The 57,671-nt window shown below is 59.9% G+C and carries 43 protein-coding genes, 3 rRNA genes and 2 pseudogenes (2 of these 48 cut by a window edge); 27 read left to right on the top strand and 21 right to left on the bottom strand.

Annotated features, from left to right (window positions below):
- The 5 genes in view from BUS12_RS03010 to BUS12_RS03030 are tightly spaced (at most 52 nt apart) and all read left to right on the top strand, a layout consistent with a single transcriptional unit that may run on beyond the window.
- Positions 1 to 421, top strand: partial view of a glycosyltransferase gene (locus BUS12_RS03010; RefSeq protein ID WP_171991585.1) — the 3' end only. 728 nt of this gene lie to the left of the window's left edge; 421 of the gene's 1,149 nt are visible here — the last part of the coding sequence; its start codon lies beyond the left edge, outside the window; the stop codon is at positions 419 to 421.
- A complete protein-coding gene (locus tag BUS12_RS03015) occupies positions 412 to 1,647 on the top strand; it encodes a polysaccharide pyruvyl transferase family protein (RefSeq protein WP_074294184.1) in 1,236 nt (411 codons plus the stop codon). Before BUS12_RS03010 ends, BUS12_RS03015 begins: the two co-directional genes overlap by 10 nt.
- Complete coding sequence (locus BUS12_RS03020) at positions 1,644 to 2,855, top strand: glycosyltransferase (RefSeq protein WP_143788242.1); 1,212 nt, start codon at positions 1,644 to 1,646, stop codon at positions 2,853 to 2,855. Before BUS12_RS03015 ends, BUS12_RS03020 begins: the two co-directional genes overlap by 4 nt.
- A gap of 24 nt (positions 2,856 to 2,879) precedes the next feature.
- Positions 2,880 to 4,274, top strand: a complete 1,395-nt coding sequence (locus BUS12_RS03025; protein WP_143788243.1) for an O-antigen polymerase — start codon at positions 2,880 to 2,882, stop codon at positions 4,272 to 4,274.
- Positions 4,275 to 4,326: 52 nt separating this feature from the next.
- Positions 4,327 to 6,345 carry a hypothetical protein gene (locus BUS12_RS03030; RefSeq protein ID WP_074294186.1) on the top strand — a complete coding sequence of 673 codons (2,019 nt, stop codon included), beginning with the start codon at positions 4,327 to 4,329 and terminating at the stop codon, positions 6,343 to 6,345.
- Positions 6,346 to 6,859: 514 nt separating this feature from the next.
- Here BUS12_RS03030 and BUS12_RS03035 read toward each other — a convergent pair.
- Positions 6,860 to 8,008, bottom strand: coding sequence for a glycosyltransferase family 4 protein (locus tag BUS12_RS03035; protein WP_074294187.1), 1,149 nt, complete (start codon positions 8,006 to 8,008; stop codon positions 6,860 to 6,862).
- 76 nt (positions 8,009 to 8,084) lie between these two features.
- Positions 8,085 to 8,948 (bottom strand): glycosyltransferase family 2 protein, encoded by an 864-nt coding sequence (locus BUS12_RS03040; RefSeq protein WP_253189991.1) that lies wholly within the window; start codon positions 8,946 to 8,948, stop codon positions 8,085 to 8,087.
- Positions 8,949 to 10,039: 1,091 nt separating this feature from the next.
- On the opposite strand from BUS12_RS03040, the gene BUS12_RS03050 reads away from it, so the two are divergent.
- A complete protein-coding gene (locus BUS12_RS03050) occupies positions 10,040 to 11,305 on the top strand; it encodes a glycosyltransferase WbuB (protein ID WP_074297026.1) in 1,266 nt (421 codons plus the stop codon).
- 379 nt (positions 11,306 to 11,684) lie between these two features.
- Here BUS12_RS03050 and BUS12_RS03055 read toward each other — a convergent pair whose 3' ends face one another.
- Positions 11,685 to 12,152, bottom strand: coding sequence for a GDP-mannose mannosyl hydrolase (locus tag BUS12_RS03055; protein WP_074294189.1), 468 nt, complete (start codon positions 12,150 to 12,152; stop codon positions 11,685 to 11,687).
- 403 nt (positions 12,153 to 12,555) lie between these two features.
- On the opposite strand from BUS12_RS03055, the gene BUS12_RS03060 reads away from it, so the two are divergent.
- Both BUS12_RS03060 and galU read left to right on the top strand, forming a co-directional pair.
- Entirely contained in the window at positions 12,556 to 13,572 is a 1,017-nt protein-coding gene (locus BUS12_RS03060; RefSeq protein ID WP_074297028.1) for a GlxA family transcriptional regulator, read from the top strand.
- Positions 13,573 to 14,213: 641 nt separating this feature from the next.
- Positions 14,214 to 15,098, top strand: a complete 885-nt coding sequence (gene galU, locus BUS12_RS03065) for a UTP--glucose-1-phosphate uridylyltransferase GalU (protein WP_074294190.1) — start codon at positions 14,214 to 14,216, stop codon at positions 15,096 to 15,098.
- 89 nt (positions 15,099 to 15,187) lie between these two features.
- On the opposite strand, the gene BUS12_RS03070 is transcribed toward galU, so the two are convergent.
- Both BUS12_RS03070 and BUS12_RS03075 read right to left on the bottom strand, forming a co-directional pair.
- Positions 15,188 to 15,916: a hypothetical protein gene (locus BUS12_RS03070; protein ID WP_074294191.1), complete on the bottom strand. Its 729-nt coding sequence runs from the start codon at positions 15,914 to 15,916 to the stop codon at positions 15,188 to 15,190.
- 19 nt (positions 15,917 to 15,935) lie between these two features.
- Positions 15,936 to 18,263 carry a YjbH domain-containing protein gene (locus tag BUS12_RS03075; protein WP_253189993.1) on the bottom strand — a complete coding sequence of 776 codons (2,328 nt, stop codon included), beginning with the start codon at positions 18,261 to 18,263 and terminating at the stop codon, positions 15,936 to 15,938.
- A 447-nt stretch (positions 18,264 to 18,710) separates the two neighbouring features.
- Between BUS12_RS03075 and BUS12_RS03080 the strand changes: the two genes are divergently transcribed.
- From BUS12_RS03080 to BUS12_RS03105, 6 genes are all read left to right on the top strand, one after another.
- Positions 18,711 to 18,965: a hypothetical protein gene (locus BUS12_RS03080; protein WP_074294193.1), complete on the top strand. Its 255-nt coding sequence runs from the start codon at positions 18,711 to 18,713 to the stop codon at positions 18,963 to 18,965.
- Positions 18,966 to 19,448: 483 nt separating this feature from the next.
- Complete coding sequence (locus BUS12_RS03085) at positions 19,449 to 20,750, top strand: gallate dioxygenase (RefSeq protein WP_074294194.1); 1,302 nt, start codon at positions 19,449 to 19,451, stop codon at positions 20,748 to 20,750.
- An 83-nt stretch (positions 20,751 to 20,833) separates the two neighbouring features.
- Positions 20,834 to 22,183 carry an MFS transporter gene (locus tag BUS12_RS03090; protein WP_074294195.1) on the top strand — a complete coding sequence of 450 codons (1,350 nt, stop codon included), beginning with the start codon at positions 20,834 to 20,836 and terminating at the stop codon, positions 22,181 to 22,183.
- 74 nt (positions 22,184 to 22,257) lie between these two features.
- Positions 22,258 to 23,283 (top strand): amidohydrolase family protein, encoded by a 1,026-nt coding sequence (locus tag BUS12_RS03095; RefSeq protein ID WP_074294196.1) that lies wholly within the window; start codon positions 22,258 to 22,260, stop codon positions 23,281 to 23,283.
- Positions 23,284 to 23,285: 2 nt separating this feature from the next.
- Positions 23,286 to 23,969 (top strand): 4-carboxy-4-hydroxy-2-oxoadipate aldolase/oxaloacetate decarboxylase, encoded by a 684-nt coding sequence (ligK, locus tag BUS12_RS03100; RefSeq protein ID WP_074294197.1) that lies wholly within the window; start codon positions 23,286 to 23,288, stop codon positions 23,967 to 23,969.
- A 15-nt stretch (positions 23,970 to 23,984) separates the two neighbouring features.
- Positions 23,985 to 24,692 carry a substrate-binding domain-containing protein gene (locus BUS12_RS03105; RefSeq protein ID WP_074294198.1) on the top strand — a complete coding sequence of 236 codons (708 nt, stop codon included), beginning with the start codon at positions 23,985 to 23,987 and terminating at the stop codon, positions 24,690 to 24,692.
- Positions 24,693 to 24,822: 130 nt separating this feature from the next.
- On the opposite strand, the gene BUS12_RS03110 is transcribed toward BUS12_RS03105, so the two are convergent.
- Entirely contained in the window at positions 24,823 to 25,944 is a 1,122-nt protein-coding gene (locus BUS12_RS03110; RefSeq protein ID WP_074294199.1) for a porin, read from the bottom strand.
- A gap of 50 nt (positions 25,945 to 25,994) precedes the next feature.
- Positions 25,995 to 26,537: a hypothetical protein gene (locus BUS12_RS03115; protein WP_074294200.1), complete on the bottom strand. Its 543-nt coding sequence runs from the start codon at positions 26,535 to 26,537 to the stop codon at positions 25,995 to 25,997.
- 519 nt (positions 26,538 to 27,056) lie between these two features.
- On the opposite strand from BUS12_RS03115, the gene BUS12_RS03120 reads away from it, so the two are divergent.
- Positions 27,057 to 28,355 (top strand): LysR family transcriptional regulator, encoded by a 1,299-nt coding sequence (locus BUS12_RS03120; RefSeq protein WP_083640219.1) that lies wholly within the window; start codon positions 27,057 to 27,059, stop codon positions 28,353 to 28,355.
- Between the two features lie 89 nt (positions 28,356 to 28,444).
- On the opposite strand, the gene BUS12_RS03125 is transcribed toward BUS12_RS03120, so the two are convergent.
- The 4 genes and pseudogenes from BUS12_RS03125 to BUS12_RS39605 all read right to left on the bottom strand — a co-directional run.
- The gene (locus BUS12_RS03125; protein WP_083640220.1) at positions 28,445 to 29,158 is read right to left on the bottom strand and encodes an MmgE/PrpD family protein; all 714 of its coding nucleotides are present in this window, start codon (positions 29,156 to 29,158) and stop codon (positions 28,445 to 28,447) included.
- Between the two features lie 46 nt (positions 29,159 to 29,204).
- Positions 29,205 to 29,936, bottom strand: a complete 732-nt coding sequence (locus BUS12_RS03130; RefSeq protein WP_074294201.1) for an MmgE/PrpD family protein — start codon at positions 29,934 to 29,936, stop codon at positions 29,205 to 29,207.
- A 4-nt stretch (positions 29,937 to 29,940) separates the two neighbouring features.
- Complete coding sequence (locus tag BUS12_RS39600) at positions 29,941 to 30,543, bottom strand: MmgE/PrpD family protein (RefSeq protein ID WP_290439567.1); 603 nt, start codon at positions 30,541 to 30,543, stop codon at positions 29,941 to 29,943.
- Positions 30,544 to 30,558: 15 nt separating this feature from the next.
- Positions 30,559 to 31,116, bottom strand: a pseudogene (locus BUS12_RS39605) (MmgE/PrpD family protein); the annotation flags it as partial.
- Between the two features lie 79 nt (positions 31,117 to 31,195).
- Here BUS12_RS39605 and BUS12_RS03140 point away from each other — a divergent pair.
- A pseudogene (locus tag BUS12_RS03140) lies at positions 31,196 to 31,897 on the top strand (GntR family transcriptional regulator); the annotation flags it as partial.
- A 28-nt stretch (positions 31,898 to 31,925) separates the two neighbouring features.
- Here the strand turns inward: BUS12_RS03140 and BUS12_RS03145 are convergent.
- The gene (locus BUS12_RS03145) at positions 31,926 to 33,380 is read right to left on the bottom strand and encodes a cytochrome-c peroxidase (protein ID WP_074297030.1); all 1,455 of its coding nucleotides are present in this window, start codon (positions 33,378 to 33,380) and stop codon (positions 31,926 to 31,928) included.
- Between the two features lie 175 nt (positions 33,381 to 33,555).
- The gene (locus BUS12_RS03150) at positions 33,556 to 35,298 is read right to left on the bottom strand and encodes a phospholipase C (RefSeq protein ID WP_074294202.1); all 1,743 of its coding nucleotides are present in this window, start codon (positions 35,296 to 35,298) and stop codon (positions 33,556 to 33,558) included.
- Between the two features lie 393 nt (positions 35,299 to 35,691).
- On the opposite strand from BUS12_RS03150, the gene BUS12_RS39610 reads away from it, so the two are divergent.
- The 10 genes from BUS12_RS39610 (at position 35,692) to BUS12_RS03200 (ending at position 49,722) form a co-directional block, all read left to right on the top strand.
- On the top strand, positions 35,692 to 37,236 hold the full coding sequence (locus BUS12_RS39610; RefSeq protein WP_074294203.1) for a methyl-accepting chemotaxis protein: 1,545 nt from the start codon (positions 35,692 to 35,694) through the stop codon (positions 37,234 to 37,236).
- A 129-nt stretch (positions 37,237 to 37,365) separates the two neighbouring features.
- Positions 37,366 to 37,809, top strand: coding sequence for a MarR family winged helix-turn-helix transcriptional regulator (locus BUS12_RS03160; RefSeq protein ID WP_074294204.1), 444 nt, complete (start codon positions 37,366 to 37,368; stop codon positions 37,807 to 37,809).
- Between the two features lie 318 nt (positions 37,810 to 38,127).
- On the top strand, positions 38,128 to 38,964 hold the full coding sequence (gene nadC, locus BUS12_RS03165; RefSeq protein WP_074294205.1) for a carboxylating nicotinate-nucleotide diphosphorylase: 837 nt from the start codon (positions 38,128 to 38,130) through the stop codon (positions 38,962 to 38,964).
- A 3-nt stretch (positions 38,965 to 38,967) separates the two neighbouring features.
- Positions 38,968 to 40,797, top strand: coding sequence for a phosphonate metabolism protein/1,5-bisphosphokinase (PRPP-forming) PhnN (phnN, locus tag BUS12_RS03170; RefSeq protein WP_074294206.1), 1,830 nt, complete (start codon positions 38,968 to 38,970; stop codon positions 40,795 to 40,797).
- Positions 40,798 to 40,848: 51 nt separating this feature from the next.
- A complete protein-coding gene (locus BUS12_RS03175) occupies positions 40,849 to 42,156 on the top strand; it encodes an MFS transporter (RefSeq protein ID WP_074294207.1) in 1,308 nt (435 codons plus the stop codon).
- A 106-nt stretch (positions 42,157 to 42,262) separates the two neighbouring features.
- Complete coding sequence (locus tag BUS12_RS03180) at positions 42,263 to 43,048, top strand: FRG domain-containing protein (RefSeq protein WP_074294208.1); 786 nt, start codon at positions 42,263 to 42,265, stop codon at positions 43,046 to 43,048.
- A gap of 492 nt (positions 43,049 to 43,540) precedes the next feature.
- Positions 43,541 to 45,071, top strand: a 16S ribosomal RNA gene (locus BUS12_RS03185).
- A 445-nt stretch (positions 45,072 to 45,516) separates the two neighbouring features.
- Positions 45,517 to 48,395: ribosomal RNA gene (locus BUS12_RS03190) — 23S ribosomal RNA — on the top strand.
- A gap of 169 nt (positions 48,396 to 48,564) precedes the next feature.
- Positions 48,565 to 48,678: ribosomal RNA gene (gene rrf / locus BUS12_RS03195) — 5S ribosomal RNA — on the top strand.
- Together the 16S, 23S and 5S rRNA genes form the textbook arrangement of a ribosomal RNA operon.
- A 717-nt stretch (positions 48,679 to 49,395) precedes the next feature.
- Entirely contained in the window at positions 49,396 to 49,722 is a 327-nt protein-coding gene (locus BUS12_RS03200) for an H-NS histone family protein (RefSeq protein ID WP_074294209.1), read from the top strand.
- 27 nt (positions 49,723 to 49,749) lie between these two features.
- Here the strand turns inward: BUS12_RS03200 and BUS12_RS39755 are convergent, their stop codons facing one another.
- The 3 genes from BUS12_RS39755 to BUS12_RS03215 all read right to left on the bottom strand — a co-directional run bounded on the left by BUS12_RS39755 (position 49,750) and on the right by BUS12_RS03215 (position 52,543).
- A complete protein-coding gene (locus tag BUS12_RS39755) occupies positions 49,750 to 50,055 on the bottom strand; it encodes a transposase (protein ID WP_074294210.1) in 306 nt (101 codons plus the stop codon).
- A 764-nt stretch (positions 50,056 to 50,819) separates the two neighbouring features.
- Positions 50,820 to 51,065, bottom strand: coding sequence for a hypothetical protein (locus BUS12_RS03210; protein WP_074294211.1), 246 nt, complete (start codon positions 51,063 to 51,065; stop codon positions 50,820 to 50,822).
- A 188-nt stretch (positions 51,066 to 51,253) separates the two neighbouring features.
- Positions 51,254 to 52,543, bottom strand: coding sequence for an MFS transporter (locus BUS12_RS03215; protein WP_074294212.1), 1,290 nt, complete (start codon positions 52,541 to 52,543; stop codon positions 51,254 to 51,256).
- 104 nt (positions 52,544 to 52,647) lie between these two features.
- Between BUS12_RS03215 and BUS12_RS03220 the strand changes: the two genes are divergently transcribed.
- On the top strand, positions 52,648 to 53,547 hold the full coding sequence (locus tag BUS12_RS03220; RefSeq protein ID WP_074294213.1) for a LysR substrate-binding domain-containing protein: 900 nt from the start codon (positions 52,648 to 52,650) through the stop codon (positions 53,545 to 53,547).
- 59 nt (positions 53,548 to 53,606) lie between these two features.
- Here BUS12_RS03220 and BUS12_RS03225 read toward each other — a convergent pair whose 3' ends face one another.
- The 5 genes from BUS12_RS03225 to msrB form a co-directional block, all read right to left on the bottom strand.
- Positions 53,607 to 54,545 carry a glycoside hydrolase family 6 protein gene (locus tag BUS12_RS03225; protein WP_083640433.1) on the bottom strand — a complete coding sequence of 313 codons (939 nt, stop codon included), beginning with the start codon at positions 54,543 to 54,545 and terminating at the stop codon, positions 53,607 to 53,609.
- 17 nt (positions 54,546 to 54,562) lie between these two features.
- Positions 54,563 to 54,715: a hypothetical protein gene (locus BUS12_RS38670; protein WP_171991586.1), complete on the bottom strand. Its 153-nt coding sequence runs from the start codon at positions 54,713 to 54,715 to the stop codon at positions 54,563 to 54,565.
- A 116-nt stretch (positions 54,716 to 54,831) separates the two neighbouring features.
- Complete coding sequence (msrA, locus tag BUS12_RS03230; protein WP_429308659.1) at positions 54,832 to 55,581, bottom strand: peptide-methionine (S)-S-oxide reductase MsrA; 750 nt, start codon at positions 55,579 to 55,581, stop codon at positions 54,832 to 54,834.
- A gap of 47 nt (positions 55,582 to 55,628) precedes the next feature.
- Positions 55,629 to 57,608, bottom strand: a complete 1,980-nt coding sequence (locus tag BUS12_RS03235; RefSeq protein ID WP_074294215.1) for a cytochrome c biogenesis protein DipZ — start codon at positions 57,606 to 57,608, stop codon at positions 55,629 to 55,631.
- Between the two features lie 41 nt (positions 57,609 to 57,649).
- Positions 57,650 to 57,671: the end of a peptide-methionine (R)-S-oxide reductase MsrB gene (msrB, locus tag BUS12_RS03240; protein ID WP_074294216.1), read on the bottom strand. 491 nt of this gene lie beyond the right edge of the window; 22 of the gene's 513 nt are visible here — the last part of the coding sequence; the start codon falls outside the window, past its right edge — the gene reads right to left on this strand; the stop codon is at positions 57,650 to 57,652.

Below are 57,671 nucleotides of genomic sequence, written 5' to 3' on the forward strand. Positions count from 1 at the left end.
AGAGCTGGAGCAGGACCTGCGGGCGCACTGTGACCGCTTGGGACTATCGGATTCCGTCATGTTCAGGCAGCTTGTCCCCAATCGCGACATGCCGATCTTCCTGTCGCTGGCAATGTTCCTGGTCCTCCTTAGCGATTATGACCAGTGGGGCCTGTGTCTGAACGAGGCGTTGGCATGCGGGACACCGGTCCTTTGCACGGATCGCTGTGGGGCTGCTCATGAGTTGGTCAGGCACGGCGAGAACGGTTTCGTAACCGACGGGACGGAGTCCGACATAGACCTGGGTATCCGTGCACTACTCGATAGCAGCAATATTGTCAGGATGAAAAGCAAGTATCCATGGAATCTTCCTGACTGGGACTTGCTGCGGTTTTCCGAAAACGTGTTGAATTTCGCGAACGGGTTCTCAAAATGGAAGTGATCAAGATCGTTGTGGCGAATGTCTTCGGCGCCGTCAACAAGGGCGATGCGGCGCTGATCGAAGTATGCATTGATGAAATCTATAGTGCGTTTCCGGGCGCATCAGTCAGCGGTATCGCTTATCAACCATCGACACAGCGTCGCCACCTGCCTCAGGTGACATGGCATGAACGCCTCGGCAATTGCCTGTCGAGAAGCGTGTGGCGGCGGCGCCTTTGCAATGTGGTTCGCCAGGGCGCGACGATCTGCTATGTCCTTTTCGGAAGGCCATGGCCATTGGGTCTTCTTATTCCGCGAGAACAACGGCGCGCGATTAAAGCGCTCAAGGATGCCGACATTGTTATTAGCTGCCCAGGCGGGTATCTCGAAGATTCGAACCCGTCGTACTACGCTAACCTGATTCAAATCTGGGCCGCGGCCAGATTCGGAGCAAAGGTCGTATTGGCGCCGCAAAGCGTCGGTCCCATCAGGTCACGACGCGGACAGTGGTTTGCGAAGAAGATTCTCTCGAAGGCGAATCTGGTTTGCGTGCGAGAGAGCGAGTCATACAATTTTGCAGTCCAAACGTTATCGTTGCCGGAGAAGCGTGTTGTTCGGACCGGCGACCTGGCGTTTTGGCATGAATCGACACCGGCCGCCAGGGAACTGCTCAAGACGGAATTTGGCATTGAACCGGATGAGCCGTATATAGCCGTTTCGGTGATCGAATGGGCGTTCCCTCTCGCGGCGGATCAGACGGAGGCCAAGCAACGGTATGTGCGCAAGATTTGCCAACTGCTAAGTATCCTGCATGAGACGCTGGGGGTCCGCGTTGTCATCGTGAACCAGGTTGCCGCCGATTTACCTGTCGGGCGCGAGATCGCGTCGCGGCACCCGGATTTCGTCATTCTGGATCAGAGGGACCGCCCGGTAGCGGATGTAAGAGGAATCATCGCGGGCTCTGCGGTGTTTCTCGGGAGCCGCTTTCACTCGTGCATTTTCGGCCTGCTCGCGGGGCAGCCGCTGGTTGCGCTTTCATACTTACCCAAGACAAGCGGCATCATGACCGACCTCGGGCTCAGCGCACGTGTCCACGATATCGACACCTTCGACGTACAACGAGTCGCAGAAAGAATGATCTTCGATTACAAGGACCCGACCATCGGACGGGAGGAGGTCAATCGTGCGGTTCAGCGCTATAAGGATCAGTACCCGCGATTTTCTGACTTGCTGCGGGAGGCGGCGTGAAATTGCAGGCCGACATCCATGCAGAAAGTTGTGCGAGCCATCAGGTCGGGTTTGTGACCGCCTCGGCCTCCCGTACGGGTGGGGGGCTGTTCGACGCGATGCGTGGTCTCGCGCTTGAACTGCCTGCCGCCGGATTCATGCCTCGCGTGTTCGCCCTGAAAGACGCTCATACGGAGGACGACCTTCCGCAATGGCACGGCACGCAGGTGACGACGTGCGACCGTGTCGGTCCGGCGATGCTGGGCTACTCTCCGGCACTGCGTGCGGCGTTGTTGGCGTCCGATGCACAAGTCATTCATACGCACGGAATCTGGATGCATCCGTCTGCCGACGTCGTCGCGTGGCATCGGCGCCAAAGCAAGCCGTACATCATTTCGCCACACGGCATGCTCGATCGTTGGATTCTCAATCGTTCGAAGTTGAAGAAGTGGGGGGCGCTCGCCGCCTATGAACGTAGCCATTTGAAGCGTGCGGCCTGCTTGCACGCCCTCAATCTTGAAGAGGCTCACGCGATCCGTGCAGCCGGGCTCAAGCAACCGATCGCTGTCGTGCATAACGGTGTGACGATTCCGAGCAATGAGAGTCCCGGGTTACCGTCCTGGTGGAACGCCGGTTTCGCATCGAGAAAGCTATTGCTCTATTTTGGCCGGTTGCACCCTAAGAAGGGCGTAGAGAACCTACTCGCAGCCTGGAAAGAAAGCGTCACCGCCGACTCGGTCAACGAGCGCTGGAACCTGATCATCGGTGGATGGGGAGATCCGTCCTATATCGCTCAACTGCGAGGCATGGTGAACGAAGGTATAGACGCCGATGGCGTCCATTTCATCGGCGCTCAATTCGGCGACGACAAGGCAAAAACGTACGCGGCGTGCGATTGCGTGATCTTGCCTTCGTTCAGTGAAGGGTTGCCGATGGTGCCACTCGAGGCCTGGTCCTTCAGGAAGCCAGTCGCGCTCACCCGCGAGTGCAATCTGTCTATCGGGTTCTCGCAACACGCTGCGTTCGAAATTCTGAACTCCATTGATGGATTGCGGGAGTTTCTCGGTGACCTTTGCAACGTCAGCGATGCACAGATCGAAAAGATGGGCGGGAACGGCAGATCTCTGGTTGAACGCCATTTCACCTGGAATTCTATTGCCGAACAAATGGCAGGCGTATATGGCTGGCTGATGGGAACCCGTGAAAGACCCGTTTGCATCATCGACTAAAGACTCGCTCGGCGAAGAACTGATATGGAAATCGTAGGTTATATTGCGGTAATTAATCTTCTTTGTTGGGCGATGTGCTTCGCATTTGTCGTGTCAATGCGAATGCCTGTTTACCATCCGATATTTTTGTATTTGATATATCATTTTCTCGGATACGTGATTCGTCCGTTCAATGTATTTCTGATTGGGAAATCATTTCTGTGGAACACTATTGGTTTGATTCCATCGGACGGAACGCTGTGGCTGACGTGTCTCAACATAAATTGCGCGTTGTTTGCTGTGGTCGTCCTGCCGGCGCTCGTTGAACCGCGCAATCTTAGAGAACTCAAGATACCGCCGACTCGATTCGTGATTTCGGACAAGGTTCGATTTTTCTCCGTTTTGATCGTCCTCGTGGCGCTGGGACTGTATTCGACCCACGTTGCATATGGCTCCGCCGGCGTCGATTCGGTTCAATCCTTCGACGTGCAGGTTGACGCGAATGGCGGTCAGCGGTTGGTCGGGGTTTCGGGTTACATGATGGCTTTCGCGGAATTCATCCCGGCGGCGCTGTTGATCCTGATTCTCGCCTACGGAATGACGCCGACGATGGTGGCGGCGACGGGTTCGTTTGTCTTGTTGCGCATTCTTGTCGGAGCACAGCGGTTGTCGTTCGTGATTGTTGTGGTAAGTGCGTTGACGATCGGATTAATGAGGCGTGGTCGGAGAAGCTTTGCCGTTAAAACGATTCTGATAGGGTTCATTTTGGTACTCCTGTTCGATGTCGTGGGTTCGGACCGACTCGCGGCACGAAAAATCCTGACCGGCGATACGAGTGTCGCGGAGATCGTCAATCATTACGAACAGGCGAGATCGGCCGGGGCTGGAACGAGCGATTTTCAGGAGTTCGATGTGTCGTCGGCGATCTATGAGCTGGTGCCCGACAGAACCGGTTTCAACTGGGGAACGCAATACCTTCGCTTGCTGACCTGGCCTATTCCACGTGGAATCTGGCCCAGCAAGCCAACCACAACACAGCGCATAAATCTGTTGAAATATGGAAATTTCTTTGCGTTGACATGGTCGCTGCATGCCGACCTGTATTCGATATTCGGATTTCCTTCATTGGTGGGTGGGATGTTTATCGTCGGATTGTTTTTGTATCGATTTCATAATCGTGTCATCTACACGGCCAATCCGAAGCTGTTCGCATCGTACTGGATTTTCAATGGGTATATTTCAACCTTGTTTCGCGACGGCGGCGTCCCGATGGCCTACTTTTTCGGGTTCTCGTTCGTCGCCATCTATATTCTGGTGAAGGCGGGCAAGATAAGGATGGCGCGAATTGCGCTGCCTGCTCCAAATCGCGACAAGGTACGTCAAGGTGGTGCCGGTTCGACTGCCCGGTTGTCGATTCAAACGCTGTCTGATCGACCGTGACGGGCGGGCTCTTCAGTTCATTGGCTACTGTGACGAGGGCTTTTGCGCGGAAATGAACTTCACCAAACAATCCCGACGGGAATTCCTAAGACTGCTTGCGACCGTCCTCGGCGCGGAGGCAGTGTCGGAAAAGTCTTTCGCATCAGGTTTGGCGTCGGCATCCATGTCGCGCGAAGTCATAGAGGCGGCAGCATACGGTGTATCTGCGCGAGCATCCGCAGAAGAGAATTCCACGGCGCTATTGAAGATTCGCGCCAGAATGCAATCGTCCGATTCGACCTTCGACCTCATCCTGCCGGACGGGAGGCTGGATATCCTGACCGGCAGGTGGCTGCAGGGAGTAAGGGATGTCCGCGTTCGTGGCGGGAGGAGCACCCAGTTGCGCAATATCGCGGTGTCTGAGAAGACGACAGAGTGCGTCCCGCTAGTCATCAATCAGGACTATTTTTTGAATAATGCCGGATCGATTCCAGGATTTGGCGAGTTCACCAGTGGCGACCGCATCCGCTCGGTCGCGGCCAAATCGTCCGTGATAAGGCTAGTGAGTCCGGATGGTGCGGGAAGTTATAGACCGGGCATGCCTATATTGATCTACGGATACAACCAGGATTCTCAGGGTTACCCACCGTCTATTCGATATTTCGAGCGGAACAGTGTCGCGAAGGTCGGTGTGAACCTGATCGAGCTGGTCACGCCGCTGCAATACGACTACGACGCACGCTGGGCGGACATCGCGCAGAACGCGGATTCCGTTGCGGGGAACAACGAGACAGGCGCCGCCCGGGTCTTGAGCCTTGATCGACCCGGTTTTAGGGTAGCGAGAAATATAGAACTTGACGATCTGGAGTTCTTATCATCTCGCGAGCACCGCGACGAGAATGACGTTACGTCTCTGGATGGCAGCCTCTATGCATTTTCCGCTGACAGAGTCGTGTGCAACCGGGTGCGGGTCAATGGATACTTTTATCCCTCTGCAAGCGGAACCATCATTGTCAACGATTCGTACATCAGATTCGTCGAAAATGACAAATTGGTCGATTACATCGAATACAACCGATGCGAGATCGGCTTCTTCTCGAATGGTCCTGCCGTTAACCGAATCGTTGTGAACGATTCAACGATAGAAGAGCCGATCCCGATCATCAGTTGCAGGGCCGCGGAATTCAATGACGTGACGTTTCTGGGTGAAAGACGGCCTGCAAGTGCATTCGTAACGTTGAGCTTTTCAACACCAATGGATTCGATTGAATTCAACCGACCGAGGCTTACCTCGTCCGCAGGTGGCGTACTGCCGTTGACAAGCGGTGGCGGGGTGGTTCGCGTGAAGGTCGCCGCTGTCAAAGGTGATGTTCTATACACGAGCTTTTCCGGCATCAACGATCCCGTCCCTAGAGGACTTTCGGTTGGATCGATTCTTCGGAACGAAAGCGGAGAACCGCTATTCGATGTGGCGGGCGTATGGTTTGAGAATGGCGAGACGGCGATAGGTGTCAAAGCCAGGAACGAGGTGGCGGCAGGCCAGGTCGGCCAGATACTCCTGGCGAATATCTGCAAGAGATTGTCGATTAGCGATCCGGTCATAGTGGGGACATTGGCAAGTGCAGAAGAAAAATTTTCTAGCCCTCGAAGCAATGCCAACTCCTCTCTCGACATCGCGGTTCAGTTGAAGGTCGACGATACGAAAATTCTCGACGCTCACCACAATGACAGCGCGATCGTTGGCAGGTTTGATTTTGGCGCGAGCGCAGAACAACAGACGTTCGACGTAACGATTCATCGGCGAGCTCGGGAATTGATCGTATCGGTCGGCGACGGGGACGGCGTGACCGAACCCGGCGATGGCGGGACACTGCTCCTGAGTGGGATGGATTACACCGGGCGCGCCGTCTGGCGAAGTTCGATTGACATGACGGCGCCGGGTATGCGGACCATCCGGGAAGATCAAGTGGTGGCGATGGCACAGGACAAAGTGCAATCATTACCTGGCGTGCGGATCGTACGCTTGCGGGCGATGTGTACCGGCCATCATTCTGCTAGGGCAAAAGACGTCGATTTCAAAATACTATTTTGATGTGGAGATGAGATGGTCAAGTTTTTCGAAAATTTCGTTGCCCGGAAGCTTCTGAGAATTCTGGCGGTCGCTGCGGCCATAGGTATAGTGGGTGCGCCGAAGACTTCGTTGGCGGCATGCACATTGCCCGGTTGTGAGGGGGCCGTCAGTCAGGATCCGGGTGCCCAGTTAAACCGAATTTATGATAGTTCGGATAGCGAGTCGTTGAAAAGTCATTCCAATGCCTACTCAAGATCCGCATCGAGCCCGGACGAATTGGCGACATTGTCCGCAGTCGGTGCCGAGGCGGCGAACCCGTATGCCGTAGTCGTGGGCCGGATGGGGTACGAGCGTAGCAGCACCTACTCCGGGTTGGGTGCAGTATCGAACCTGAGCCGTAGCGGCGGTATGCGCGCAGGTGTCGGCTCGTCGACATCGAGCGCACTGCCTAACGTAAGCGGTCTGTCGACACAAATGCAGGGTGCAAGATCGGGAGGCAACTGGTAGGCGCTGCGTGAAAGGCGCCCTGCGGTAGTTAGCGCAGGCAGTCGGAGTAGACGCCGCGCAATCTGTCGACGTACTGGTTCCAGTTATGCGTGCGGGTAGCGGCAACCGTCGCATGGCTGGAAAATTCGTGGACCTTGTCGGGAGAGTTTGCCAACTCGGCGATAGCGTTAGCCAACTGGGTAGCGGAGCTGGCCGAGACGATCTTGCCGCTACGGTCGTGCTCGATAATCTCTGCTGCGCCGGACTCACGCGTAGCGATAATGGGTAGTCCCGTTGCTAGCGCCTCGCATAGAACGACGGCCAAACCCTCCTCGAGTGAGGGGAGTACGAAGACATCCGCCCAGTTGTAGTACGCGTTGAGTTGAGCATTGTCCACACGAGGAATATGCGTGAAGAGATGTTGATACGGTGCCAATAGCGCTTCGATCCGCGGCTCGATTTGCCCGATCAGTGTGACGTGCAAGCGCTTGTCGTTGATTTGCTTCACCGCTTCGAGGAGGTAGAGCTGACCTTTTCGCAGGCTGATGTGTCCGACACACAATATGTTGAAGCGGTTCGTGTCCTTTTCTTGTTTCTCCAACGGATGGAATCTTTTTACGTTGGCCGCGTACGGAATCACTTTGATGATATCCGGGGGCACCCCTTGCTGGATGAACGACTCCCGCACGATGGAAGAGGGTGCGAGGACATAGTCGTACATTTTCACTTCTTCGATCAGTCTTTGTTGCTGCCGATTGATCCGCGTTATATGTGGAATGCCGCGCTTGTTCTCTTCATCGGTGAGGAGTCTGTCTCGATGAATGGGGTGCGTATTGACTACCTCTCCAATCACGATTGAACCTTCTCGCTTTGTCTTTTCGATAAGCTGTCGTGAAGTACCGTGTGCCATGACGTGCAGCAAGGGTGTCGGTCGCCAATTGAGTCGCACCCCGAGTTGCCAGAGGTCGTGATAGGCGGGGTAAAACAGGTCGCTCAGTCGCTCCTTGAGCAGCTTCGCGTGCGCTCGTACGGCATATTCCTTTGCCCAGATGTTGACGGCTCGACCCCGTGCCAGCGAAAACGTCGATGCGCGTGCCTTATGGGAATAATAAAATGTGTCGAGAATCCCGAGCTCGTCCAGCCGCTCAATGTAGTTGTGAAAATGAAACCGGCCGCACACTGCTACGCTAACCTTCATGATTCAGTTCCCTGTGAAAATGGCCCTGGCCGGTACCACGATGCCGCCGCGATGTACGAAGGTGTTGTCATCCATGTCAACGAGACTCAGGTGTATATTCCAGCTCCTTCAAGGAGATGAGATATTCGTAGAAGCATTGCAGGAAGGTGTAGTTGATTCCGGGCACTCCATCCAGAAAGGCCCTTCTTACGATCATCATGTAGCCAAATTTCAGAAACGGTCGACAAGGTAGTCGATAGAACAGCGCCTTTTGGTGTTTCCGCCGCACGTTAAAGTCCCGCTCAAACAATGCCGACCGTAGCGAGGCAGGCGTGCTCAACCGATTCCTGAGTTGAACGGCCTCCATTGATGAATACACGTTATGCTTCGCGATCCAATGTGTGAGGCCCTTCGAAAACGGAAAGTGATCCAGGTGTTCCGAGAGCGATATGATCTCGCCATCCACCACCATGACCTCGTTTACTTCACGCTCATACCTGACGCGAGATTGTCGAACCAGCCGAATGAAGTACGGGGATATTTGTGCGTGCTTTAGCCAACGGCGCATGAAATAGTCACGCCTTTGGAGGCGCCCTGCAGCAGCCTCAGGGGGCGCAGTTTTGATGACACTGTGGATCTCCGCCGCAAGATGTTTTGTTACCCGTTCATCGGCATCCAGAATAAGGAGCCAGTCGTGTTTGAATGCCAACTGGTGAAGCCCAAAGTTGCGTTGGGAGGCAAACCCGTCAAAGGGCCTGACGTGCACATGAGCACCATAAGCCCTGGCAACGTCAACTGTCTTGTCGTGGCTTTCTGAGTCCAGCACCCAGACGTCATTGCACCATGCAACGCTCTCCAGGCAACCCGGTAGGTCTGCTTCTTCGTTTTTTGTCAGTATAAGAACCGAGACATTACATAGCATGGATTCCAGGCTCCCTCTAGGTCGGAAAGCAAGCGTCATGGATGAAACGCGACGCCCGCTCAATCGAAGCTTTGTTCAGGCAACAGGACGGGCGGCACGGCTTCGCTAAAACGACACGGATTCAAGTCTGCTTTTGACGTGGTCCTATCTTCCGGGCCGGCATGCCCGCGTATACGGACCATGATGTCGAAAGCGATCGTGCAACCACAGATCGAGCACCGACAACAGCGCCCTCCGGTATCGTTACTCCGGGTCCAACGAATGCGTCCGCGCAGATCCAGGCAAATCGTCCGACTTCAATAGGCTTTGCGAACAACTGGAAAGTAGGGTCGTTGTAATCGTGGCTTCCCGCGCAGAGGTGGGCACCTTGCGATATCACACATCGTTCACCTAAGGATATTGTTGCCATAGAATAGATGCTTACGCCGTTTGCTACACCGGCAAAATCGTCGACGACGAGGTTCCAGGGAGCCCATATGTCCACCTTGGGGTAGATGTGAACGCCAGTTCCGATCTTGGCGCCAAACAGTCTCAGGAGACAGCTTCGCCAGGCGTGCAAAGGTATGGGGCTCGGACGGAACAGGGCGAGATAAGTAAGGCGCCATGCGACACGTGCAGCGCGATTGCCTAGCGAAAAGGACGGTTGTCGAGCCCCGTCGATTCCTTGCTGAATCATGTGAACGCACTCCCCAAATCGCGAGATCCGTAACCGCAACTTTCTGAAAATAAAGCGTCGCATTGCTACGGGAGTGATTGACCCGTTCGTAGCTGTTCTTCGACGAGACACTTGCAAGGTCGCCATCGGTATTGGCGGATCCACTCGCCTGGAGACGACGGAAGTCGAGAGGCCGCGCTCCGGAAAGCGGCTGTGGAGTCGACATTGTGCCGTGATCTATGGGCCTGCGCGTATGGCGATCGGAGAAGCGGTGATGATTGTCGGACTACGCCAATATCGTGGCCGACCCATGCGATGGGTATCGCGGGTCGCAGCTTAACTCGTTCGCCAAAGCTTCCGGCGACGACGATTGGCGGACTGCGCCAATGTCATGGCTGACCCGCTCGATGCGCATGCTCAAGATACCGTGCAATATGCACTGCAGCATTTTGCAGCGATATCGCGCTGGAGCCCGATGAAAATTCTTCTATATGGCATCAACTACGCACCGGAATTAACCGGCATCGGCAAGTACACCGCCGAGATGGCGGAAACGCTCGCCGCATCCGGCCACCAGGTACGCGTCGTTTGTGCGCCGCCCTATTACCCAGAATGGCGTGTGGCGACGGGATTTTCTGCATTTCACTATGCAAACGAGTGGCGCAACGGCGTGCATATCTGGCGTGCGCCGCTATGGGTACCGTCGCGGCCGAAAGGCGCACGGCGCATTGCTCACCTGGCGAGTTTTGCGCTATCGAGCTTCCCGACGTTGTTGCGTCACGCGTTCTGGCGGCCGGATGTGGTCGTCTGCATAGCGCCTAGTTTGATGAATGCGCCCGCCGGCTGGCTGGTTGCTCGTCTGACCGGAGCGTATGCGTGGTTACATATCCAGGACTACGAGGTTGACGCGGCATTCAGTTTAGGAATGCTGACAGGATCGTTGCTAAAACGTACGGCACTCGCGTTGGAGCGGGTGCTGCTTAAGCGATTCGATACTGTGTCTACGATCTCGGGAAAGATGGTCGAGCACGCGCTGCGAAAGGGGATCGAGCAAGGCAAGGTGGTGCGCTTCTCGAACTGGGCCGACACCGAATCGATCTATCCGCTTGAGCGGCATAGTTGGCTGAGGGAAGAATTGAGTATCCATGATACCGCGACGGTGGTCCTCTACTCGGGAAACATGGGTGCAAAGCAAGGCCTCGAAGTGCTCGCGGCGGCTGCGATTGCGTTTGCCAAACGCGACGACGTGGTTTTTGTGTTCTGCGGCAACGGCCCCGCACGCGAGGGCATCGCAGCGTCGTGCAGCAATCTGCCCAACTGTCGCTTCATTGATTTGCAGCCGCTTGAGAGACTGAACGAGCTATTGAACCTGGCCGATATTCACGTGCTACCGCAGCGCGCCGATGCGGCGGATCTGGTGATGCCATCAAAGTTGACGGGCATGCTCGCAAGCGGCCGAGCGGTCATCGCGATGGCTAGCCCGGGCACCGAATTGTATGAAGCCGTGTCCCCCCGTGGTGTAGTGGTACCGCCGGGCGAAGCGAGTTCGCTTGTCTCTGCCATTGAAAGACTGGTTGGCAACACGGCCGAGCGGGCGCGCCTCGGGGCGGCGGGTCGGGAATTCGCTCAAGCGGTCTTGTCGCGCGATGCTGTACTGAGCGATTTCGAGGCAAAACTATGCGCGCTGCGTGCCGATGCTTCCGGCTCTTCAGCGTTGGCGGTAAGGCGTTCGGATTCTTGACGTCGTAAGCCGGCTGTCGTGACAAACGGTCGGGATCCTCCCGGAGTCGGATGGCATTGGCTTAGGGTGGCATGACGTATGTGAAGTATTTTTCCTAAAGGAAGACCTATGCCACACCCCCCTCCCGCATAGAAGACGAAACCACCCAACTGGTCGAAGCCACCATCGAACTACTGTGGGCGCATCGACATGACGTGCTAAACGGCAGGGTTGCATCAGACCGGGCACATGCTTACGTCGGGTTAGTCAAAAGCGCCTGCGAGGCATTGCCTTTGAGTGCAAAGGACCTGGCACGCTTAAGCGCGGTATGCGAGGCAACCCATCTTGCCGCCGCGTCCGCATCCGCATCCGCATCCGCGTCCGAGTGCGAGGTCTAACACTACCGCTGCAACCCATCGCCAAAATAAACTCGCGTGTTCAAATGAACCCCTGAGTCTGCGAGGATTTCTTCCCCGGTCGCCCAACGGTAGGCGGTGTGCTGGGTGTTAGGCAAATTGTCGAGTTTGAGCGGGCGGCGCAGCTTGTATCCCAATACGACGTAGTGAGTCGAGATCCCGGGGTGCCCGCTGACGTTGTCGTCATACAGGTGTTCGTACACGCCCACGAGATCGGCATCGGCGCGCTCGACGCCGGTGTGCCCGAGTTCATCGCGCGCAATCCGGCGAAACGCTTCGTCGAGCCGCTCGTTCTTGCGGATGCGGCCGCCCGGCACAAACCAGAACCCCTGTGCCGGCTTGTTGACGCGGTGTCCAAGCAGATAACCGCCGTTCTCGTTCGGAACAATCAGATCGATAGCGACCAAAGGGGTGGCGTCGATCGTCTGCAGGAATTGCTCGATGGGAAGCATGATGACTGTGTGTGAGCTCCTGCTGCGAGTGACCGCTGCAGGGGCGGGTCGGAAGAGTGCGCATCGTGATGGAAAAAAGCCGGCCTGTGAGGAACCTGGCGAAACACGACAAGGTAATTTCGGCATACGACAAACGTTCATTTCCTCACATGGAGCATTGAATTGAACCGTAAAGCGCTTGTGAATCTTTCCGTTCATTTCGATCAAGTAAAAATTGCACAATTTTCGATTGTGAGCCCATGCGGCGAATTGAATTCACCGTCGCGTTGATTGAATCCGCCAACATGTTGGCAGATTCCGCCAGTGCATAATGGCGACACGGAATCTTTTGTACGATCAATTCAATGAATAAATTCAGCTCCAAGGAAGCTGGAGACCTACTAAATTCCCGGGGATTCAAATGATGGAGTGCTTTGAGGCGGTTCACAGGAAAGGCGTAGAGCTGCCAGGTGTTTTACAGGGCGTGCGTACGACGAGAAATATCGGAATAGTTTTGTTCAGCGGCTTTGCGCTGCCGGAGGCTGCTGCGGTTCTGGAAATCTTTCAGTCGGCGAATGCGCTCACCGGCGCGGATACGTCTCCGAGCGGCCAGGCACGTTATAAGGTTTGCCTGCTGTCCGCGGTCGGCGGCCGTGTCGACAGTTCGTCATCCGTGTTTGTCTGGACCGAAGGTGTCGAAGAGCGGCGCCATTCGGACGCTTTCCACGCGCTATTTATCAGCGGTGGCGGTGGGGTGCGCAATGCCATACGTGACGAGCGCCTGACGACCTGGTTGCGTCGCGAATGCCCGCGCAGCGAGCTGTTGGTGCCGATCGGCGAAGGGCGCTTGCTGCTCGAAGCCGCAGGATTCGGACGCGTGGGCACGACCCCGCGGCTGGGCGGTCGCGCTTCGGATATCTGTCAATACTGTCCGCCCGACATCGGTGTTTCGACGGCCTTTCCGAGTCCGCTGCAAAGCGCGCTGGCGCTGGTCGAAGAGGATTTTGGCCCAGAAATCGCGCGCCAGATTGCCGACTACGTCCTGCCCCGGCCTCAACGGGCGCGCTTTACGGCGACGATCCGGGAGAACGCGCCCACTTACGTGAGCGAAAAGATTCAGGCGTCGGCTCGCTGGCTGGAGGCAAACGGCGACCGACCGATCGCCATCGACGAGGCCGCACAGGTTGCCGCCATGAGCGAGCGAAACTTCCTGCGCCGCTTCAAGATCGAAATGGGCGTCACGCCGTCGGAGTACCTGTCGTATGTGCGGCTCGACATGTGCTGCCGTCTTCTGGTGGAAACCGATCTACCGGTCGACAAGATCGCGCGCCGTTGCGGCCTGGGCGGCGGTGGCTGGCTCTCGAAACTTTTCCGCAAACATCTTTCGACAACGCCAACTGAGTACCGCGCCAGCAAGCGTCTCACGAACGCGGCGTCATAACAGACTGCCTCTGAATGGCGGATTAGCCGTCTTAACGCCGCGGATTACGAATCGGGCGTAGTGGGGCGAGGTTTTTAAAACGCCTTATTCCATTGATCCAGACACATCGCTTTTCGACCAAAAAGATTAGAAAATCAGATTGGCATATATGCAATCTGGTAGAAATTGCAGGATGCGATATAAGCCGGAAAATTAATGAAATAAATGGATAAAGCATAAATCATGATGCGCAAACGATTGCGACGTCAAAAATTGTGTGATTCGAGCGTGCCCGTATGGTTCTCTATAAGGAAGGAAGATCAGCGGTTTCGACTATGGTAAGGCGGGTGCAAACGTGCCGCATGCTGCACTGCCAAAATAATGATGGTTTCCGCCACTCGCTGTTGCGCCACTTTTGACTAGCCTATTCTGTCTGCTGGTCGTCCGGCGGACCGGCAAATGTACGAGGTCTGAACGACGAGCAGATGTGCCTCGGAACTTGAGCCTGTTCTCCGTTAGGAGAGCAGGCTTTTTTAATGTTCCGGTGCCAGTGTGTTGCTGCGGGCGGACCGGCGATGTCCGGGCGAACAGCGCTCGGTCGCGGGCTTGAGATCGACACTGGACATCCGCACGGAATTCATCAACCCCACTTGGAATCTCTCATGCTGAAAGTCACAAAGGCAGTCTTTCCGGTAGCAGGTCTTGGCACCCGGTTCCTCCCCGCCACCAAGGCGAGCCCGAAGGAAATGCTGCCCATCGTCGACAAGCCGCTGATCCAGTACGCGGTCGAAGAAGCGATGGCCGCCGGCATCACCGAAATGATCTTCGTCACGGGCCGCAGCAAGCGCGCCATCGAGGATCACTTCGACAAGTCCTACGAAATCGAAGCCGAGCTCGAAGCGCGCGGCAAGGACAAGCTGCTGGAACTGGTGCGCAGCATCAAGCCGAGCCATGTGGACTGCTTCTACGTGCGTCAGCCGGAAGCACTCGGCCTCGGCCACGCGGTGATGTGCGCCGAAAAGCTGGTGGGCGACAACCCGTTCGCCGTGATCCTCGCGGACGACCTGCTGTACGGCAAGCCGCCTGTGCTGGCACAGATGGTCGAGGTGTTCGACCATTACCACAGCTCGGTGATCGGCGTCGAAGAGATTCCGCCGTCGGAGACGAAGTCGTACGGCGTCGTCGACGGTAAGCAATGGGAAGATTCGATCATCAAGATGTCGGGCATCGTCGAAAAGCCGGCGCCGGAAGTGGCGCCGTCGAACCTCGGCGTGGTGGGCCGCTACGTGCTCAAGCCGCGGATCTTCGAACATCTGCGCGCGCTGAAGCCGGGTGCCGGTGGCGAACTGCAGTTGACGGATGCGATCCAGTCGCTGCTCGCGGACGAACAAGTTCTCGCCTACAAGTATCACGGCACGCGTTTCGACTGCGGCAGCAAGCTCGGTTATCTGAAGGCGACGGTCGAGTTCGCCCTGCGCCACCCGGAAGTGCGCGCCGATTTCCAGGCGTACCTTGAAGAGCATCTGGCTTTGCGGCAGCCTGTTTAATCGCTGCGTTCGGCGCGGCACCTCGAAGCCGGCTAGACGAAGGCCTGCGCGTCCCTGGGACGGCAGGCAAACATCCGGCTCGTAGCGGTTTAGGTTCCCGCGCCGCCTGTGCCACCGGTACCACCGGTGCCGCCGGTCGCCGCCCCCGAACCGCCAGCTGAAATCGGCGCTGCGGCACCCGCGGCAACGGCCGCGGCCGCCAGAGTCGCAGCGGGTTGACCATCGCTGGTAATTGCTCCGGCTGCCAGCAGGGCGTCGAGATCCGCGTCCTCTCCAGGTTGACCCGGCGTGAACGATACGGTCAAAAACGAGTTTGTGGACAGCGTGATGCCGTACGTGCTTTTGATCAGTTGTGCTATAGCGTTTTGCGCGTTCGCGATGACCGTGCTGTTCGTCAGCGCGTTCTGGTAGGTGGTGTTGCTCGTGAGACCGGCAAGCAAGCCGTTCAGCGTGGTGCCGAGTTGTCCGGCGAGGTAGCTGAGCAGCAACTGCGTGAGCGACGTAATGTTGTAGGTGCCGGCGCCGGCGGCAAACGAATTGAGTACGATTGAACCGCTTGTCGCCGTAAGCAGGCACGGGCCGTCGAATTTGAACGTATCCGAATAGGCTCCGCTCGAATTCGACGTCGCGCTGCCCGAGCCGTTCTTGCAGCTCATCTGGACGGTCGCATTCGTTACTGCCGCGCCGATTGCCACGGTTCCCTGAATCGTGCCATTGGCGGAACTGCCGCCTCCCCCGCATGCGACGAGCGCGCCGCTGGCCAGCGCGATCGATCCGAACTTCAGCGTGCGCCAGACACTGGTGTCAAATAGCTTCATCGTTCTCTCCGAAAGAAAGTCACTCACAATGGGCAGGTGGTTGCGCCTGCATCCTTTTTATGTCCTGCAAACCGGCTTCACACGCGTCGGGCGAGCCCACGGTTGCTGCAGCAGAAGGACCGGGCGGTTCACCTTGACGATCCGGCTTCGACGGAGCGTCGTCAGGTCTCGCGTAGCGGTCGTACGCGTCGCGCATGCGATAGAGTTGCGTCGAGAAATAGGCTGCGCTGAAGCGTCCGTCGTTCAGGCGATTCTGGTCGGTGCTATACGGAAAGCTGAGGTTTTCCGCTGCGTCAGGCGTGAGGTAGTTGGTCGAACCCACGCGCGTGCGGAAGTTCAGGGCAAACTGTTCGGAACCGTCGACCTGCACAATACCGGGCTTCATGCCCTGGCGCGGCGTAAGTGGGAAGCTGATGGCGGCGCCCGCAAAACTGCCGCGACCGCTATGTTCGCCGGAGACGCTGACCGATACGTCGTCGAACCAGCGCGTCAGGGTGATGAGCGGCCCCTTGTCGCCGCCCACATAGCGCGCCACGCCGGCCTCGATCCATACCTTCCACGACGGTTGTACCCAGCGGTAGGTGAGCATCGCGTTCGTTTCGTGCGGCAACGTATCGTGGCCGGGTTCCTGGTGCAGATACGCAAGGCGCAGACGGACGATGTCGGGACGGCCGGGGACGAACGCCGTGGTTTCGTTTTCGATGCCGAGGTAGTCATAGTCGAACTTGCCCACGGCCGCGACGTTCAGGACCTGCGGCAGGAGCCAGAAACTTTGCGTCAATGCGGCGGTGTAGAGGCCGCCGCGCAGGCGGTACTGACTGAATATTCGACCTTCGTCCATGTTCGTCGTGTTGTACAGCGGCGCGATATAGCCTGCATACAGTTCAGCGCCGCGCCAAAGCGGCACGAATCCCGCGACGAGCGCGCCCAGCGAAATGTCGAAGTTTCCATACTCCGTGCCGTATAGATAGCTCGTCACGGGAGAGACCTGAATGCGCATGAGACCGTGGCGTCGTTCGTCGCCGTGCCATGCGATCGAATCGGCGTCATAGCTTGGTTGCATGCGCAACGTCATCGATGCGCTAGCCGCCGCGGGCGAACCTCCGGCGAGGAATTGGGCGTAGGCGTCGCGATCCACCGAGACGTCGGCGAGCACTTGATTGGCCTTCTTCACGACCGCATGGATTCGCTCGATGCCGCGCGGCGCATGCAGGCTCGCCACGCCCAGCACGATGCCAAGCGCGTCGGCCTCATTCTGGTTGTAGCGGTGGTTCTCGTATTCGACGATGATATCCTGCCCGCTGATTCCCACACGCACGCGTTCGAGGCCCGCGGCAAACAGTTGCGCGGCGATCGAATCGAGCGCGGTGGGATCCTGTGCCTCGGGAATCACCGGTGTGTGTCCGGTGGGCGCGTGGGATGCATCATCGGCCAGGACGACCGATGCGTAGGATTGCAGCGGCGAGACAAATGCAATCGCCTGTTCGGCGACGTCATTGGGTTGTGCAGCCGCAGCCGCCCTCGCTCTCGCCGGCAGGGGCGCCGGCAAGCTGCGTAGCGGGATGACACCACCTACGTCCGCACTTCCGAGCATCGGTTGCGCCTGCGTGCCAGTGCTGCCGCACAGACCGCCTGCACAGCGCGGCGCACTGAAGCGCTTGCCGAACGGGATCTGAATGCCCACCGAGATCGACGTACGCGGCGAAACGCCGTCCGTCGATTTCAGCGCGCGCGTGAGGGTCCCGATGATATTGGCGTCGGCGAGCCAGCTAATACGTGGCGACTGATAACGCACACCGGCGTAAGGTGTCTTCGAATCGTCTTCTGCCAGCAGCGACAGGCCCGTATGCCACAGCGAGAGCTGGACGCCGCCGAACACCCCATCGAGCCGATCGCCCTCGCCATAGCCGACGGTCAGGTTGAGGGGGCCGAAGGGCTGTGACACTTCACCGTATCGGGAGCGGAAGAAGTGGGTTTGTCCGCCGATATCGGTCATGCCGAACGCAATGGCCGGCTGATAGGTGAAGAACTTTGGCACCTCGAGCTTAACGTCGGCCATCAGGTGACGAAGAATGATGTGGTCCGCGCCGGGGTACGGTGCCGGCACGTTCCCCGGATAGTTCGCCAGGCCGCCGGCCAGCTCGACATACGGCAAGACTCCGAACGCTCCCCAGTAGACTTGCGAGCCCGTCGCCTGATTGCCGTATCGCGGGTCGATATAGTCGTTGTACTGGGCTTCGCCCACGCCCTCCGGCAATGCGAATGCATAGGGGATAACGAGGCCGCCTGCCTGGCCCAGCGAGTTAAGCGCGGGATCGACCGCATGCGCCGACGCGGAAAATGCCAATGCCGCGCCGAGTGCCAGCGCGTGCGGAGCGAGTCTAGGTCGATTGGCGTGCAATCTGCTGGATCCTTTTGTACGGACGTGAGCGATCCGGCGCCCGCGTGACGAACTGACGGGATCCGTTCCAATGGTGTCGAGTTGACCTGGCTTACGGAATAGAAGAGGACGCGGCCCCGACGATCCCGCAGCAGGTCTTTCGGCCGCTGCGATGGTCGGGTCTTTAGTAAGGAGTTCTAGTCGATGAATCGATCGTATAGAACGATCAAAAATTCCGCCATCAGGTGTCGGAATACGACACGAAGTTGGCGGCTGTGGCGAGGCTGGGAGCCACCAACTTACCGTGATGATCACGCATGCGATTGGCGGAATATTTCATTGTTTTGGCCAACGTCATGAGACTGAAGATGAGACATTCAGTCCCAGGCGCCTTGAGCAGGGCACGGAGACGATATGGCTAGCGCTTGGTCGGCGATTTTTACTTTTTGTTTTGTCTGGGTCGCGGTCTATCTCTTCCTGAGATTTCTTCACGCGATATGGACCGTGACCGAACATTTCAACTGGGCGTTGAGTCCGGCGTACCGCTCCCGTCATAAACGGGGGGTAGCGGACCTCGCCCTCGACCGTGCGGCGAAGCTGATGGGTTGGGGAGCAACGGTGGCGTTGCCGGTTGGCACCGTTTCGCTTCTTGCCGCGCTATTCCAATGATGCATGGAGGAGACACCCGCTATGAACAGCGCGTGGAGTTCGTCCATTTCGCGGCGCGCGGGGCCGCCAGCATTCTGATCGCTTTCAAATACCAAACCTGACCAAACTTGACCGGGCGTCCCAGCTTCTGGAAATGCTTCGCTTCAATCCTTACCGAGACTTTCGTGAGGGTGGTGCGAGCGACGCTTGCGACTTCATTCTCACTCCATCTAATCTGCTTATCGGTAGGCCGACGCCGCAGCTCGGTGCATATGCCGCAGCCGATCCGCATCGCGGCTCGCCATTGCCTTGACAGGTCGGGCTTCGAGCGAATTCACCGACTCGCCAAACGAACCATGGAACCATGGGAACCCGTGCGTTTTGGCTATTTCATCTGGTTAACCCGCCCTTTCTAGTCGCGGACCACCTGGTTACCTTCGACGCAATCAGGCGGTGGTGCAGTTCGCCTGGCCGGTTCAAATGCGTCTTTGAAGGAGTACAGGTATGGCACGGATCATTGGAGGCATTGCTGCCTCGCACACGCCCACCATTGGTTTTGCTTTCGACAAGAACAAGCGGGACGATCCCGTTTGGGCACCGATCTTCGAAAATTTCGCACCGGTCGCAGACTGGCTCGCCGAGAAAAAGCCCGACGTCATCCTGGCCATCTACAACGACCACGTCACATCGTTTTTCTTCGACCACTATTCGGCGTTCACGCTAGGGGTCGGGCCGGAGTGGCAAGTCGCGGACGAGGGCGGAGGCGCACGCGATCTGCCGGCCATCAAGGGGCATCCGGGCCTGGCTGCGCACATCGGAAGCTCGCTGATGGCCGACGAGTTCGACATGTCCTTCTTCCAGAACCGGGCGCTCGATCATGGCTGCTTTTCGCCCCTGTCGATGCTGTGCCCGCACAAGCCCGAATGGCCGGTGAAACTGGTGCCGCTCCAGATGGGTGTTCTGCAGTTGCCCGTTCCGAGTGCACGTCGTTTCTACAAGCTTGGAAAAGCGCTGCGACGCGCAATCGAAAGTTATCCTGAAGATATCAAGGTCGCGATACTCGCGACCGGTGGCCTGTCGCATCAGGTGCATGGCGAGCGGGCAGGGTTCAACAATGTGCAATGGGACCAGCGTTTCCTCGATCTGTTCGAACACGACCCGGAGCAACTGGCTGAGATGACTGTTGCCGAATACGCCGAACTCGGCGGCTTCGAGGGCGCCGAAGTGATCATGTGGCTGACGATGCGCGGCGCGCTCTCCGCCAACGTCACCTGCAAACATCGCAGCTACTACCTGCCGTCGATGGCAGGCATCGCGACAGCGATCTACGAAGGCGAGGAGGGCGGCACGGATCCTTCGATCGTTGAACGCCACCGGGCTCACATGGAGAGCCAGACAGCCGGCATCGAGAAGCTCGCAGGCACCTACCCGTTCACGATCGAAGTGGCGGTACGGGCTTACCGCATCAACGACTTTCTGCACCGGATGGTGGAACCCGAGCATCGCGCCGCGTTCCTGCGCGACCCCGAGGCCAGCTTCGAAACCGCAGGTTTGAGCGAGGAAGAACGTGACCTCATTCGCCGCCGAGACTGGCGCGGCCTGCTGCACTACGGCGTGATCTTTTTCATGCTCGAGAAGCTCGGCGCCGTGATCGGGGTCTCGAATCTGCACATCTACGCGGCGATGCGCGGAGAAACGCTGGAAGCGTTTCAGCGCACCCGCAATGCGCCCGGCGCCCTGTACTCGGTAGCGGGCAAAACGGGCGGGAAACTCGATTGGGATAGCGCGGAGAAAACGAAGGCCTAAGAGGCGGACGGTCCGCCCGGTATTTAAACGACGACGACGGTGGTCACAAAAGCCAACCGGCGCAAGGAGACAGGAGAATACAGATGGCAAACGGAAAGACGATTGATATCAAGGCCTTCATCGACGCGCGAGCTATTTCGCCGTACCAGTGGTTGCTGGTAGCGCTGTGTTTTCTCGTGGTGACGACCGACGGCATGGACGTCGCCATCATGGGTTTCGTTGCGCCCTCAATCATCCACGACTGGGGCATCTCGCGCCCGGCCTTTGGTCTGGTGATGAGCGCCGCGCCGATCGGGCTGGTGATCGGTGCTCTCGCGGCGGGGCCGGCGTCGGACCGCATCGGGCGCAAGTGGGTATTGATTACGTCCATTTTCCTGTTTGGCGTGTTCACCATCGTGACGGCCTTTACCTACTCGCCGGTGACGATGGCGCTGTTGCGACTGCTGGCCGGCATTGGCCTTGGCGCTGCGATGCCTAACACGACGACGTTGCTGTCGGAGTACGCTCCGCAGCGCAAGCGCTCGCTGCTGATCACCATCATGTTCACGGGCTTCAACCTGGGTTCGGCGCTGATCGGTTTTGCCGCAGGATGGCTGATCCCCGAGCATGGCTGGCGCTCTGTGTTGATCTTTGGCGGCGCGCTGCCGTTGGCGTTGATCCCGCTGCAAATCTGGCTGCTGCCGGAGTCGGCCCGTCTGCTGGCGGTGCGCGGCGCGCCGGCCGCACGGATTGGCGCGGTCCTCGGCCGGGTGTGCGGCGCACGGTTTGCCGGCGACGAGACCTTCGTCTCCAACGAGCCGCCACTGCCGACGCGCAAGCCGCTCGGGGTGTTGTTCTCGCACGGTTATGGCCTCATGACCGCGGCGCTTTGGGTGACCTATTTCATGGGCCTGCTCGTCATCTATCTGCTGACCGGCTGGTTGCCTACGCTGATGAAGGATGCCGGCCTGACGGTCAGCACCGCGGCCAATGTGACCGCCATGTTCCAGATCGGCGGAACGCTTGGCGCGATTCTGGTGGGCTGGATCATGGACAAGGTCCGGCCGGCACCGGTAATCAGCGCGGCCTATGTGGGCGGCGCGCTGTGCGTGCTGGCGCTCGGATGGATCGGCGCGCTGTCCTCGTCGCTCACCTTGCTGGTGTTCGCCGCGGGCTTCTGCATGAGCGGCGCACAGACGGGCTTGAATGCGTTTGCGCCTGGCCGCTATCCGACGGTTGCACGCGCAACGGGTGTCAGCTGGATGCTGGGAGTGGGACGCTTTGGCAGCATTTTTGGCTCAGCGATCGGCGGCGCGCTGCTCGGCCTCGGATGGCAATTCGGCGCCATTCTGGCGATGCTGGCCATTCCCGCCACGCTGGCTGCAATCGCCATCCTGCTGGCTCAGCGCACGCGCGTCGGCGAGGCGGCTCCCCAGCCGACGACAGCACACTAACCACCTCGGCGCAGACAGCACGCATGGAACGCGTAGCGCTGCGTCGTTAATCGGACCAGTTTTTTGGAGCGACGATGATTATCGACATTCATGGCCATTACACCACCGCGCCGAAGGCGTTGGAGACGTGGCGCGACCGTCAGATCGCGGGCATTGGCAATCCGGCCGAGCGGCCGCAGGTGGCCGAATTGCAGATCGGCGACGATGAGTTGCGCGAATCGATTGAAACCAACCAACTGCGACTGATGCGCGAGCGCGGTCTCGACCTGACCATCTTCAGTCCGCGCGCGAGCTTCATGGCGCATCACATTGGCGACTTCGAGGTCTCCAGCACCTGGGCGGCGATCTGCAACGAGCTGTGTTACCGCGTGAGCCAGCTATTTCCCGATCACTTCGTTCCGGCCGCCATGTTGCCGCAAAGTCCCGGTGTGGATGTTGCCACCTGCATCCCCGAACTGATCAAGTGTGTGGAGCAGTATGGCAACGTGGCGATCAACCTCAATCCTGATCCGTCGGGCGGTCACTGGACGAGCCCGCCGTTGTCGGATCGCCACTGGTATCCGATCTACGAGAAGATGGTGGAGTACGACATCCCCGCCATGATTCATGTGAGCACCAGTTGCAACGCGTGCTTCCACACCACCGGCGCGCATTATCTGAATGCCGACACCACGGCCTTCATGCAGTGCCTCACGTCGGATCTGTTCCGCGATTTCCCGACGCTGCGCTTTGTGATTCCGCACGGCGGCGGCGCGGTGCCGTACCACTGGGGCCGCTTCCGCGGACTCGCGCAGGAGATGAAGAAGCCGTTACTGCAGGACCATCTGCTGAACAACATTTTCTTCGACACCTGCGTCTACCATCAGCCGGGGATCGATCTGCTGACACGAGTGATTCCCGTGGACAACATCCTGTTTGCCAGCGAGATGATCGGCGCCGTGCGCGGCATCGATCCGGAGACAGGTCACTATTTCGACGACACGAAGCGCTACGTCGAGGCCGCGCACATCGATGCCGATGAGCGGTACAAGATCTACGAGGGTAACGCGCGTCGCGTCTATCCGCGACTCGATGCAGCGCTGAAAAGCAAGGGGCACTAAACATGTATGAACTAGGCGTGGTGTATCGCAACATTCAACGTGCGGACGGCGACGTTGCCACGAAGCTCGGTGAGCTCGGCACGGCGACCGTGCATGAGGCCATGGGCCGTACCGGTCTGATGAAGCCGTATATGCGCCCGATCTATGTCGGTGCGCGTGCCGGCGGCACGGTTGTGACGGTCCTGTTGCAGCCGGGCGATAACTGGATGCTGCATGTCGCGGCGGAGCAGATCCAGCCCGGCGATATCGTCGTGGCGGCTGTGACGACGGATTGCACCGATGGTTTCTTCGGCGACCTGCTGGCGACGAGTTTCCAGGCACGCGGCGCGCGAGGGCTGATTATCGATGGTGGGGTGCGCGACGTGCAGGTGCTGACCGAGATGAAGTTTCCGGTGTGGAGCAAGGCCATTTCCGCCAAAGGAACCGTCAAGGCGACGCTGGGTTCCGTGAACATTCCAGTGGTCTGTGCCGGCGCGCTGGTGAATCCGGGCGACGTCATCGTGGCGGACGACGATGGCGTGGTTGCAGTGCCCGCTGCCCAGGCGCAGAAGGTGTTGGAAAAGGCCGCTGCGCGCGAAGCATTCGAAGGCGAGAAGCGGGCCAAGCTCGCCTCAGGCGTGCTCGGTCTGGACATGTACAACATGCGCGAGCCGCTGCGGCAAGCGGGACTGCGCTATATCGATTGAAGAAGGGCGGCAACCATGGCCATGGATGACACCCTGAGTCAGCCGATCACCGGCATCTCTTCGATGGCCACGCGAAACCTGCTGGCGGAGTTGGTTGAGGAATACGCGCGGCGTGTTGGCGAGCGGGTCGCGATCGAGTCGGTTGGCGGTGTCGCGGCCGCTCGACGCGTGCAGGAGGGCGAGCCTTTCGATATCGTCGTGCTTGCAGCCGACGCAATCGAGCGGCTCGCGGCCGACGGCCGGATCGTGCCGGGTAGCCGCGTCGACCTGGCCCGTTCGGGCGTGGCGATCGCGGTGGCCGCCGGCGCGCCGCGGCCTGACATCAGCACGGCAGCAGCGTTGCGCGAGGCCGTTCTGGCTGCGCGCAACGTTGGTTATTCGACGGGGCCGAGCGGTACGCAGTTGATGCTTTTGTTCGAGCGCTGGGGCATTGCCGAGACGCTCGCGCCGCGCCTCGTCCAGGCGCCGCCTGGTGTGCCGGTCGGCACACTAATCGCGCGCGGCGAGGTCGAACTCGGCTTTCAGCAATTGAGTGAGTTGATGCACTTGCCCGGCATCGACGTTATCGGCGCTTTGCCGGCTGACATCCAGATCGTGACGGTGTTCTCCGCTGCGGTCTGCACGGCGTCCGAGCGGCGTGAAGCTGCGCAGGCATTGCTTGTCTTTCTGGCCTCACCCGACGCTGCCCGAGCCAAGCTCGATCACGGAATGGAACCGGCGTGACCGTTGCGCTTGCCCTTTAAGTTCTGCCTCAAGAGCTCGTCGGCTCGACGAAAAAAGCACAGGGCTCAAACCACGCAATCAGCTTTGTTGCCCGGATAACGATCGCCGTTACCCGGGCCAAGCTGTTGCGTCAGAACAGATGACGAATGCCGATCTGTGCGCCGGTTTCGCTCTGACCCGCGCCAGGCGTCAGGAACGCTCCCGTTGTGATGCTGGCGCCCGTCATTTTGTACTGCGCCGAGTTGGAGTTATTCAGCCTCGACACGACGGCATAGAGTCGCGTGGCCTTTGAGAGGTCGTAGTTGACGATGGCGCTGAATTCGCGCGCTGTGTTGTCCAGCGACGAGCTATCCGTGATGAACGCGTATCCGGCACCTATGCTCAGGAACGGACTGATATGGTAATCGGCAGAGAACGAATAGGTGTTGTGGTAATTGCCCGCTACGTTGCCGACCGGACCCGTTGCCGGATTGTATTTGCCGGCGGGATTGGCCAAGGCGTTGCCGGTCGTGGCGGAGATGATGTCATTGGCCCTGAAGAAGCCGAAATAGATCTTCCCCCAACCGTAGTCGTAGTTCGCCCCCGCCATGATTTCCTGAACACGGACGGTGTTCGTGGAATTGGCTGCATTCAGATAGGCCAACGCAAGATAGACCGGCCCCACGTTCGACTGGACCGCAGCCTGGTAGACGGCATCTTCCGCCAGCGAGCCTGGCTGCCCCCCAACCGAATAGTGAAGCTCGACCTGGGTGCCCGAAATTTTCGGGGAGATGTACGAAATGTCGTTATCGACGCGAGCCAGCCAGTTGGCAAAGTTGTTATAGCCGGAGCCATACGTTGCCGCGCTGAACGCATCCAGATTGCCGCTCCAGGCGAACATGGGGGTGTTTTGACGGCCAAGTCTCACTTCACCATACGGCGCGGCAATACCCACCCACGCCTGTCTGTCGAAGAAGCGGTAAGCGTTCTGGACACTGCCTGTACCCGGATCGAAGCCGTTCTCCAGGTCGAAGACGGCGCGGTATCCACCGCCCAGATCCTCGGATCCGCGTATCCCCCAGCGGCTCGTCAGCTCTCCGTTGTTGCCGAGGGCAACCAGCGATGTGCTTTTCCCGCTGACCTTGGTCGACTGGTAGCCCACGAACTCGTCGAGCACCCCGTACAGCGTGACGGACGATTGCGCGCGTGCCTGACCGGCGAACGTCAGTTCCAATGCCAGCGCGGTAAGTAGTACTATTTTTCTTCGATTCATTGTCTGCCTCGTCTCGTTTTATTTAGTGCATCAGATCCAGCCTTGTCGGATTACGCCTCCGGTTTCGATGCCAGGATTCGTTTGACGGTCAGCGCGAGGGGGACGGTGAAGCAAAAGTGCGACATGAAGCCGCCAATGATCACGTTGGGATCGTAGTAGTTCGGGTGATTGTCCGAGGTGATCATGATCGCCACGTGCATCGCGACCCAGGCGAGGATGGCGTAAAACAGGGCAACGAACGTGGCTTCGTAGCCGCGTCGACGAAAGTACGGCCAGATCACCGCAAACAGGACACCCCAGGCGATCGCGAACACAAAGTGGATAGCTGTGCCGAGCAAATAAGCCCAGATGCCTAGCGCCTCCTGAAAGGCCTTGCCGAAAACGAGGCCGGTGGCATTGCGTGGAATGCCTGCGAGCGGCATCAGGTGCTGCACGCCAACCCAGATCAGCGCCTCGTAAATCCAGATGCATACCGCGCCGGTCACGCCACCCATCGCGCCCGCGCGAATGATGGTCTTGAGATCCTGCTTGTCTGAAGCGTTCGACGTCGAACCGTTGACGTCATGACCGCTCACGCTGAAGTTGCCACCCATGTTGTTAGTCTCCTCAAGAAATTCATATAGAAATGTCGTACGCAAAGGGGCCGGGCCGGTTTCGTGTGCCTACGTCTTTAGCCGGACCCATGCCCGTATTCGATACGTCGCCGCCGCCGGACGAGCAAGGAAGCGGATCGGTTGGGAGACCACCATATAGAAAGGAGGCAGATCGCTGAAAGTTGGGGTTAACCAGTCGCGAGGCCAGTAAAAGTACCGATTCCACGAGGTTTTGCGTTTGCTGTGGGGCAGAGTATGCTGCTGGAATCCGCGCGGTGTAAGGTTCCGTTGGTATCCCGAAGCTTCGGCGCAGGCTTGGATCGAAGGCGATTCGATCGTCAGGTCATAAACAGATCAGATGGCAAAAGAACGAAGTCGCAAGCGCGGCTGTACCCGTGGTGCAACAGTCACGAGCGCGCCGCCGATCGGCTTCGCGAGGCCCGCTCGTCGTAGTGGCGGGATAACGTGGACTTGGGCCCCCCTTGCTGAATGTCACGCTCTACTCTTTGACAGGTCACCGTGAGCAACAACGAACTACTTAACCTGGCGCATCTGCGCGCGTTCAAGCTGGTTGCCGAGACCGGCAGTGCGACACGGGCTGCCGCCGATCTGTTTCGTGCGCAATCCGCCGTGACGCGATCCGTCAAGGAACTGGAGTCGGCGCTTGGCGAAGCGCTCTTCGAGCGCAAACCGTCCGGCATGTTGCCCACGCCAACCGGGCGCGCCGTACTCAAGCGTTGCGAGCGAATCTTTGCCGAGATCGGCGCGCTGGCGCTATGGAGCGCGGCACGGCAGGCGCGCCGTCGCGCCCCTGCCGAAGGCACGCTGCCGGCGTATCTGCTGAACACGCGAAGGCTGCAGATCTTCGTCGCACTGGCGCGCCATCGCCATATGCCGACTGCGGCCAGCTCGTTCGGCATCAGCCAGCCTGCGGTGAGCAGCGCTATCCGGGTTCTCGAGAGCGGGTCGGGTCTGCGGCTGTTCCATCGGAGTCCGCGCGGCATCTTGCTGACCACTGAGGGTGAAACCTTTCTGCTGCACGTAGGACGGGCGTTGAACGAGTTGCGCCATGTCCCGGATGACATCGCCGAGTTGCACGGCAACATCCAGGGCGCGGTGACGGTGGGCGCGCTGCCGCTCGGCCGGACGCTGATCCTTCCGAATGCGATTGCGCGTCTCACTGCGCGGCATCCCGGCGTGCGCGTGGTGACCGACGAGAGCGCCTATGAAACGCTCGTTGCCAGGCTACGGGCCGGCGACATCGATTTCATCCTCGGGGCGTTGCGTGACAACGAGCCTGCTAGCGGCCTGCACAATGAGCGCTTGATGACGGAAGACATGGTCGCACTGGCGCGCCGCGACCACCCCCTCGCGAATGTGCGTGGACTTACGATAGCGGATCTGCGCCACGCACAATGGATTCTGCCGCGCAGCAACGCGCCGGCGCGCGGGCTGTTCGATTCGCAATTTCGACGGGCCAAGATCAAGTCGCCGATGCCCACCGTCGAAACGGCAGACCTCGCGGTCATTCGTGGGCTGCTGCTGCGTACCGACATGGTGGCGGCGGTCTCCGCGCAGCAACTGCATTACGAGTGCGAGTCGGGCGAACTCGTCGTGCTCGATGTGCCGTTTCATCACACCGGGCGCGATATCGGCTTGACGATGCGGGCGGAAGGGACGCCCTCGCCGGCGGCGCGGGCGTCGATCGATGCAATTCGCCTCGCGGTGGCGGAGCTGACGCCGCCGGGGGTCATACGCCACTACAGCGACGAGCGAGTCAGCCAGGTCTTTGATCTCGACCCGCAGAAAGTCCGATAGTGCAAGCAGGTTGGGGCGGCAGCAGACGCAAGGGTGCGCCGGGAACCCGAACCGTGCTTGAGGCTCAGGCAGTGATCAATGGTCTCAGCTCACGAATGTCCGCCACCGTCTCCAGCTTGTTGATTCGCTCGCCCCGACACCTGCTGGGCAGAATACGAGATCGCGAAACGCATACCTCGCTCGTCGAGTTGCGCCAGCGAAGCGGCCGCGCCGAGCGCGCCGAAAGTGGATGCGGTCCCTTCAGCGCTGCGGTGCGAACCGCGTACCAGGTCGGGCCCGAGCGCCATCAACAGGCGGCAGGCCAGGTCATACCCCAGCGCCACCGCGCGAATGAAGTCCTGACCGCTACGTCCCTCACTCTCGGCCATCGCCAGCGCGGCCGGCACAACCGAACTGCCTGGATGCGCCTTGGTGACCGGCTCGAAGTCGTCGGTCTCATCCGAGTGTGCGCACATCGCATTGGCTAGCGCCGCGTTGACCGTCGTCGTGCGAAAGCTCGCGCCGATCACCGAGGCCTGCGGCGTGCCGCCGAGTCCTTGCACGTAGTGCACGGCCATTTCACCAGGCTTCATGCGCGAGCCCGAAACCATCGCACCGAAAGTGTCGAGAATGCGGTGCTTGCATTCAAGCAGCACCGGATCGGGCAGCGGGTTGTTCCGTGCTGCCACCATGTAGCGCGCGAGCCGCCCGGTGATGTCGGCGCTTTCGGCTGCGCGAATGCAAACAGGCGTCGCGGCCATAGCGGCGAGGGCGCCGGCATACTGCAGCACGCGGCGGCGCGACAGCATCGGATGTCCTGACATGTCACCTCTCGTGGTTGTGTCTCGCTGGAGCCGGGTCCGATCTCGCTCAGTCCAACGAAATCCAATGCGTACCCAGGTTCCCCATGATCGCAAGCGCGTCGAACCGGTAGGCCATTAGCGCAGCAAACGCGCGGCGGCCGTCAATCGAGGCGGGCGCACTGGTGAAGCCATGCTTGGCGAGCGGCGACGCTTCGACGGCATCGGCTGCGGCCTTGCCGGTTTCGATAGCCGCGATCGATTCCTGAGCATTGCGCGCGAGTCCGGCGGCCTGGGTGGCGGCGATGCCGAGCGCGTGACGCGTGCGCGTTTCACCAAGCGCCAACAGGCGCGAAACGGCGAGTACTGCACCGAGAATGCCCACCGTGGACGCAACGTTCCAGCGCGAACGAAACGCCTCGCTATCGACGGCAGCGAGCACGCGCGCCGCGGCTTCCATACCGATGGCGGCTGCCGCTGCGATCTCGTCGTCGGCTGCCGCGAGCTTTTCTCCCACGGCTATCGCTGCGGCAAGAACAGGTGTCGCCGTCGATGCGGGCGACTGCGTCGCCAGTGCCGCGCCGAGCACCCAGGCGCGCACGCGCGTGTCGTTCGGCGCACTGCCTTGCGATTTCAGAAGATCCGCAATCTTCTGCCGGGCATCACCGGCGGCAGCAACACGCCCGCGCGCCTGTGCAAGCGCATCGCCTGCGGCGGTCTGCACACGCTGATCGGTCAGTGGGGTGCAGGCAAACTTCACAAGCGCATCGGAGACGGCGGAATGAGCGACGGGGTTATGCATGGTTCTATTCCTCATTAGGGACGCAAAGTTTGAACAGCGCAGCGAGATCCGGCGCGGTGTCCAATCCGGCTACCGCCGTTGCGAGCCGCCCGGTCGTGCCGTCGCCCAGATGGGGGTCCACCAGCAAGCGAACCTTGTCCATCAGTTCGTCGTCGGTCAGCGGGCGTGCAAGACTGCCGCGCGCATGTTCGACATGGTGTTTCAAAACCGAGCCGTCCCTCAGGCGCGCTTCGATGAACACTTCGTCGCGATTGACCGACGCATCCGGCGTGAGCGTCGTCCTTGAGCGGATCGCCTTGACGTCGTCCTGCACCACCCGCGCGTCCTCGTATTGCGCGAGACCCACCTGCCGATCGCAGAGCGCAGCCGCCACGCCGTGGATCGCGCTGAAGCGCGCTTGCAAGCCGTCCTTCGGCTGCGGATTGCCCATCAGTTCGGGTACGAGCGGATGACAGCGCAGCGTGATGGCTTCGATCGAATCCACCTCTTCGATCCGGGCAGAGAGCGCAAGGCCGCCGTCGATGCCAGGATGCGCGACGATCCCGCACGGGTAAGGCTTGTAGGTGTTGAAGAGCAATTCCCAGCGCTCGCCGAACGCGTCGTTCATCAGCGCGAAATCGACCTTGGTGGAGAGCGAATGCGAGTAGCCGCCTTGCGCTTCGAAGATATCCGCCGCCGCTTTCTGACCTCGCTGTGCGAGGCGTGCGGCAGCAATGCCATTGGCTGCCGCCTTGCCGGGGTGATACGGCTTGGTCATCGTGCCGAACGCCTCACGCTGGCCGACGAACATCGATGCGGCGATCGATACGGCTTCAGCGAGTTGCGCTTCATCGAGACCCAGCAGCAGGCCCGCCGCCACGGCGCAGCCGATCACGCCACACGTGCCGGTGATATGCCAGCCGCGGTCGTAGTGTTCCGGTGAGATCGACACACCCACTCGCAACTGGGTCTCGCAGCCGAGCGCGAATGCGCGCATGGCCAGCGTGCCGCCTGGTTTCGTCTCGGGCGTCAGTGCAGTTAGCACCCCCAGCACCGAGGCGGCCGGATGGATGACGGTTGCGAGATGCGTGTCGTCAAAATCGTCGAGGTGTCCGGCAAAACCGGTCGCCAGCGCGGAAAAATGAATATCGACGCGTTCCTTGCGGCCGGGTACGGGCGCGATTTCGGCGGCCCCCAACTCGCGGGCAGCGGAACGGCGTTAGGAAAGGGGACGCAATGGATGAGCCAGGCGGCAAAAACCGGCCGAGGCGGATGAAGGAGACGCGTCGCCGGTAGCGGACATCGTCGACTCGGTGGCGCGCGGCATTATCGAGGGCCGGCTGCGTCCGGGCGACGACCTGAACTCGGTCGATCTCGCGAAACGCTTCGGCGTCAGTCGCACACCGGTACGCGAAGCATTGTTCGTGTTGAGCCGCGAAGGTCTCGTGGACTGGCCGCCGCGCAGGCGGCCACGGGTGTCCGCTGTCAATCTGAAGGACGTCCGCGAAATCTACCAACTCCGGGCCATCCTGTATGCGCAGGTTTCGCTGGCCATCGTCGAGCAAGCGAGCGCCGACGATATCGATTCGCTGTGGCGCGCGCATCGGCGTCTCGCAGAGGTGGCGGCCAAGGGAGACGTCGACGGTTATTTCTGGGCCAATGTGGCGTTTCGCGACGAAGAACTGCGTGTCAGCCGCAACGGCATTTTCAAGGAAGTGCTGGATTCGATGCGGATGCGGATCAATCGCCTGCGTCACCTCAGTACGACGCTGCCCGGCCGTCTGCAGCGTTCATGCGCGGATCATCAACGGCTGTGCGAGGCGTATGCCGAACGGGATGGGACGCTGGCTGCCGCATTGAATCGCTCGATCGTGCTGGGTGCGTTGCAGGCCATCGAGCACGCCTGGGGGACCGAAACGGTTGGAGAGAACAGCGGGGAGAACAGCAACGGAGCGGGCAACGAAACCGGCAGCCTTCGATAGGCTGCCGGACCCACGTTAGCGTATCGAGCTACTTGCTACCGCCTTCGTAGCCGTCGTTGAGCGTCTTGACGAACGCAATGATGTCGTTGATGTCCTGATCGGTCATCGCGGGCTTGTCGCCGAACTTGCGGTCGAACGGCGCATCCGCTACGTCGATGTTCGCATGGTATTGCGCAGGCAGATCGTCGTACACCATGACCTTGCCCGACGCGTCACGCGGATAGATCTTTTCCGGGCTCGTGTTGCGCAGGTTGTAGAAATCCATGACCTGCTTGAGGGTGCGGTACACGCCGTTGTGGAAGAACACACCGCGCGTTGCCGAGTTGCGCAGCGTCGGCGTGAGGAACATGCCGCAATACTGCGTCTGTTTCGCCATGTCGCTGCGGAACGGGCCGCAGATACCCATGTCGTAGAACTTCGGATCCTTGTTCTGCGCCAGTTCGCGATTGCGCGGGGCGCCCAGCGCTTCGTACTGGGTATCCGTGAACAGCGGCGGAAGTCCGTCCGAGGTCGGTTGGCTCAAATGGCAGCCTGCGCAATTCGCTTTGTCTTTGTCGTTGAACAGACGCAGGCCACGCAGTTCGGCTTGCGTGAGGCGGGCGTGTCCTTCGAGCCATGCATCGTACTTGCTCGAGAACTCATGGAACGCCGGATCTTCGAACTGGTAGCGGCCAATCGCGAACATGGCCTCCGAGACCAGCAGGTTCGGGTCGTTGACGACGCGCGGACCGAACAGTTGCTTGAGCGTCCCGATGTACTTCGAATGCTTTAGCTTGTCAGCCACCGAAGCCACGCTCGGGTTCGCCATTTCGACCGGGTTCGTCATCGGTCCCAGCGCCTGTTCCTGCAGCGTGCTGGCGCGGCCGTCCCAGAAGAGCCCGCCTTGCGGGACCATGGCAGGCGCGACAGGCGCGACGCCGGCATTTTTCTGCGCGCGTTCCACACCTTGTGCGTCGGAGGCGAGGACATCGAGGCTGATCGGCGCGGCGTCGGTATCGCCCTGGTCGGGACCGATGCTGAACGGCGCCTGGCGGTACAGATAGGCGATCGAGGGCACGGGCCGATAACCGGCGTCCGTCATATGGGGGCCGCCGAGCTGGACGGCGAGATCGTTAGGTGGCCCAAACGCATGGGCGGCGCTATGGCACGACGCGCACGACTGCTTGCCCGACGCCGAAAGCGACGGATCGTTGAACATTTCTCTGCCGAGTATGGCGACCGTGCTAAGCGGCGCGACCGGCGGACGTAAAAGTTTGATCGGGTGGGCATTGGCCCCCGTCAGGTCCTCAACCTTGTCACCGATCGCCGCGGGCATACGCTCCGGATAGATCAGCGCATAGCCCACTACAACGACGGCTGCGAGTACGATGCCCAGTAGTATCCACAGGATCCGGCGCCGCAAGGAGCGCTTGGCGGCTTCGGGAGAAGGGCCGCTTCCGGTGGGCAGTTGCGAAGGCAAGGTGGCGTTCGAAGGAAGATTCATGGCGATAGCGGTAGCAAAGCTGAACTGCAAATAAGCAAATCGAGCCACCGTACCGGCTGGCTCGACGCCCCTACTGACTGTCTGTTATCAGGCTGCCCAGAAAACGTCACGCCGCAGGACCGAACAGCACCTGCGGCATGACGGACAGATCAACTGAGCAAACCTGTGTGGCTACTTAGTCCGTCGTCGTCGACACTGCCGGCGGAGCCGAGAGCTTGGTGCCCAGGTTCGTGTCGAGGTACAGCGGCGGCGTCGAACCGCCATTCGAGAAGTTGAACAGCGACATGATGCTGCCCGTCGTTGCGTCATGCGAACCGTTGCCGAGACGCGTGCTGCCGAGCCAGTTGTCTTCGATGAACTTGACCACCGAAGCCTGCGTGATCTGCGTATGGTCGATGTAGTTGACCTTGGCATACGGCGAGATCACGATCAGCGGAATACGCGTGCCCGGACCGCAACGGCCGTTGACCAGCGCGCCCGTCACACCGACACCTTGCGTTGCGCCCGCCACGTTACACGTACCGGCGCCGTTCAACTGGTCGGCCGTCGCGTCGAACGACGACGTGGTCGGCGGCGTATAAGCGTGGTCGTACCAGCCGTCCGAATCGTCGTACGTGATGATGATGGCGGTGTTCTTCCAGTCCGGCTGCTGCTCGATGAAGTTCACGAGGTTCGTTTCGAACGCCTGCTCGTCGAGCGGATCCGAATTGCCCGGGTGCGCGTCGGCGACAGCCGGTGCCTTGATGTAGCTGACCGACGGGAAGTTACCCGACGTAACAGCGGCGAAGAAGTCGTTCACGTCGTACTGGTGGTGAACCGGCGTAGCCGTCGCATCGAGCGGATCGGTGAAGCCGATCAGCGCGGTCGACGTCGGGCGCGTGTGCAGCAGGTTCTGTGTCGTCGCGAAGTACTGGAACCAGTTGTGGTGCGGCGTGTAGTCCGTCTTCGGCGTGCTGCCGAGGATCGGCGAGTATGTACTGCGACTGCAACCCGTGGTGCCGTTCGGGTTCGTGATGGTCAGGTTGAAGCCGCCCATGAAGCCGCCCCACGTGATGTTCTTCGCGTTGAGCAGGTCGCCGATGTTCTTGTTGTTCGAGCTCAGCACGGCGTTGTCCGTGGTCGACGTCGACGAGCACTTGTCGCCCGTCGGATCGGAGTCGCCGTTCATCGTGAAGCCGCCGGCGCCGTCGGCGATGACGTTGTCGCTTTGCGCTGCGCCGTTGGCCGGAATCGCACCGTTCGTCTGGCCCGAAACCACTTCGAGTGCGCCCGGCGTCGACGGACCGTACGTGTCCGTGTACATGTTGTCGCTCATTGCGAAGTTCTGGGCATAGTTCCAGAGCCCCGTGACCGTGTTGCCGTCGAAGTAGCCCATCACGAGACCCGGCGTACCGAATTCCGAGCCGTTGCTGGCGCTGTTGTTACCCGTGTACTTCGGGAACAGGTCGGCTGCGCCGTTGTCGTAGGCGAGCTGTTCGTTGCGGTAGTCGTGCGACTGACCGTTCGTGTTGGCCTGGCTGCGGTCGAGGCGGAACGGGTTGATGCCGCTGCCCGCGGAGAACGCGTTGTTCGCCGTGTTCAGGAAGTTCGGGTTGGCCGTCAGCAGCGAGAGTTGATTCAGGTTGTTGATCGTAGTCGGGGTGTTCGCTGCTGCCGTGAACGTCGGTTCGCCCACCGGGTTTTGCGCGGTCGGGTAAGTACCGAAGTAGTGGTCGAACGAACGGTTTTCACCGAAGATCACAACCACGTGCTTGATCGGCGTTGCCGTCGGCAGCGCGTCTTGTGCGGAGATGGCGGCAACCGGCGCCGACGCGGCGGGCGCAGAGGCGGCCGGCGTGCTGACGTTGTTGCTTCCGCATGCGCTCAGCACAAATAGTGCGGCGGCAAACGGAATGGGCAAAAGGGTTCTACGAAACATTTGTGGGGCTCCAGATTCGCTGCCCAGCCCTTCCATCAATGCGTGTGTGGATGGGTGCTGGGGATTGTTGTTAGAAACGCGACCGCCTCGACTACGGGTTAAAGCTCGGCGAATTGGACCACCAAAGGATGAAAGTTTTCGGACACGAACCTGACTATTAGCCTTCAGTGGGCAAACACGTGCAAGTTTTTAGGAAGCGCGAGCCGGGTTTTGACGAATCCTGGCGGCTATCGGGAGTTTTCTGCGGGGGATCGGCGCGGCCCACGCGTCGCGCAGGCATTTATTTGTAGTGTATGCTCTCGAATTGTTGAGGGGACCGATCCACAACGCCATATAAAGTATCAACAGCATTTGCCGTAGACGCGCGTATTCGCTTACTCCTGCAGAGACGTCATGCGTATGCTCACATTCAAACAGCGGTTGTGGATTCCTTTAGGCCTGTCGCTCCTGTGTCTGGTCTGCGTGGCGGCCTTCGGCGCCTGGCAGGCGTATCAGGCTCGCCTGCAGGAGCGTGAGCGCGCGCTAAAGGATGCCGGCGACATCGCCATGCAGATCACGCTCAGATACGCGGCGCTGGCGGACAAAGGCACGTTGCCGCTTGCCGAGGCGAAGAAGCAGGCGCTGGCCGAACTGCGGATCATCCGCTACGGTCAGGACGGCTATATTTCGATTGTCGATTCGGCGTCGCACGCGGTGATGAATCCGTCCAAGCCGGAGACCGAAGGCAAGTACTTCGGCGACTATCGCGACGCTAACGGCAAATACGTTTACCGCGCCATGGCCGCGATCGCGCAAGGCTCGGGCGAGGGTTTCGTCGACTACGCGACGCCGCGTCTGGGATCGTCCAGGCCGGTACGCAAGCGTAGCCATGTCTTGACCTATAAGCCTTGGGACTGGTCGTTCATCACGGGTGCGTATCTCGACGATATCGACAATGCGTTTATTGCCTCGTTGATCCAGTTGGCGATTGCGGTGTCCGTCATCGGCGCGGCGTTGTCGTTCATCGTCTACCTGGTCAACCGGAGTCTGTTCCGCACCATCGGCGGTGCGCCCGAATACGTTGCCGAGGTCGTGCAGGCCACAGCCAGCGGCGATCTGAGTTATCCAATCAGATTGAACGAGGGCGACGCCCACAGCCTCCTGTTCCGGGCGCGCGAGATGCAGACGCGTCTGCGGGAAACCGTCGTGACGATCGTCGAAGCCGCTCAAACGATCGGGACCTCGACCAACCAGATCTCCGCCGGCAATGCGGACCTGTCGGCACGCACCGAGCAACAGGCGGCATCGCTGCAGGAGACGGCCGCCAGTATGGAACGCCTGACCGCGGTAGTCAGGCAGAACGCCGAGAATGCGCAACAGGCTTCGCTGCTGGCCGGGGGCGCGTCGAGTTCGGCGATTCGCGGCAGCGAGGTGGTGTCGGAAGTGGTCGCGACGATGGATCAGATCCAGACGAGTACCGAACATATCAATGAGATCCTCGGGATCATCGAAGGCATCGCTTTCCAGACCAACATCCTCGCGCTCAACGCGGCGGTCGAGGCGGCGCGTGCCGGCGAAAACGGCAAAGGCTTCGCCGTGGTCGCCGCCGAGGTGCGCAATCTGGCGCAACGTTCCTCTGTCTCCGCGAAAGACATCAAAAAGCTGATTGACGCGTCCGGTTCGCACGTGGAGAAAGGCGCGACGCTGGTCGGCAACGCAGGCCGGTGCATGGATGAAATCCTGGTCTCGGTGCAACGGGTAGCGGCGATCATGCAGGAGATTGCGTCGGCCTCCGCCGAGCAGAGCGACGGTATCGTGCAGGTCGGACACGCGGTCGCGCAGATCGACGAAGCGACGCAGCGCAATGCGGCGCTTGTCGAGGAATCGGCCTCCGCGTCTCTTTCGATGCGCGAGCAGGCGCAGGGTCTGGCGGAGAGCGTCTCCACCTTCAAGCTATAGCGTCCGTCCGGGCGTGGCCTTGATGCGCGCCGGTTGTCGCGGCAGGGCCGCCGCGACGGTTCATGGCACGCTTTATGGAGGCGGGGATGAAGAGCGTACACTGTATATATTCCGCTTTGGCCATGCACCATGACGTCCAGCCACGATAACTACGACTTCCATGATCAGATAGGTCATCTGCTGCGGCGGGCCTATCAGCGCCACGTCGCCATCTTCCAGGAAGCGATTCCCGACTCCGATCTGACCGCTGCGCAGTTCGTGACCTTATGCGCCGTGCGCGAGCATAAGGCCTGTTCCTTGAACGAAATCGTCAAGACCACCGCCATCGATCAGGCCACGATCCGTGGCGTCGTCGAGCGGTTGAAGGCGCGCGGTCTGGTCGTGGTGTCCGCGGACCCGAGCGACGGCCGCAAATTGCTGGTGCGGGCAACGCCCCAAGGGCTGGCGCTGATCGAGCGCACCGTACCCTTCGCCAAAGACGTGACCGAGCGGACTTATGGCGAGCTGAATCCGGCGGAGCGCGTCGCGCTGACGTTTCTGCTGCGCAAGATGATGGGTTCCGACGCGGAATAACGGCTCGCGGATTCCCGCGGCGCTTCTTCCTGCCGATTACGTTCATACCCGCAACTCAGCGGCGTCCGCCGCTGCCCTTCACATTCGTGAAATAAATAGCGCATGCACTATGAGCGGAGCCGCGCATCCTGAACGAGGATGGAGGCTCCGCTTCTTGCTATCGCTTTCCAGCCGCTAATTGGTAAGAGAAATCGGCTTCGCGCTGCCACGCGAGTCTCTGTGGAAATTTTCTTGTTGACGAATATTGAAGCGTGTACGCTATGAAAACATTGATCGCGCAGACGATCGAGCGAGGGCCTTCATCTATCAGGAGTTGTCATGTACGACCAATTTGCGGTGGATCGGTTGATCGACACGTGGTTGTTGGAAGACATCGGCTATTGCGACCTGACGGCGCAGACCATGATCGACGCGGGCGATGTGGGCGCGTTCGTGATGAATGCGCGTGAGCCGCTGATCGTCGCCGGCATCGAGGTCGCCGCGCGGATCTTTGCCCGCTACGATCCTTCATTGCAGATCGACGTGCGCGTGCGGGACGGCGAACGGATTGGCCGCGGCGGCATCCTGCTCGCGGTGCGCGGCTCAGCCCGCAGCATCCTGACGGCAGAGCGCACGGCGCTCAACATCGTGCAGCGCATGAGCGGCATCGCCAACGAAACGGCCCGCTACGTCGAGGCCATCCAGGGGACGAAAGCGCGTCTGCTGGACAGCCGCAAGACAACGCCGGGCCTGCGAATGCTCGAAAAACATGCGGTGAGCTGCGGCGGCGGTCTCAATCATCGGCTCGGGCTCGATAACGGCGTGATGATCAAGGACAACCACATCGCGGTGTGCGGAAGCATCAAGTCGGCGGTCGAGCGTGCACGCCGGCAGTTGCCGGTGCTGACCAAGGTCGAAGTGGAATGCGATCGGCTCGACCAGGTTGCCGAAGCGCTGGAGACCGAGGTGGATGTGATCATGCTCGACAACATGTCCGTTGCCGACATGATTACGGCGGTGCAGATGGTGGCGGGCAAGGTCAAGGTGGAAGCTTCGGGCGGCATCCGCATCGACACGATTCGCGCCGTAGCCGAAACCGGCGTGGACTATATCTCCACCAGCAAGATCATGCAGTCGGCGCCGGCGGTCGACATCGGCCTTGACGACGGCGAGTAAGCCATGGCCAATGGCGGCGTGTTCTTTTTCGTGGTGGGGCCGAGCGGCGTCGGTAAGGACACGCTAATCGACGGCGCGAAAGCGGCGCTGCGCGACGATGCTCGCTACGTCTTCGCCACCCGCACGATTACCCGTCCGGCCGGTGCACCCGGCGAAGCGCATGTGGGTGTCAGCGAGGCGGAGTTTGCCGCACTCGATGCCGCCCAGCAATTCCTGATTACCTGGGACGCGCATGGTCTGCGTTATGGCTTGCCGGTTGAACTGAAGAAGGCATTGGACGACGGCCGCCATGTCATCGCGAACGGCTCGCGTGCGGTGATCCCCTTGCTCGTCGGGCGTGTGGACCTGTTAGTGGTGATCGAAGTGAACGCGCCGGCGCAATTGCTGGCGCAGCGGATTGCCGCGCGAGGGCGGGAGAGTGCGGCCGAGATCGAGGCGCGCCTCGCGCGCGCGGTCAGCGCGCCGCCGGCGGGCGTGACGGTCATCGAGGTGCTCAACGACTCGACCAGCGCGGTCGGCATCGAACGATTTCTCGCGGCTATCCAGCAGGGCGTGGCGCTGCTCGAGCGAGTCGCGACGCGCAAGTCCACGAGCGCCGACGCCTACCGCGCGAAGCTGGCCGGCGCGACGCTCGACGAGGCGGCCTATGCCGCCCTGATCGACGATCTCGCCAGGTATCGTTATTGCGCTGCCGACCGCCAGCAGATTCTTTGCGCGCTGATCACCGGCTTGCGTGACGAAGAGGTTGTAGCGCTTGCGCGGGTGCGCACGCGTTGCATGCCACGTCTGGACTGGGGCGAGAAGATCGTTGCCGACAAGCATTCGCTGGGCGGTGTGCCCGGCAGCCGCGTCACGCTGATCGTCGTGCCGATCGTCACCGCATATGGCCTGTTGATGCCGAAGACGTCTTCGCGCGCGATCACTTCAGCTTCGGGCACGGCGGACGCGATGGAAGCGGCCGCGCGCGTCGACCTGGATGCGGTGGAGATGCGAGCCGCGGTCAAGGCGGCGCGCGGTTGCATCGTGTGGAACGGGCGGCTCAATCATTCGCCGGTGGACGATGTGACGAATGCGATGGTTCGTCCGCTGGGACTGGACACGCGTCGTTGGTCGGTGGCGTCGATTCTCTCCAAGAAGTATTCGGCTGGCGCCACGCATGTGGTCGTCGATCTGCCCTATGGCCCGCGAACCAAGCTCAGCACGCAGGAGGATGCGCAGCAGCTTGGGCAACTCTTCGAGCGCGTCGGTGCGGAGCTTGGCATGCAGGTGGATGCGCTCGCAACCGATGGGCGCGTGCCGATCGGCCGCGGCATTGGCCCCGCGCTCGAACTGCGCGACGTGCTGCAGGTGCTCGACGGCGATCCGGATGCACCCGGCGACCTGCGCGACAAGGCGCTGAAGTTCGCTTCGCGCATCCTCGCCTGGGACCCTGCGATAGGGGACGTTCAAACGGCACGTGCGATTGCGGAGCGCCTGCTCGACGAAGGCGCCGCCCGTCGCGCGTTTGACCGGATCGTCGATGCGCAGGGACGCCGCGAGTTTGCACCACTTTCGCCGCATGTGGAGACCGTGCACGCCGAGCGGTCCGGCGTGATTACGGACATCGACGGCTGGCGCATTGCCGGACTCGCGCTCCAGGCCGGCGCGCCCGCCTGCAAGGGCGCGGGCATCGATCTACGCTGCCGGGTCGGCGATACGGTCAGCGCGGGCGACACGCTGTTGCGCATTCATGCCTCGCAACCCGGCATCCTGCGCGAGACGGCCCAGGCCGCACGAGAAAAGTTGGGAATCCGTATCGGCGACGCGCTGCACGAAGAGGCGTTTTCGTGGTGACGCGGTAGGCTGCCTTCCCCTGGATCACGAGCAGTGCCAAGGAGCAAAGACATGTCGTTTCATACAGCGAATCTGCGTTGGAAGATTGTGACGTTCCTTGTTGCACCGATCACGTTCGTGATGACGCTCGACCGCGCCGCCATGACGGTGGCCGCGCCTACGATCCAGAAAGAGTTTGGCTTGTCGATCGTGGAGATGTCCATGATCCTCACGGTGTATTTCTGGACCTATGCGTTAGGGCAGATTCCGGCAGGCCGGTTGGCCGAGCGTCGCGGCTCGCGCAAAGTTTTGTTTACCACCAGCGCGCTTTGGTCGGCCATGATGATCGTCACGCCGCTGGGGGCGAGCTTCGCATGGTTATTCGGTTGCCGCGCGGTGCTGGGTGGGGCGCAGTCCGCTGACTGGTCGAGCGGGGTCGTCGCCCTCAAACGGTGGTTTCCGCACAGCGAACGGGCGAAAGGCAACTCCATCCTGCTCGCGGGCCTCTACCTGGGACCGATCATCTCCGCGCCGCTGACGGCGTGGACGATTGTGAATTTCGGCTGGCATGCCGTCTTCTATGGTTTCGGCGCTATCGGCTTGCTGCTGGGCCTCGTCTGGTGGACGGGGTATCGCGATACCCCCGCCGAGCATCCGTTCATCACGCAGGAAGAGGCGGCATTGATCGCTGCTGGGCAGCCGCAGGAAAGTGCCGCGGTGAAAGGCGAATTCCTGCAATGCTTCCGTCAGCCGCGTTTCTGGCTGTTTGGGCTGCAATATTTTCTTCTGGTGCTGATCCAGAGTTTCTACACGACCTGGTTGCCCACCTATCTGATGCGGGCACGCGGGTTGTCGCTCAAGGCGATGGGTATGTACGCGTCGTTGCCGTGGGTCGCGGTGTTTCTTGCCGTGTTCGTCGCGGGCGCCGTTTCCGACCGGATTCTCAAGAGGACGGGCTCGGTGTTCTGGGCGCGCACGCCGGTGGCGATGACAGGCTTTGTCGTCAGTGCGCTGGCGCTGATCGGCGCGTCCCGGGCGGCGCACATGCCGACGGTGATCGCGCTGCTTTGCCTGTCCTTCGCCGCCGTGGGGTTCGTCCAGGTGGTGGTGTGGTCGGCCGCTCAGGATCTCGGCAAGGCCTACACCGGCGTCATGTCGGGCTGGACTAACCTGTGGGGCGCTGCGTCGAATGTCGCCGGTCCCATGGCGGTTGCTTTTACGGTGAAGGTCACGGGCAGTTGGGAAAGCGGCCTGTTTCTGATCGGAGCCGCCGCCGCGTGCGGCGCCGTGCTGTGGATCTTCCTGCATCCCGAGCGGCCTCTGCAGAGAAAGCCGTCAGCGGATAACGCGGATTTTGCTTCTGTTCCGGGTGCGGTGTAAAAACCGGTTGCAAACGAAATGGGAGGTCAGCTCAATCTGGCTGTGCAAACGTTGAAGCGTTGAGCGATCATTGGGTTTTCTGTATGCGTGTCCAGGAGACTAGCCCATGCAAACAACCGTCGTTTCGAGCTGGAAGCAGTTTATGGAGCTGTCAGCAACGCTCGACGGCTGGGCATTTCGAGGACAACAGGACGCAGAATGGCCGCTGCTGAGTTCCCTGTCGCGCTACATGCTTGCCTATGTGGAGGATCGCTCGCAGTGGCGTGCACGTGAGGAGCGCGCGATTCGCATCTTCAGGCGCAAGGCGCATAACTTTGTGCAACATCCTAGTCTTTTGGACGACGACCTGCGCTGCCTGAGCCTCATGCAGCACCATGGCGCACCCACGCGACTGCTCGACTTCACGAAGTCCCCTTTTGTGGCCGCATTCTTCGCGTTGGAGCGCTCGGTTTCCGACGTCGCGATCTTCGCGCTCAATACGCCGGTGTTATGGAACAACCGGGCGCTGCCGAAGGGAACCCCCGAATTGACCCGGACGTTGATCGATCCGCGGGTGGACGGCAATCTCGAGAAGTACTTTCTCGACAACAGCAATGCTGTCGTCTGGTTCGGCGAGCCGGAGGAGATGGATGATCGCCTGATCGCGCAATCGGGCACGTTTGTCGTTCCAGGCGTGATCGACCGGCCGTTGCCCGATATTCTCGACGGCTATGCGAGCGATGATGAACTGCTGCGCAAGATCGTGCTGCCATCCTCGGTGCGTGGAGATGCCATGAAGTGGCTGTACCGGATGAACATTACGAACGCGTCGCTGTTCCCGGGTCTTGACGGGCTGGCCCGCTCCATTGCGGTGGAGATCGAGATGGTCTGGCCGGCTGCTCCGCTTGGTTAAATGAACGGATCGTGTGGGCATGGGTCTCGGTGCTCCATCCATATAGTGCAATAGCCAAAATCGGTCTGCAATTCATAAGGATTGCTATGAAATTGGCTGACCGGGAGATGCCATCCCTATCTCTTAGAGCAATCTTCATCTTAGCGAGGCTTAACGACAGCCTCCTTGAAGCCGCAATCTAACGGCTAAAACTTTTTTCTCAAATACGCTTGACGTCCCCTAAAGGGCATCGCATAATTCGCCTCCCGTTTGATGACGGACGCGAAGAAAGCAGAGCTTCTGAGCGAATGATCTTTAAAAATTAACAGCCGATAAGTGTGGGCGCTTGATGGCGACGCGGGTCAGGTTCTTCGGAATCTGGCATGAAGCGAAAGTATCAAGTCTCACACAGTATTAGAGGAAGGTTAGCCTGTTGAGAAACAGGCGTAATCATCGTCAGTACGTTGAGTGAGCGACCGGGTTCGAAAGAGCCCGAAAACAGTAACAGGAATTGAACTGAAGAGTTTGATCCTGGCTCAGATTGAACGCTGGCGGCATGCCTTACACATGCAAGTCGAACGGCAGCACGGGGGCAACCCTGGTGGCGAGTGGCGAACGGGTGAGTAATACATCGGAACGTGTCCTGTAGTGGGGGATAGCCCGGCGAAAGCCGGATTAATACCGCATACGCTCTACGGAGGAAAGGGGGGGATCTTAGGACCTCTCGCTACAGGGGCGGCCGATGGCAGATTAGCTAGTTGGTGGGGTAAAGGCCTACCAAGGCGACGATCTGTAGCTGGTCTGAGAGGACGACCAGCCACACTGGGACTGAGACACGGCCCAGACTCCTACGGGAGGCAGCAGTGGGGAATTTTGGACAATGGGGGCAACCCTGATCCAGCAATGCCGCGTGTGTGAAGAAGGCCTTCGGGTTGTAAAGCACTTTTGTCCGGAAAGAAATCATCCTGGTTAATACCCGGGGTGGATGACGGTACCGGAAGAATAAGCACCGGCTAACTACGTGCCAGCAGCCGCGGTAATACGTAGGGTGCAAGCGTTAATCGGAATTACTGGGCGTAAAGCGTGCGCAGGCGGTTCGCTAAGACAGATGTGAAATCCCCGGGCTTAACCTGGGAACTGCATTTGTGACTGGCGGGCTAGAGTATGGCAGAGGGGGGTAGAATTCCACGTGTAGCAGTGAAATGCGTAGAGATGTGGAGGAATACCGATGGCGAAGGCAGCCCCCTGGGCCAATACTGACGCTCATGCACGAAAGCGTGGGGAGCAAACAGGATTAGATACCCTGGTAGTCCACGCCCTAAACGATGTCAACTAGTTGTCGGGTCTTCATTGACTTGGTAACGTAGCTAACGCGTGAAGTTGACCGCCTGGGGAGTACGGTCGCAAGATTAAAACTCAAAGGAATTGACGGGGACCCGCACAAGCGGTGGATGATGTGGATTAATTCGATGCAACGCGAAAAACCTTACCTACCCTTGACATGGTCGGAACCCTGCTGAAAGGTGGGGGTGCTCGAAAGAGAACCGATACACAGGTGCTGCATGGCTGTCGTCAGCTCGTGTCGTGAGATGTTGGGTTAAGTCCCGCAACGAGCGCAACCCTTGTCCCTAGTTGCTACGCAAGAGCACTCTAGGGAGACTGCCGGTGACAAACCGGAGGAAGGTGGGGATGACGTCAAGTCCTCATGGCCCTTATGGGTAGGGCTTCACACGTCATACAATGGTCGGAACAGAGGGTCGCCAACCCGCGAGGGGGAGCCAATCCCAGAAAACCGATCGTAGTCCGGATCGCACTCTGCAACTCGAGTGCGTGAAGCTGGAATCGCTAGTAATCGCGGATCAGCATGCCGCGGTGAATACGTTCCCGGGTCTTGTACACACCGCCCGTCACACCATGGGAGTGGGTTTTACCAGAAGTGGCTAGTCTAACCGCAAGGAGGACGGTCACCACGGTAGGATTCATGACTGGGGTGAAGTCGTAACAAGGTAGCCGTATCGGAAGGTGCGGCTGGATCACCTCCTTTCTCGAGCTCACGTGTCAGAAGTTGAGCGCTCACGCTTATCGGCTGTGAATCTGATGGGCAATCTTCAATGCAGAGTGTTCTGTACACCTTAGCAAGTGTGCAGAGTGTTTTGCATTGGCGATTGAGCCAGTCAGAGTGATACGTGGTTATGGCAACCGCGATATCGGCTGTCGTTCTTTAACAATCAGGAAGAAGTAGTAAAGAGATTCACGAAAGATCACTTAGAGATGGGTGGTTGAGTAGGTGAATCAGGGTTGTGATTGTATCAATGTATTTTTAAGTGATCGAAAGATTGCTTTGGAATACGGCGCAACACGAATACTCAACCTGTAACGATGCGTTGAAGTCCTGGCATTCCCTGTGAATGTCCCTGTCCCCTCCGGGGATGGGACCAGAGTAAGCACTAAAGTGCTAACTCTGGGTCGACAAGACACACCCGTTATAGGGTCAAGCGAACAAGTGCATGTGGTGGATGCCTTGGCGATCACAGGCGATGAAGGACGCGGTAGCCTGCGAAAAGCTACGGGGAGCTGGCAAACGAGCTTTGATCCGTAGATGTCCGAATGGGGAAACCCACTCCGAATGGAGTATCCATGACTGAATCCATAGGTCATGCGAAGCGAACGCGGCGAACTGAAACATCTAAGTAGCCGCAGGAAAAGAAATCAACCGAGATTCCCAGAGTAGTGGCGAGCGAAATGGGACCAGCCTGTACTCTTTATCTTTACTGTTAGTCGAAGGCTCTGGAAAGTGCCGCCATAGCAGGTGATAGCCCTGTAGACGAAAGCAGTTTGGAAGAACTAGGTGTACGACAAGTAGGGCGGGACACGTGAAATCCTGTCTGAAGATGGGGGGACCATCCTCCAAGGCTAAATACTCGTGATCGACCGATAGTGAACCAGTACCGTGAGGGAAAGGCGAAAAGAACCCCGGGAGGGGAGTGAAACAGATCCTGAAACCGCATGCATACAAACAGTCGGAGCCTCGCAAGGGGTGACGGCGTACCTTTTGTATAATGGGTCAGCGACTTACATTCAGTGGCAAGCTTAACCGATTAGGGCAGGCGTAGCGAAAGCGAGTCCGAACAGGGCGTTCAGTCGCTGGGTGTAGACCCGAAACCAGGTGATCTATCCATGGCCAGGATGAAGGTGCGGTAACACGTACTGGAGGTCCGAACCCACTAACGTTGAAAAGTTAGGGGATGAGCTGTGGATAGGGGTGAAAGGCTAAACAAACCTGGAAATAGCTGGTTCTCTCCGAAAACTATTTAGGTAGTGCCTCGTGTATCACCTTCGGGGGTAGAGCACTGTCATGGTTGAAGGGTCCATTGCGGATTACTTCGCCATAGCAAACTCCGAATACCGAAGAGTGCAATCACGGGAGACAGACATCGGGTGCTAACGTCCGGTGTCAAGAGGGAAACAACCCAGACCGCCAGCTAAGGTCCCCAAATATTGCTAAGTGGGAAACGAAGTGGGAAGGCTAAAACAGTCAGGAGGTTGGCTTAGAAGCAGCCATCCTTTAAAGAAAGCGTAATAGCTCACTGATCGAGTCGTCCTGCGCGGAAGATGTAACGGGGCTAAGCAATATACCGAAGCTGCGGATGCACATTTATGTGCATGGTAGGAGAGCGTTCCGTAAGCCTGCGAAGGTGCATTGAAAAGTGTGCTGGAGGTATCGGAAGTGCGAATGCTGACATGAGTAGCGATAAAGGGGGTGAAAGGCCCCCTCGCCGTAAGCCCAAGGTTTCCTACGCAACGTTCATCGGCGTAGGGTGAGTCGGCCCCTAAGGCGAGGCAGAAATGCGTAGCTGATGGGAAGCAGGTTAATATTCCTGCACCATTGTTAAATGCGATGGGGGGACGGATCGCGGAAGGTTGTCCGGGTGTTGGAAGTCCCGGTCGCTGCATTGGAGAAGGTGCTTTGGCAAATCCGGGCACGGAATTCAAGGGTGTGGCGCCATTCACTTAGGTGAAGAAGCAACTGGAAGTGGTTCCAAGAAAAGCCTCTAAGCTTCAGTTTAACAAGACCGTACCGCAAACCGACACAGGTGGGCGAGATGAGTATTCTAAGGCGCTTGAGAGAACTCGGGAGAAGGAACTCGGCAAATTGGTACCGTAACTTCGGGATAAGGTACGCCCCTGTAGCCTGACTGGCCTGCGCCAGAAGGGTGAAGGGGTTGCAATAAACTGGTGGCTGCGACTGTTTAATAAAAACACAGCACTCTGCAAACACGAAAGTGGACGTATAGGGTGTGACGCCTGCCCGGTGCCGGAAGATTAAATGATGGGGTGCAAGCTCTTGATTGAAGTCCCGGTAAACGGCGGCCGTAACTATAACGGTCCTAAGGTAGCGAAATTCCTTGTCGGGTAAGTTCCGACCTGCACGAATGGCGTAACGATGGCCACACTGTCTCCTCCCGAGACTCAGCGAAGTTGAAGTGTTTGTGATGATGCAATCTCCCCGCGGCTAGACGGAAAGACCCCATGAACCTTTACTGTAGCTTTGCATTGGACTTTGAACCGGTCTGTGTAGGATAGGTGGGAGGCTTTGAAGCGTGGACGCCAGTCTGCGTGGAGCCAACCTTGAAATACCACCCTGGTTTGTTTGAGGTTCTAACCTTGGCCCGTGATCCGGGTCGGGGACAGTGCATGGTAGGCAGTTTGACTGGGGCGGTCTCCTCCCAAAGTGTAACGGAGGAGTACGAAGGTACGCTAGGTACGGTCGGAAATCGTGCTGATAGTGCAATGGCATAAGCGTGCTTAACTGCGAGACCGACAAGTCGAGCAGGTGCGAAAGCAGGTCATAGTGATCCGGTGGTTCTGTATGGAAGGGCCATCGCTCAACGGATAAAAGGTACTCTGGGGATAACAGGCTGATACCGCCCAAGAGTTCATATCGACGGCGGTGTTTGGCACCTCGATGTCGGCTCATCTCATCCTGGGGCTGTAGCCGGTCCCAAGGGTATGGCTGTTCGCCATTTAAAGAGGTACGTGAGCTGGGTTTAAAACGTCGTGAGACAGTTTGGTCCCTATCTGCCGTGGGCGCTGGATATTTGAAGGGGGCTGCTCCTAGTACGAGAGGACCGGAGTGGACGAACCTCTGGTGTACCGGTTGTCACGCCAGTGGCATCGCCGGGTAGCTATGTTCGGAAGAGATAACCGCTGAAAGCATCTAAGCGGGAAACTCGCCTTAAGATGAGATATCCCCGGGGCTTCGAGCCCCTTGAAGGGTCGTTCAAGACCAGGACGTTGATAGGTCAGGTGTGGAAGCGCAGTAATGCGTTAAGCTAACTGATACTAATTGCCCGTAAGGCTTGATCCTATAACAGGTGTGTCTTGTGGTTCAGATGAACCCCGCACACGGTTGAGTGATCACGTGTTGTGCCAGAAACAACACAACCCCAACAGCTTCATCCTCTGGTGGCATCACCAGAAACTACTTCTTCCCGATTGGCTGTACTGCTCCATGAGCAGTACGGCAACAAGTCATGCCTGATGACCATAGCGTGTCGGTACCACCCCTTCCCATCCCGAACAGGACCGTGAAACGACTCCACGCCGATGATAGTGCGGATTACCCGTGTGAAAGTAGGTAATCGTCAGGCTCCCCAGCAGCAAGCACAAACCCCACCCCGCAAAGGTGGGGTTTGTGCGTTTACGCGCGTGAAGCCACGCAGTGAACGCCGGCAGCCACTCACGCGTTTTCCACGCAGCGCCAATGTCACGCATGGCTCCCGCGAGCGGCGTCAGTGCATACCTCCCACCGCCCGCAACGGACGCAACGGACGGCACGCCAGGGCACTCGCCGGCTGGTACCTAAAGCCTTATCGGCGACCCCAATCCCCCATCTTGCACAGCGCGAACCCAAACGTGGGTTAGGTGTTAATGTCCGCTCCAGCGACGCATATCCGACGCTAGCCGGACATTGCGCTATCATGTGCGTATCAAGCGAAAACACCGGCCTGTGCGAGGCACCGCCAACGAAGCGTGCAGATAAGACCAGCCGGTTGGAATCGCCGCATTTCAGCATTATCTTTTCAATTGCAACCGTAACGCCGGGTCAGCGCTATCTTCCGCACCGCGGAGCGCTGGACTAGTCGCTTCTCGGCACGGCGAGCGTGATAGGAATTTTCATTGGGGACAGGTCGTTCTGCAAGCTCTGGGGCGGCCGCACCTGATTTGACCAAACGAGCATTTCCGCTGATGTATCGACCTGTCGCCGCCGGCAACGGCGACGGCATTCATCCAACGCATTCGCCGTATATCGAGCCATCAATGCTCGACGGAAAGCTGCAAGAATCACATTAAGGACGGGTTACTCTATGGACGAAAGGAAGCGAGACAGCATGATTGCTTACCTCCGCCACCGCATGGAAGAGTTCGGCATTACGCCAGACACCCTTGCTACAGCACTGGCAAGCGATGAATCGGAAAAGACCAAAGCGCGCTATCGCGCCGTAACGGGTGAGACCTGGTCGGGCGAAGGCGAGATGCCTCAATGGCTGAGACAGGCCATTAGCGCAGGGCAATCCATCGAACATTTCGCGCTGTCGCCCAAGGCTGCGGAGGCGACGCCGGCTAAACGGGGCGTCGATTGGGAAAAAGATCCGTTCGCGGGAAGCCCGCTCGCACGCTCCGGCGGGCGATAGGAAAGACAGCGCGTTTCGTTTGGCCGCTCAGCAGCAGTCGATTGTCCCTGCACTCGTCACAGGCGTTGCAGTGCAGCCCAATGCCAGCTCGCGAAAAACCGCTTCCATCACGCCCTCACGTTTCCATTTGAGCCATCTGGCGTAACACGTCTGTTGCGCGGGAAATGTCGAAGGGAGGTGATGCCACTTCTCCCCATTGATCAAGACCCACAGGATTCCGTTCAGCAATTGGCGTGGGTCGGACCTGGGCCGGCCCGTTCGGGGTGAAGCGGGTTCAACGAGCAACCGTGAGACCCTTGACCAGTCTTCGTCGGAAAGTGGAATTGCTAGCACGTTGTAATCCTCTGTCTTCGGGGATCTTCTCTATCTATCGCCGAATCATGACGCGCTGACGCCGGATAAGCATCGACGCGCCGTCCTCCACGGTTTTGCTTGAATATCAGCACCGGGATGGTGATTTCGGCAATTGCGCACCAAAAAGGGACGCAATTTTTAGACTCTCTCAGGTTCTTGGTATCTTTCAGAAAACACGATACCCGCTTTTTTCGTCGGACGAATTACGTGATCGTTGCAGGCCATGCCCAGCGCCTCGAAGCCGTGTGCCGTGGGGCTCCGCAGCTTGATGCGCTATGCATAACGAGTAATTCTAGTGTTTCTTTGCTATTCGAGTAAGAGCCTTTTGTAATCGTTTTTCGTAGGAAAACGTTTGCGTTTAGGGCCCTAATACAGAAAGTCATTCGATCTCTGAGTTTTTGATCAGGGACGAGCGAAAGTATTTCCAATCAGGTTAAAAACAACCATGGCGTCTTCACGTGCGTTTGCCATCTCCGCGGCGTCGGTTAAAGCCGTGATTCGGCAACGAATGGGACAGCAGATGGGGCGTGCGTGATGAGCGTGTGCGATGGCAGAAATGCCATGCCCGCGAGGGGAGTTGGAGTCTGATGGCGCAAACGCGCTTCCGGTACGATTCGATTCCTGCGCTCTGCAGGTGGCCTTGGCAAAACGATTTCGCGTCTGGCACCGGACAGCACCGTGTGTGGCGCTCCGGCGGCCAGACGAGTTTCTTAAGCGGGGTTCTTAAGCGTCAGGCAGCACGCTCACGCCACTACGTGCCCTTGCTCATAGAAATCGTCGATCAAGGTGACGGCCCGATGCTCGAGCGAGCTGATGGCCATCAACGGATCGATCTTGACGCGGGGAATCGTCAATTCGGGGCCCTCGGGTGCGCCTTTCGCGCGGTCCCCATCAAGCCGCTCGATCACAGCACGGCATACCCACTGAACGCCAAGTTCATCCGGCGTCACATCAACATTTACTCGAAAACCACGGTGTTCGATTGCCACAAAACTCTCCAGACACGACAGACAGGTAGATCGCTCGACACACCACGCGGCGAGCCCAGCAGAAATGCTAGCACGCCACTTCGAACGCTTCAGCGAGCCGGGCAAGCGAGTAACACGAACGATCGTTCCAATGGGCCTAAGTCGCGGCCTGTCTTTCCATTGGCTTTCATGCGACGGCGAGCCCCGCGTTATTTCAGGCTGCCCACATCTGCTGTTTGCCTCGCGGCTTGCGCGGGCATCGCATACAGCCATAGCGCGATGACAAGTCCCAGCAGCAGTAGCGCGCACGCCATGGAGACCACACCGTGCCAGCCGCGCAGACTCCAGAACACACCGCCGAGCGAACCGATGACGCTGGACCCCATGTAATACGCAAACAGATAAAGCGACGATGCCTGGGCCTTGCCGACCTGCGCACGTGCGCCGACCCAGGCGCTCGCGACCGAATGAGTGCCGAAGAAGCCGATCGTCAATACGGTCACGCCGCAGATGATCAGCCAGAGCTGGTTCGACAGGGTCATGGCCGTGCCGGCGAGCATCAGGATGAACGTGGCGGGCAGCACGACGCGGCGTCCGAGCTTGCCCGAGAGGCTGCCTGCGAGGGTGGAGCTGACGATACCGAACAGATACACGGCGAAAATCAGGCCGATCTGGGTCTGGCTGAGCGAGAACGGTGCGGCGATCAGGCGGTAGCCGACATAGTTGTAGACGGTGACGAAGCTGCCCATCAGCAGGAAACCTTCGACGAACAGCAGCGGCAGGACGCCATCGCGCAGATGGGTGCCGAATGCCCGCACGAGCGGCGCTACGCGCAGTTCGCGCCGCACGAAGTGACGCGACGGCGGCAGACAGCGCCACAGAACGGCCGCACTCAAGATACCCAGCAAGCCAATGACCAGCACGGCGGCGCGCCAGCCCCAGACATCGGTGATCACGCCGGTCAACAGACGGCCCGCCATGCCGCCAAGGCCTGTCCCGCCCACATACAGGCCCATTGCATGACCGAGCGAGCGCGGATGCATCTCTTCGCCGACATAGGCCATCGCCACTGCCGGCAGGCCGCTGAGCGCCACGCCCATCAACGCGCGCATGAACAGCAGCGTCGACCAGTGCGGCACGGCGGCGCAGATCACGGTGAGAACAGCCGAGAGCAGCAGCGAAGCGACCATGATCGGCTTGCGGCCCCAGGCTTCGGAGAGTCCACCCGCCACAAGCATCGAGACCGCGAGCAAGCCCGTGGTCAACGACAGCGCCAGGCTCGCGCCCGCCGCGCTGACGCCGAAATCCGCGGAGAACAGCGGCATCAGCGGCTGGACGCAGTAGAGCAGGGCGAAGGTGGCGAAACCCGCGGCGAAGAGCGCGAAATTGGTTTGCCAGAAGGCCGCTGTACCGTGCTCGATCTTGCCTGCCGGCTCGCGAGGCGCCTCGCCGGTGGCGCTGATAACGCCCGTCAATACGTTGACATTGTGCTTGCCCATGATTCGGCGACTCCATTTGCAGTTTGATGCCTGACTGAATGATGGCGTCGGGTTATGTCGAAGTCCAATATCGATTTGGCCGTTATTGATACATAATCGATATCATGGATCTCCGCCGCATTCGCTACTTCATTGTGTTGTCCGAGGAACTGCATTTCGGGCGGGCAGCGCAACGCCTCAACATCGCGCAGCCGCCGCTTAGCCAGCAGATACGCGTGCTGGAGGAGGAACTGGGGGCGCGGCTGTTCGAGCGCAGCAACCGGCGCGTGGAACTGACCGCCGCCGGCAAGGCGCTGTTGCCTGAGGCGCGCGCGTTGTCGGCGCAGGCCGAGCGAACCGGGGAGGTGGCGCGGCGTGCCCAGCGCGGCGAACTCGGCGAGCTTCGAATCGGCTTCACCGGTTCGGCCGCGTTCAGCGAGGTGATCCCGCAGTTGATCTTCGAATACCGTCGCCGCTTGCCGGGCGTGCACTTGCGGCTCGAGGAACTGACCACCCAGCAGCAATTGACGGCGATGCTGGAGCACCGCATGGAGGTGGCGTTCGTGCGCGGCGCGACGCGCCCCGAGTTACCGCCCACGCTGCAGGCCACGCGGCTCTTCGAAGATGCGCTCGTGGCAGTGCTGCCTGCGCGGCATCCGTTGGCCGCGCAAGGCGGGGCACTGTCCGTGGGGGCGTTGAAGGACGAAGCCTTCGTGATGTATCCGCGCGAGAGCGGCACCGGTGTGTACGACCAGATCATCGCGCTGTGTCAGCAAGCGGGCTTTGCGCCGCAGTTGGCTCAGGAAGCGCGCGAGTCCCCGACCATCGTGGGCCTCGTGGCCGCCGGAATCGGCGTGGCGCTCGTGCCGGCGTCGTTGCGCAGCATCAATGTGAACGGCGTGGCGTACCGGCCGCTGCGCGAAAAGGCCGCGCGCTCCGCGATGTGGCTGGTGTTGCGTGCCGGTGTGTTGACGCCGCAGGAAGCGATGATCGCCGAGCTTGCGCGCGAGATGGGGGCGGGCTGATGCACCAGTGCCAGCGTCAGGGGTGATGGCTGATTCGACGCAGACTTTTTTACCGCGCTTCAATTCCCCTCAATCAAGCGCATCGCCAGATCCGGACTGAATATGCCCGCCCGTATGGACGGCGCGACGCCACAAGGCCCATCGGAATTGCCCGGCTCCTTGATCCAGGCAAGCAGGACCGGCTCCGATGTGGCGCCGGTCGGCTCGCCCAGTCGGGCGCCGGCAGGGTTGCACCATTGGCCGTTGGAGCCATTGCCGTTGCGACTGGTATCGATGACGACCGACTTCGTATAGCCGAACTGTTTTGCGAGTACGTCGTTCACCGCGTTCGCATAGACGATCGATTCTTGCGTCGTATAGAAATTCGACACGTTCAACGCGAATCCCTTGACCTCGGCTATGCCTGCTTTCTGAAGACGATTCGCCATGACATCTGCGGCGATCCAGTGAGCGTTGCCCGCATCGAGATAGACATCGGCCTCGGGCGCATTGAGTCTTAAGCGCGCAACCGCATAGCGCAGCAGCGCCAGACGGGCTTCCTGTCCTTCGACCGTTTTGTAGCAGTCGAGCTGGGCTAGCGAGTCCGGCTCGACGACGACAATCGCCTTGCCGCCACCAATGCCTTGCGAGAACGCATCGATCCACGCGCGATAGGCCGTGGCGTCGGCGGCTCCGCCGGCGGACGCGCCGCCGCAATCGCGATCGGGAATATCGTAGGCGACCAGCATCGGCACCTGATGGGCGGCACGGGCGGCATCCGCGAATTGACTGACCGAGGTACGGACATCGTGATTCCAGTTGCCGAACCATTGAGCCGTAGGCACGCGGGCAATCGACGCAGCGATTTGTGCCGCACGCGGATCATCCGCATGACCGCGGGCCCAGACGGCGGGCGCGGCGTTGGGGTCGACGTAAAACGAGTCGGCGGCCCATGCTCGTCCCATGACGAACAGCACCGCGAGCACGGTGGACACCAGGAACGTGAAGCGCATCTTCATGACGTAGCGCGAACGCATCAAACGCTAACGTACACCCACGTTTGCTCATATCCCAACATCGAGTCGGCGCGCCCGTTCAATTCGCGGTCAAAGTTGGCGAGTTGCACGGCGTTGTCCCGCAGCGTGCCATACGAAAAGAGCAGGACGGGCGCTTGAGTCGATGTCGTCATGAGGTCCTCGGTTTGCGTGCCGGCCTATCCGCAGCATCGCGCAGTATTGACGGAGGTACAGCGTAGCGCGCCGACGTGTTTTTGTATATCGCTCCACACGCCGGGCGCGTTTCCTTCTACGACGCCGCGACCTTCAGCAACACCGGATCGTTGCGATAGAGATCCGGAAACATCCGCTTCAGATCGGTCACCTTCGGCAAATCGTTGATCGCGATATACGGATAGTCGGGATGCAGCACGAGGAAGTTCTGGTGATAGTTTTCGGCGGGGTAGAAGCCCTTGAAGTCCTCCACGCGCGTCACCACCGGCCGTGAAAACACATGGGCCTTGTCGAGCTGCGCGATATACGCCTGCGCGACGATGCGTTGCTCCGGATTGACCGGGAACACGGCCGAACGATACTGCGTGCCGTGGTCCGGACCCTGGTAGTTCAGCTCCGTCGGGTTATGTGCGACCGAGAAGAAAATCTGCAGCAGCCGCCCATACGTGATCTGCGTCGGGTCGTACGTGATCTGCACGGATTCAGCGTGGCCGGTGTCGCCTTCGCTCACCGTTTCGTACTGCGCCGTGCCCGCCGCGCCGCCCGTATAACCGGCCGCCACCTGCTTCACTCCGCGCACGTGTTCGAACACGCCTTGCACGCCCCAGAAACAGCCGCCGGCAAACACGGCGGTTTCGCTATGCGTCGCGACGACTTTCTCGTCCTGGACCGGCGCGGGAACCTGAGTGGCCGCCTCAGCCGAATTGGCGACGCGCTGCACCGCGATCGCGCCGACCGCAAGCACCACGACGCCTGCCAGTTTGGCGAGGGCCGAACGCTTGCGCAGAGAGGATACCTTGCTAAAGATTGTGTTCACGATTGTCAGTCCCTTCAGTGATGGGTAGTTCAAACGTATCGACGTCGCGCCCGGCATCAGCCGAACGTGAATGAATAAGCCTCGACACCCGGGTCCAGAAACTCGATCGAGAAGGTGTGATCCTTGACGTCGCCCGATTGCCGTACCAGTTGATAGAGCCGCTCCTCCGTGACCGTGCCGGTGCCGTCGGCGGCGACGTCGCTGCCGTGCGCGGCGCCCGGCGCGGCGCCGTCGATGCTTACGCGAAAGCGCACGGGCTTGCCGTCCTTGTTCGGGCCCAGCACCAGATGCAGGTCGCGTGCATGGAAGCGGTAGACGATGCCGCCGGACGCCGCCGCCAGCGTGGCGCGCTCGGCGCTCACACTCCATTTGCCTTCGAGACCCCAGTCGTTGAGCGCGGGCTGGACCGGAGCGGTATAGGTATGCGGCTTGTTCTGCGTTTCGCCGCCGGGCGAGGCGAAGTGCTGGGCGCGCCAGTAGCCGATATAGGTTTCCGGCGACTTCATATCGTCGTTGTCGGCGGCGGCCTCCACGCCCTGGGCGCCGGCGCTCGTCAATCCCACGGGAACGTTCTCTGCATTCGCGTGGCCCGCTTCGGCCAATAGTTGCTGGATGACCTTCTCCGACTGCGCATAGTCGCCTTCGCCGAAATGGTGGTAGCGGATGCGTCCCTGTGCATCGACGAAGTAATGCGCGGGCCAGTACTCGTTGTCCAGCGAGCGCCAGATGGCGTAGTTGTTGTCGATGGCCACTGGATAGTCGATGCCGAGGTCGTGCGTCGCCTTCTTCACGTTGTCGATATTGCGCTCAAACGCGAATTCCGGCGCATGCACGCCGATCACGACGAGCCCCTGATCCTTGTACTTGTCGGCCCACGCCTTGACGTAGGGCAGCGAGCGCAGGCAGTTGATGCACGAGTAAGTCCAGAAGTCGATCAGCACCACCTTGCCGCGCAGGCTCTGCGCGGTCAGCGGGGGAGAGTTGAGCCATTGGACCGCACCGTTGAGCGACGGCAGCTCGCCTTCGACGGGCAGCGGCGGGTTGTCGTTGGCGGCTTGCGAGGCTCGCATCATGCCGCTGGTAGCGGCCATCATGGCGCCCCCGCCGGCAGCGTTCGAGTCGGCGGCGGACATGACGTCGTTCGAGGCGGCGGTGGGATTCGCCGCCATCATCGCGCCGCCATCCGTCGCGACAGGCGTGCCGGCCGTGCCAGCCGTGCCAGCCGTGCCGCTAGCGCTCGCCGTGGCCGTGTCCGCCGCGTTGCCCGCTGCGGTAGTGGAGGTTGTTGTGCCGCCGCCCGAAGGCGTCGAGCGAGGCGAGAACCGGTCAACCAGCTTCTGTTCGAGGCCACCCGTTGCCACCGTCGACACGCGGGCCAGCACGCCCGTATCCAGCCCGAACGCAATCGCCACCACGCCAGCCAGCATCGCTGCGCCGATCCCGCGGCGGATCCATTCGCCCGCGCCGAGCGAGCGCTTCATCGCCGTGAACACCCGGCCGCCGATCAGCAGCGCCACCGCGAGCGAGGTCGCCGCACCGGCCGCATAGGCGATCAGCAGCAACGTCGTGCCGACGCTCGCGCCGCGCAGCGCGGCACCGGTGAGCACCAGACCGAGGATCGGGCCGGCGCACGGCGCCCACAGCAAGCCGGTGGCGATGCCCAACAGGAACGACGACCCCGCGCGAACCTGCTGGCCGTCGGCCTGGGCGAAGTTCGACAGGCGGTTGCCGGCGCTCACCAGCGGCCGCATCAAATGATCGGCAAAGCGCGGAAACAGCAGGGTCAGGCCGAACACGGCGAGCAGCGCGATGGCGAGCCAGCGGCCATACTGGTTGGCCTGCGTCACCCAGCCGCCGCCGACGGCAGCGAGCGTCGCCACCAGTGCGAAGGTGAGCGCCATGCCGGCAAGCAGCGGCAGGCCGCTGCGCACGAACGGCTGATCGGCGCGCGCAAACACGAAGGGCAGCACCGGCAAGATGCACGGGCTCAGGATCGTCAGGGCGCCGCCAAGGTAGGCGAGAACGATGAGTAACATGGCTGTTCCTGGTGATATAGGCTTATGTGTGCTGGGTGAGCTCAGGTGGCCGCGGGCGTAAAG

It is taken from the genome of Paraburkholderia phenazinium, from assembly GCF_900142845.1.
Taxonomy (GTDB): Bacteria; Pseudomonadota; Gammaproteobacteria; order Burkholderiales; family Burkholderiaceae; genus Paraburkholderia; species Paraburkholderia phenazinium_A.

Bases quoted from the DNA above. Each gene is read 5' to 3' on its own strand.
- BUS12_RS03080 (WP_074294193.1), top strand. From the start codon at position 18,711: ATGGCTAGCGCTTGGTCGGCGATTTTTACTTTTTGTTTTGTCTGGGTC.
- BUS12_RS03180 (WP_074294208.1), top strand. From the start codon at position 42,263: ATGCAAACAACCGTCGTTTCGAGCTGGAAGCAGTTTATGGAGCTGTCA.
- BUS12_RS03070 (WP_074294191.1), bottom strand. From the start codon at position 15,916: ATGAAGCTATTTGACACCAGTGTCTGGCGCACGCTGAAGTTCGGATCG.
- BUS12_RS03015 (WP_074294184.1), top strand. From the start codon at position 412: ATGGAAGTGATCAAGATCGTTGTGGCGAATGTCTTCGGCGCCGTCAAC.
- BUS12_RS03220 (WP_074294213.1), top strand. From the start codon at position 52,648: ATGGATCTCCGCCGCATTCGCTACTTCATTGTGTTGTCCGAGGAACTG.
- BUS12_RS03060 (WP_074297028.1), top strand. From the start codon at position 12,556: ATGGAGTGCTTTGAGGCGGTTCACAGGAAAGGCGTAGAGCTGCCAGGT.
- BUS12_RS03225 (WP_083640433.1), bottom strand. From the start codon at position 54,545: ATGAAGATGCGCTTCACGTTCCTGGTGTCCACCGTGCTCGCGGTGCTG.
- BUS12_RS03085 (WP_074294194.1), top strand. From the start codon at position 19,449: ATGGCACGGATCATTGGAGGCATTGCTGCCTCGCACACGCCCACCATT.
- BUS12_RS39600 (WP_290439567.1), bottom strand. From the start codon at position 30,543: ATGAACGACGCGTTCGGCGAGCGCTGGGAATTGCTCTTCAACACCTAC.
- BUS12_RS03035 (WP_074294187.1), bottom strand. From the start codon at position 8,008: ATGAAGGTTAGCGTAGCAGTGTGCGGCCGGTTTCATTTTCACAACTAC.
- BUS12_RS39610 (WP_074294203.1), top strand. From the start codon at position 35,692: ATGCGTATGCTCACATTCAAACAGCGGTTGTGGATTCCTTTAGGCCTG.
- BUS12_RS03160 (WP_074294204.1), top strand. From the start codon at position 37,366: ATGACGTCCAGCCACGATAACTACGACTTCCATGATCAGATAGGTCAT.
- BUS12_RS03055 (WP_074294189.1), bottom strand. From the start codon at position 12,152: ATGCTTCCCATCGAGCAATTCCTGCAGACGATCGACGCCACCCCTTTG.
- BUS12_RS03130 (WP_074294201.1), bottom strand. From the start codon at position 29,936: ATGCATAACCCCGTCGCTCATTCCGCCGTCTCCGATGCGCTTGTGAAG.
- ligK (WP_074294197.1), top strand. From the start codon at position 23,286: ATGTATGAACTAGGCGTGGTGTATCGCAACATTCAACGTGCGGACGGC.
- BUS12_RS03235 (WP_074294215.1), bottom strand. From the start codon at position 57,608: ATGTTACTCATCGTTCTCGCCTACCTTGGCGGCGCCCTGACGATCCTG.
- BUS12_RS03150 (WP_074294202.1), bottom strand. From the start codon at position 35,298: ATGTTTCGTAGAACCCTTTTGCCCATTCCGTTTGCCGCCGCACTATTT.
- nadC (WP_074294205.1), top strand. From the start codon at position 38,128: ATGTACGACCAATTTGCGGTGGATCGGTTGATCGACACGTGGTTGTTG.
- BUS12_RS03105 (WP_074294198.1), top strand. From the start codon at position 23,985: ATGGCCATGGATGACACCCTGAGTCAGCCGATCACCGGCATCTCTTCG.
- BUS12_RS03095 (WP_074294196.1), top strand. From the start codon at position 22,258: ATGATTATCGACATTCATGGCCATTACACCACCGCGCCGAAGGCGTTG.
- BUS12_RS03025 (WP_143788243.1), top strand. From the start codon at position 2,880: ATGGAAATCGTAGGTTATATTGCGGTAATTAATCTTCTTTGTTGGGCG.
- BUS12_RS03125 (WP_083640220.1), bottom strand. From the start codon at position 29,158: ATGTCAGGACATCCGATGCTGTCGCGCCGCCGCGTGCTGCAGTATGCC.
- BUS12_RS03200 (WP_074294209.1), top strand. From the start codon at position 49,396: ATGGACGAAAGGAAGCGAGACAGCATGATTGCTTACCTCCGCCACCGC.
- BUS12_RS03215 (WP_074294212.1), bottom strand. From the start codon at position 52,543: ATGGGCAAGCACAATGTCAACGTATTGACGGGCGTTATCAGCGCCACC.
- BUS12_RS03110 (WP_074294199.1), bottom strand. From the start codon at position 25,944: ATGAATCGAAGAAAAATAGTACTACTTACCGCGCTGGCATTGGAACTG.
- BUS12_RS03030 (WP_074294186.1), top strand. From the start codon at position 4,327: ATGAACTTCACCAAACAATCCCGACGGGAATTCCTAAGACTGCTTGCG.
- BUS12_RS03050 (WP_074297026.1), top strand. From the start codon at position 10,040: ATGAAAATTCTTCTATATGGCATCAACTACGCACCGGAATTAACCGGC.
- BUS12_RS03090 (WP_074294195.1), top strand. From the start codon at position 20,834: ATGGCAAACGGAAAGACGATTGATATCAAGGCCTTCATCGACGCGCGA.
- BUS12_RS03040 (WP_253189991.1), bottom strand. From the start codon at position 8,948: ATGACGCTTGCTTTCCGACCTAGAGGGAGCCTGGAATCCATGCTATGT.
- BUS12_RS03115 (WP_074294200.1), bottom strand. From the start codon at position 26,537: ATGGGTGGCAACTTCAGCGTGAGCGGTCATGACGTCAACGGTTCGACG.
- BUS12_RS03145 (WP_074297030.1), bottom strand. From the start codon at position 33,380: ATGAATCTTCCTTCGAACGCCACCTTGCCTTCGCAACTGCCCACCGGA.
- BUS12_RS03175 (WP_074294207.1), top strand. From the start codon at position 40,849: ATGTCGTTTCATACAGCGAATCTGCGTTGGAAGATTGTGACGTTCCTT.
- phnN (WP_074294206.1), top strand. From the start codon at position 38,968: ATGGCCAATGGCGGCGTGTTCTTTTTCGTGGTGGGGCCGAGCGGCGTC.
- BUS12_RS38670 (WP_171991586.1), bottom strand. From the start codon at position 54,715: ATGACGACATCGACTCAAGCGCCCGTCCTGCTCTTTTCGTATGGCACG.
- galU (WP_074294190.1), top strand. From the start codon at position 14,214: ATGCTGAAAGTCACAAAGGCAGTCTTTCCGGTAGCAGGTCTTGGCACC.